Annotated in this window: 57 protein-coding genes and 1 tRNA gene (1 of these 58 cut by a window edge); 18 read left to right on the forward strand and 40 right to left on the reverse strand. The window is 63.0% G+C overall.

Going from position 1 to position 55,405, the window contains the following annotated elements; genetic code table 11:
- Positions 1-93: 93 nt before the first annotated feature.
- The 5 genes from AC5IJH_RS11420 to AC5IJH_RS11440 all read right to left on the reverse strand — a co-directional run bounded on the left by AC5IJH_RS11420 (position 94) and on the right by AC5IJH_RS11440 (position 4,590).
- The gene (locus AC5IJH_RS11420; RefSeq protein ID WP_491903014.1) at positions 94-1,416 is read right to left on the reverse strand and encodes a sugar porter family MFS transporter; all 1,323 of its coding nucleotides are present in this window, start codon (positions 1,414-1,416) and stop codon (positions 94-96) included.
- 133 nt (positions 1,417-1,549) lie between these two features.
- Positions 1,550-1,816 carry a hypothetical protein gene (locus AC5IJH_RS11425; protein WP_491902946.1) on the reverse strand — a complete coding sequence of 89 codons (267 nt, stop codon included), beginning with the start codon at positions 1,814-1,816 and terminating at the stop codon, positions 1,550-1,552.
- A 47-nt stretch (positions 1,817-1,863) separates the two neighbouring features.
- Complete coding sequence (locus AC5IJH_RS11430; protein ID WP_491902947.1) at positions 1,864-2,247, reverse strand: hypothetical protein; 384 nt, start codon at positions 2,245-2,247, stop codon at positions 1,864-1,866.
- Positions 2,248-2,405: 158 nt separating this feature from the next.
- Positions 2,406-3,848 carry a glycerate kinase type-2 family protein gene (locus tag AC5IJH_RS11435; protein ID WP_491902948.1) on the reverse strand — a complete coding sequence of 481 codons (1,443 nt, stop codon included), beginning with the start codon at positions 3,846-3,848 and terminating at the stop codon, positions 2,406-2,408.
- Between the two features lie 4 nt (positions 3,849-3,852).
- Entirely contained in the window at positions 3,853-4,590 is a 738-nt protein-coding gene (locus AC5IJH_RS11440; protein ID WP_491902949.1) for an alpha/beta hydrolase, read from the reverse strand.
- A 76-nt stretch (positions 4,591-4,666) separates the two neighbouring features.
- Here AC5IJH_RS11440 and AC5IJH_RS11445 point away from each other — a divergent pair, with 76 nt between their 5' ends.
- The 3 genes from AC5IJH_RS11445 (at position 4,667) to AC5IJH_RS11455 (ending at position 8,446) form a co-directional block, all read left to right on the forward strand.
- Positions 4,667-5,707: a M20/M25/M40 family metallo-hydrolase gene (locus AC5IJH_RS11445; protein WP_491902950.1), complete on the forward strand. Its 1,041-nt coding sequence runs from the start codon at positions 4,667-4,669 to the stop codon at positions 5,705-5,707.
- Between the two features lie 7 nt (positions 5,708-5,714).
- Positions 5,715-6,218 (forward strand): hypothetical protein, encoded by a 504-nt coding sequence (locus AC5IJH_RS11450; RefSeq protein WP_491902951.1) that lies wholly within the window; start codon positions 5,715-5,717, stop codon positions 6,216-6,218.
- Between the two features lie 77 nt (positions 6,219-6,295).
- On the forward strand, positions 6,296-8,446 hold the full coding sequence (locus tag AC5IJH_RS11455) for a thioredoxin domain-containing protein (protein WP_491902952.1): 2,151 nt from the start codon (positions 6,296-6,298) through the stop codon (positions 8,444-8,446).
- Here the strand turns inward: AC5IJH_RS11455 and AC5IJH_RS11460 are convergent.
- Positions 8,443-9,489 (reverse strand): mechanosensitive ion channel family protein, encoded by a 1,047-nt coding sequence (locus tag AC5IJH_RS11460; RefSeq protein ID WP_491902953.1) that lies wholly within the window; start codon positions 9,487-9,489, stop codon positions 8,443-8,445. The two genes, AC5IJH_RS11455 and AC5IJH_RS11460, sit on opposite strands and share 4 nt — an antisense overlap.
- A 17-nt stretch (positions 9,490-9,506) precedes the next feature.
- On the opposite strand from AC5IJH_RS11460, the gene AC5IJH_RS11465 reads away from it, so the two are divergent.
- The gene (locus tag AC5IJH_RS11465; protein ID WP_491902954.1) at positions 9,507-9,947 is read left to right on the forward strand and encodes a hypothetical protein; all 441 of its coding nucleotides are present in this window, start codon (positions 9,507-9,509) and stop codon (positions 9,945-9,947) included.
- Positions 9,948-9,949: 2 nt separating this feature from the next.
- Here AC5IJH_RS11465 and AC5IJH_RS11470 read toward each other — a convergent pair whose 3' ends face one another.
- Both AC5IJH_RS11470 and AC5IJH_RS11475 read right to left on the reverse strand, forming a co-directional pair.
- Complete coding sequence (locus AC5IJH_RS11470; protein WP_491902955.1) at positions 9,950-11,140, reverse strand: PP2C family protein-serine/threonine phosphatase; 1,191 nt, start codon at positions 11,138-11,140, stop codon at positions 9,950-9,952.
- Positions 11,141-11,205: 65 nt separating this feature from the next.
- Complete coding sequence (locus AC5IJH_RS11475; protein ID WP_491902956.1) at positions 11,206-13,479, reverse strand: sodium-translocating pyrophosphatase; 2,274 nt, start codon at positions 13,477-13,479, stop codon at positions 11,206-11,208.
- A gap of 266 nt (positions 13,480-13,745) precedes the next feature.
- Here AC5IJH_RS11475 and AC5IJH_RS11480 point away from each other — a divergent pair, with 266 nt between their 5' ends.
- Entirely contained in the window at positions 13,746-15,932 is a 2,187-nt protein-coding gene (locus AC5IJH_RS11480) for an alpha-ketoacid dehydrogenase subunit alpha/beta (protein WP_491902957.1), read from the forward strand.
- Here AC5IJH_RS11480 and AC5IJH_RS11485 read toward each other — a convergent pair.
- On the reverse strand, positions 15,929-16,819 hold the full coding sequence (locus tag AC5IJH_RS11485) for an alpha/beta hydrolase (RefSeq protein WP_491902958.1): 891 nt from the start codon (positions 16,817-16,819) through the stop codon (positions 15,929-15,931). The genes AC5IJH_RS11480 and AC5IJH_RS11485 overlap by 4 nt on opposite strands.
- 5 nt (positions 16,820-16,824) lie before the next feature.
- Positions 16,825-16,992: a hypothetical protein gene (locus AC5IJH_RS11490; RefSeq protein WP_491902959.1), complete on the reverse strand. Its 168-nt coding sequence runs from the start codon at positions 16,990-16,992 to the stop codon at positions 16,825-16,827.
- A 152-nt stretch (positions 16,993-17,144) separates the two neighbouring features.
- Here AC5IJH_RS11490 and AC5IJH_RS11495 point away from each other — a divergent pair, with 152 nt between their 5' ends.
- On the forward strand, positions 17,145-17,453 hold the full coding sequence (locus AC5IJH_RS11495) for a Rieske (2Fe-2S) protein (protein WP_491902960.1): 309 nt from the start codon (positions 17,145-17,147) through the stop codon (positions 17,451-17,453).
- A 6-nt stretch (positions 17,454-17,459) separates the two neighbouring features.
- The gene (locus AC5IJH_RS11500) at positions 17,460-17,786 is read left to right on the forward strand and encodes a DUF5076 domain-containing protein (protein ID WP_491902961.1); all 327 of its coding nucleotides are present in this window, start codon (positions 17,460-17,462) and stop codon (positions 17,784-17,786) included.
- A 76-nt stretch (positions 17,787-17,862) separates the two neighbouring features.
- Here AC5IJH_RS11500 and tpiA read toward each other — a convergent pair whose 3' ends face one another.
- The 5 genes from tpiA to gap all read right to left on the reverse strand — a co-directional run bounded on the left by tpiA (position 17,863) and on the right by gap (position 21,912).
- Positions 17,863-18,615 carry a triose-phosphate isomerase gene (gene tpiA, locus AC5IJH_RS11505; protein ID WP_491902962.1) on the reverse strand — a complete coding sequence of 251 codons (753 nt, stop codon included), beginning with the start codon at positions 18,613-18,615 and terminating at the stop codon, positions 17,863-17,865.
- Between the two features lie 39 nt (positions 18,616-18,654).
- Positions 18,655-19,116, reverse strand: a complete 462-nt coding sequence (locus AC5IJH_RS11510; protein WP_491902963.1) for a hypothetical protein — start codon at positions 19,114-19,116, stop codon at positions 18,655-18,657.
- A 45-nt stretch (positions 19,117-19,161) separates the two neighbouring features.
- The gene (locus AC5IJH_RS11515) at positions 19,162-20,394 is read right to left on the reverse strand and encodes a phosphoglycerate kinase (RefSeq protein ID WP_491902964.1); all 1,233 of its coding nucleotides are present in this window, start codon (positions 20,392-20,394) and stop codon (positions 19,162-19,164) included.
- A gap of 7 nt (positions 20,395-20,401) precedes the next feature.
- Positions 20,402-20,812, reverse strand: a complete 411-nt coding sequence (locus AC5IJH_RS11520; protein ID WP_491902965.1) for a RidA family protein — start codon at positions 20,810-20,812, stop codon at positions 20,402-20,404.
- Positions 20,813-20,907: 95 nt separating this feature from the next.
- Positions 20,908-21,912, reverse strand: coding sequence for a type I glyceraldehyde-3-phosphate dehydrogenase (gap, locus tag AC5IJH_RS11525; RefSeq protein WP_491902966.1), 1,005 nt, complete (start codon positions 21,910-21,912; stop codon positions 20,908-20,910).
- Between the two features lie 646 nt (positions 21,913-22,558).
- Here gap and AC5IJH_RS11530 point away from each other — a divergent pair.
- The 5 genes from AC5IJH_RS11530 (at position 22,559) to AC5IJH_RS11550 (ending at position 26,105) form a co-directional block, all read left to right on the forward strand.
- On the forward strand, positions 22,559-23,227 hold the full coding sequence (locus AC5IJH_RS11530) for an AAA family ATPase (RefSeq protein WP_491902967.1): 669 nt from the start codon (positions 22,559-22,561) through the stop codon (positions 23,225-23,227).
- A gap of 67 nt (positions 23,228-23,294) precedes the next feature.
- The gene (locus AC5IJH_RS11535) at positions 23,295-24,068 is read left to right on the forward strand and encodes an ATP-binding cassette domain-containing protein (protein WP_491902968.1); all 774 of its coding nucleotides are present in this window, start codon (positions 23,295-23,297) and stop codon (positions 24,066-24,068) included.
- Positions 24,065-24,706 carry an ABC transporter permease gene (locus AC5IJH_RS11540; RefSeq protein WP_491902969.1) on the forward strand — a complete coding sequence of 214 codons (642 nt, stop codon included), beginning with the start codon at positions 24,065-24,067 and terminating at the stop codon, positions 24,704-24,706. Before AC5IJH_RS11535 ends, AC5IJH_RS11540 begins: the two co-directional genes overlap by 4 nt.
- Positions 24,703-25,581 (forward strand): glycine betaine ABC transporter substrate-binding protein, encoded by an 879-nt coding sequence (locus tag AC5IJH_RS11545; protein WP_491902970.1) that lies wholly within the window; start codon positions 24,703-24,705, stop codon positions 25,579-25,581. The genes AC5IJH_RS11540 and AC5IJH_RS11545 overlap by 4 nt, the downstream gene beginning before the upstream one ends.
- 2 nt (positions 25,582-25,583) lie before the next feature.
- The gene (locus AC5IJH_RS11550) at positions 25,584-26,105 is read left to right on the forward strand and encodes a DinB family protein (protein WP_491902971.1); all 522 of its coding nucleotides are present in this window, start codon (positions 25,584-25,586) and stop codon (positions 26,103-26,105) included.
- On the opposite strand, the gene ribA is transcribed toward AC5IJH_RS11550, so the two are convergent.
- Positions 26,083-26,739 (reverse strand): GTP cyclohydrolase II, encoded by a 657-nt coding sequence (gene ribA, locus AC5IJH_RS11555; protein ID WP_491902972.1) that lies wholly within the window; start codon positions 26,737-26,739, stop codon positions 26,083-26,085. The genes AC5IJH_RS11550 and ribA overlap by 23 nt on opposite strands.
- Positions 26,740-26,782: 43 nt before the next feature.
- On the opposite strand from ribA, the gene AC5IJH_RS11560 reads away from it, so the two are divergent.
- Positions 26,783-28,183: a sensor histidine kinase gene (locus AC5IJH_RS11560; protein WP_491902973.1), complete on the forward strand. Its 1,401-nt coding sequence runs from the start codon at positions 26,783-26,785 to the stop codon at positions 28,181-28,183.
- A gap of 7 nt (positions 28,184-28,190) precedes the next feature.
- On the opposite strand, the gene bshA is transcribed toward AC5IJH_RS11560, so the two are convergent.
- A complete protein-coding gene (gene bshA, locus AC5IJH_RS11565) occupies positions 28,191-29,336 on the reverse strand; it encodes an N-acetyl-alpha-D-glucosaminyl L-malate synthase BshA (RefSeq protein WP_491902974.1) in 1,146 nt (381 codons plus the stop codon).
- 70 nt (positions 29,337-29,406) lie between these two features.
- Entirely contained in the window at positions 29,407-30,279 is an 873-nt protein-coding gene (locus tag AC5IJH_RS11570) for a ChbG/HpnK family deacetylase (RefSeq protein WP_491902975.1), read from the reverse strand.
- Between the two features lie 135 nt (positions 30,280-30,414).
- On the opposite strand from AC5IJH_RS11570, the gene AC5IJH_RS11575 reads away from it, so the two are divergent.
- The 3 genes from AC5IJH_RS11575 (at position 30,415) to AC5IJH_RS11585 (ending at position 31,281) form a co-directional block, all read left to right on the forward strand.
- Positions 30,415-30,491 (forward strand) — tRNA-Val (locus tag AC5IJH_RS11575).
- 177 nt (positions 30,492-30,668) lie between these two features.
- Entirely contained in the window at positions 30,669-30,953 is a 285-nt protein-coding gene (locus AC5IJH_RS11580; protein WP_491902976.1) for a hypothetical protein, read from the forward strand.
- An 88-nt stretch (positions 30,954-31,041) separates the two neighbouring features.
- Entirely contained in the window at positions 31,042-31,281 is a 240-nt protein-coding gene (locus AC5IJH_RS11585) for a hypothetical protein (RefSeq protein WP_491902977.1), read from the forward strand.
- A gap of 542 nt (positions 31,282-31,823) precedes the next feature.
- Here AC5IJH_RS11585 and AC5IJH_RS11590 read toward each other — a convergent pair.
- Entirely contained in the window at positions 31,824-32,264 is a 441-nt protein-coding gene (locus tag AC5IJH_RS11590; protein WP_491902978.1) for a hypothetical protein, read from the reverse strand.
- A gap of 195 nt (positions 32,265-32,459) precedes the next feature.
- Here AC5IJH_RS11590 and AC5IJH_RS11595 point away from each other — a divergent pair, with 195 nt between their 5' ends.
- Entirely contained in the window at positions 32,460-32,660 is a 201-nt protein-coding gene (locus tag AC5IJH_RS11595) for a DUF2188 domain-containing protein (protein WP_491902979.1), read from the forward strand.
- A 199-nt stretch (positions 32,661-32,859) separates the two neighbouring features.
- Here the strand turns inward: AC5IJH_RS11595 and AC5IJH_RS11600 are convergent, their stop codons facing one another.
- The 5 genes from AC5IJH_RS11600 to AC5IJH_RS11620 all read right to left on the reverse strand — a co-directional run bounded on the left by AC5IJH_RS11600 (position 32,860) and on the right by AC5IJH_RS11620 (position 37,479).
- Entirely contained in the window at positions 32,860-33,342 is a 483-nt protein-coding gene (locus AC5IJH_RS11600) for a hypothetical protein (RefSeq protein WP_491902980.1), read from the reverse strand.
- A 582-nt stretch (positions 33,343-33,924) separates the two neighbouring features.
- Complete coding sequence (locus AC5IJH_RS11605; RefSeq protein ID WP_491902981.1) at positions 33,925-34,176, reverse strand: hypothetical protein; 252 nt, start codon at positions 34,174-34,176, stop codon at positions 33,925-33,927.
- Between the two features lie 125 nt (positions 34,177-34,301).
- Positions 34,302-34,523: a hypothetical protein gene (locus tag AC5IJH_RS11610; protein ID WP_491902982.1), complete on the reverse strand. Its 222-nt coding sequence runs from the start codon at positions 34,521-34,523 to the stop codon at positions 34,302-34,304.
- A gap of 8 nt (positions 34,524-34,531) precedes the next feature.
- A complete protein-coding gene (locus AC5IJH_RS11615; RefSeq protein WP_491902983.1) occupies positions 34,532-36,844 on the reverse strand; it encodes a phage tail protein in 2,313 nt (770 codons plus the stop codon).
- A gap of 128 nt (positions 36,845-36,972) precedes the next feature.
- Entirely contained in the window at positions 36,973-37,479 is a 507-nt protein-coding gene (locus AC5IJH_RS11620) for a DUF6950 family protein (RefSeq protein ID WP_491902984.1), read from the reverse strand.
- Here AC5IJH_RS11620 and AC5IJH_RS11625 point away from each other — a divergent pair.
- Positions 37,478-38,356 carry an HNH endonuclease gene (locus AC5IJH_RS11625; protein ID WP_491902985.1) on the forward strand — a complete coding sequence of 293 codons (879 nt, stop codon included), beginning with the start codon at positions 37,478-37,480 and terminating at the stop codon, positions 38,354-38,356. The two genes, AC5IJH_RS11620 and AC5IJH_RS11625, sit on opposite strands and share 2 nt — an antisense overlap.
- 13 nt (positions 38,357-38,369) lie before the next feature.
- Here the strand turns inward: AC5IJH_RS11625 and AC5IJH_RS11630 are convergent, their stop codons facing one another.
- From AC5IJH_RS11630 to AC5IJH_RS11705, 16 genes are all read right to left on the reverse strand, one after another.
- On the reverse strand, positions 38,370-38,921 hold the full coding sequence (locus tag AC5IJH_RS11630; protein ID WP_491902986.1) for a hypothetical protein: 552 nt from the start codon (positions 38,919-38,921) through the stop codon (positions 38,370-38,372).
- A complete protein-coding gene (locus tag AC5IJH_RS11635) occupies positions 38,921-39,478 on the reverse strand; it encodes a hypothetical protein (RefSeq protein ID WP_491902987.1) in 558 nt (185 codons plus the stop codon). The genes AC5IJH_RS11630 and AC5IJH_RS11635 overlap by 1 nt, the downstream gene beginning before the upstream one ends.
- Before the next feature lie 107 nt (positions 39,479-39,585).
- Positions 39,586-41,487 (reverse strand): hypothetical protein, encoded by a 1,902-nt coding sequence (locus tag AC5IJH_RS11640; protein WP_491902988.1) that lies wholly within the window; start codon positions 41,485-41,487, stop codon positions 39,586-39,588.
- Between the two features lie 14 nt (positions 41,488-41,501).
- Positions 41,502-42,116 (reverse strand): choice-of-anchor R domain-containing protein, encoded by a 615-nt coding sequence (locus AC5IJH_RS11645; RefSeq protein ID WP_491902989.1) that lies wholly within the window; start codon positions 42,114-42,116, stop codon positions 41,502-41,504.
- Entirely contained in the window at positions 42,100-46,650 is a 4,551-nt protein-coding gene (locus AC5IJH_RS11650) for an Ig-like domain-containing protein (RefSeq protein WP_491902990.1), read from the reverse strand. The genes AC5IJH_RS11645 and AC5IJH_RS11650 overlap by 17 nt, the downstream gene beginning before the upstream one ends.
- 74 nt (positions 46,651-46,724) lie before the next feature.
- On the reverse strand, positions 46,725-48,662 hold the full coding sequence (locus AC5IJH_RS11655) for a hypothetical protein (protein WP_491902991.1): 1,938 nt from the start codon (positions 48,660-48,662) through the stop codon (positions 46,725-46,727).
- A 53-nt stretch (positions 48,663-48,715) separates the two neighbouring features.
- Positions 48,716-50,977: a phage tail tape measure C-terminal domain-containing protein gene (locus AC5IJH_RS11660; protein WP_491902992.1), complete on the reverse strand. Its 2,262-nt coding sequence runs from the start codon at positions 50,975-50,977 to the stop codon at positions 48,716-48,718.
- Positions 50,978-50,980: 3 nt separating this feature from the next.
- Positions 50,981-51,502, reverse strand: coding sequence for an HK97-gp10 family putative phage morphogenesis protein (locus AC5IJH_RS11665; protein ID WP_491902993.1), 522 nt, complete (start codon positions 51,500-51,502; stop codon positions 50,981-50,983).
- A complete protein-coding gene (locus tag AC5IJH_RS11670; protein ID WP_491902994.1) occupies positions 51,499-51,807 on the reverse strand; it encodes a hypothetical protein in 309 nt (102 codons plus the stop codon). The genes AC5IJH_RS11665 and AC5IJH_RS11670 overlap by 4 nt, the downstream gene beginning before the upstream one ends.
- A gap of 17 nt (positions 51,808-51,824) precedes the next feature.
- A complete protein-coding gene (locus tag AC5IJH_RS11675; RefSeq protein WP_491902995.1) occupies positions 51,825-52,175 on the reverse strand; it encodes a hypothetical protein in 351 nt (116 codons plus the stop codon).
- Positions 52,175-52,642 (reverse strand): hypothetical protein, encoded by a 468-nt coding sequence (locus AC5IJH_RS11680; RefSeq protein ID WP_491902996.1) that lies wholly within the window; start codon positions 52,640-52,642, stop codon positions 52,175-52,177. The genes AC5IJH_RS11675 and AC5IJH_RS11680 overlap by 1 nt, the downstream gene beginning before the upstream one ends.
- 62 nt (positions 52,643-52,704) lie before the next feature.
- Complete coding sequence (locus tag AC5IJH_RS11685) at positions 52,705-53,115, reverse strand: DUF3168 domain-containing protein (protein WP_491902997.1); 411 nt, start codon at positions 53,113-53,115, stop codon at positions 52,705-52,707.
- Positions 53,112-53,477, reverse strand: coding sequence for a phage head closure protein (locus tag AC5IJH_RS11690; RefSeq protein WP_491902998.1), 366 nt, complete (start codon positions 53,475-53,477; stop codon positions 53,112-53,114). Before AC5IJH_RS11690 ends, AC5IJH_RS11685 begins: the two co-directional genes overlap by 4 nt.
- Positions 53,477-54,136 (reverse strand): head-tail connector protein, encoded by a 660-nt coding sequence (locus AC5IJH_RS11695; RefSeq protein ID WP_491902999.1) that lies wholly within the window; start codon positions 54,134-54,136, stop codon positions 53,477-53,479. Before AC5IJH_RS11695 ends, AC5IJH_RS11690 begins: the two co-directional genes overlap by 1 nt.
- The gene (locus AC5IJH_RS11700; RefSeq protein WP_491903000.1) at positions 54,137-54,313 is read right to left on the reverse strand and encodes a hypothetical protein; all 177 of its coding nucleotides are present in this window, start codon (positions 54,311-54,313) and stop codon (positions 54,137-54,139) included.
- Positions 54,314-54,360: 47 nt separating this feature from the next.
- A protein-coding gene (locus AC5IJH_RS11705) for a phage major capsid protein (protein WP_491903001.1) crosses the window boundary here: on the reverse strand, positions 54,361-55,405 show its 3' portion. 161 nt of this gene lie beyond the right edge of the window; the window shows 1,045 of its 1,206 coding nt (coding positions 162-1,206); the start codon falls outside the window, past its right edge; the stop codon is at positions 54,361-54,363.

Raw genomic sequence — 55,405 nt, forward strand, 5'->3', positions numbered from 1 at the left:
AAAAAACGGTTGCCTGCATCTGTTGGGAGCATAAAAACGGGTTACCCCGCCTTGGGGCCATCCCACCTTTGGGGGATGAGGTAATCGTGACGATTACTCCAGACGTAATTTCTGCTCCATCTGCTCCAGACTAATACCCTTGGTTTCGGGGTAAAGAAAGAGCACCAGGAAGAACTGTAGCGCCATCATTGCTCCGAAAAAGACGAAAGGTGAAGCGCCGGAGCGCGCCGCAAGAGCCGGAAAGATGGCCGAAATGATCGCGTTGACGATCCAGTGCGCCGATGACCCGGCGCTTTGCCCCTTGGACCGGACCCGGGTGGGGAAGATCTCCCCGATGTAGACCCAGGTGACGGCGCCCTGCGAGACCGCGAAACACGCGATGTAGGCCATCAGCAGCCAGACCAGCCAGCCCTGATGCGCGCCGGTCCAGAAGATGGCGGCGACAGCCGCCAGGCAGCCGGTCAGGCTGGCGCAGCCAAACAGCATCAGTGCTTTACGACCAACCAGGTCGATGATGGACATCGCGATCAGGGTAAAGACCAGGTTGGTCGCCCCGACCGCGACTGCCTGCAGGTTGGAGTGGCTGACGTCGAAGCCTGCCTTGGCGAAGATGTCGTTCAGGTAGTACAGGATCGCGTTGATGCCGGAGAGCTGGTTGAACGCACCGGTCATCAGCGCCAGCGAGAGCGGGAAGAGATACTTCCGCTGGAAGAGCGGCTCGGTCGCGCGGTCCAGGTGAATCGAGTCGACAATCTCCTTCAGCTCGGCTTCGCTGTTCGGACTGCCGATCAGCTCAAGCACGTCGCGGGCGTCGGCGACGCGGTTCTGGGTGGAAAGCCAGCGCGGCGAGCGCGGAATCGCGAAGAGCATGACCAGGAACAGGAATGCCGGAAGCGCGGAGATGCCGAGCATCCAGCGCCACTCGTTGTTGCCGAAGTGGCCCAGCCCGAGCAGGTAATTCGAGAAGTAGGCCAGCAGGATGCCGACCACGATATTGATCTGGAACGTGCCGACCAGGCGCCCGCGCAGCCGGGCCGGGGCGATCTCCGAGATGTACATCGGTCCCAGCACCGAAGAGCCGCCGATAGCGACGCCCCCGATGAAGCGGAAGATCATCAGGGCGGGCAGGTTCCACGCGAAGGCGCAGCCCACGGCCGAGAGCACGTAAAACAGCGCCATGGCGCGTAGTGAGTCGCGGCGGCCGAACCGCTCGCCCGGCAGGCCGGAGAAGATGGCGCCCAGCACTGCGCCCCAGAGCGCAACGGCCACTGCCCAGCCGAGCTCCTTGTCGGAGAGGTGGAAGTAGAGCCGCAGCGAGCGGGTGGCGCCGGAGATGACGGCAGTATCGAAGCCGAAGAGCAGACCGCCCAGGGCGCCGACGACGGTGCTGCGGACTAGGTACCGGTTCAGTCTCATGTCGCGATGAACCGGGATACTAACATGCAGCCGCAGGAGGATGTGCGAGTTAGCGCGCGGAGAGCCTGCCATGACACGAGGCTGACACGAGGCTGACGCGAGGCTGGCACGCGCCTGGTTTGGTCCTACAGCGTCAGTCGAGTCTCGCCGGCGCTGAGCCGAAGTGGGTGAGCGCCTGGTCCAGTTGGGCCAGCGCAGCCGGATCCTTCGTGCGCCAGGTCTCTTCGTGGGTGATGCGCGGGGCGCTGCCGCTGGTTTCGATCTCGCCGTATTGGTAGCTCAGGAGCCGGTCTGCCGGCTCTTCGCGCCAGTCGTTACCGCGACCTTCGCGCCGGGTCGAACCCTGCTCCCAGCCACGTGGTGTCAGGTGCCATTCCGTCCATTCTTTGCGGGGTGCCATCTTCTCATCGTAAGCGCGGGGAGAGGAGGGAGCGGCGGGGGCGCCGCTCAGATGTGAGTGCGCACGTGATGGATCAGGGCAGCCGGACCGTCCAGGGTGTCCATCTGCCAGTCGTAGAGGCGAGCCTCTTCGACACGCAGGTTGCCACTGGTCAACGCCAGCAGGCGGGTTTCGGGGTGCTCGCTGCGGATCTCCTCAGCAAGGGAGATGCGCTCGTCTCCGCTCAGCGAATGGCAGGCGATCACCAGCTCCGGATTGTGCAGCAAGATCAACGATGCGTATTGGTGCGGGCGGTCCGGGTGCGGACGCGCCGTAATCACGTGATAGCCAGCCTGCATCAGCACGAGCCGGCGATATGCCAGCAGCGACTCGTCATTTCCGATACAGAGAATGGTTGGACCCTCGTTACCGTTCTGGGCCATCGCAGCCATGCCCACGTCTCCTCTCCATACGGCTATCCCGCTCTGATCTCCCTCTCGGTATGGCAAAGCATTGCGAGTCATCGCGCGCGCCTCAGGAAGGAAAGCTCAGGGTAGGGCGCTGCCGCACACGGGGTCTGTCTGGCAGCGAACCAAAACCGTCCATTTTGTTAGATGGGCGTTGGAACGCTCAAGTAGACCCGGAGATCGCGAAGATTGTTGCGGGTAACCGAAATCTGCACCGTCGCTTCGACAGACTCGAGGAGCGGGTGGGCATCGAACTGGGCCAGCGCCTGCTCAGCCTCGCGTCCACTGGGCCGGGCCTGCGTCACCGTGTTCGGGTCGACGATGGCGCCTGCCGCTGGACTACTGCCGTCAATGCTATCGCTGCCGGCGGACAGGCAGACGACGCTTTGGCCCTTGCACTCTCGATCGAGCAGCAGCGCAGCCGCGAGAGCGAACTGCTGATTGCGACCGCCTGTGCCCGGCTGGCGCTTGATCGCGACGGTGACCTCGCCGCCCGAGAGCAGGCAGAGTTTGCGACCCGGCTGCTCCCGGCGGAGGGCGAGAAAGCGGTCGGTGAGGTAGCGCGCGGCCTGCTCGTAGGGCCAGTCATCGCAGGCATTGTCGATCACGACCTCATAGCCGTGCGCTGTGGCGCGGTGGCGTGCGGCCGCCAGCAAATCTTCGTTCGCGAGGAGCGGTACGTTCCAGTGGACGCCGAACGGGCTTGTGCTTCCTTCGTTGGCTTCGCGGCCTTTGACGCCCGGCGTCTCCGGCAGATCCGAGCGTGCGAAGAAGGCGCGCACCGCGGCAGGGAACTGCTCGGACAGTCGATAGCGGGTGAGCAGTTCGCGGCAGTCCTCGACCGTGGTGGAGTCGCCCACGGTTGGGCCGGAGGCGAGCGCATCAAGCTGACTCAGCGGCACATCGAGCACGGACAGCGTGAGCTTCGCTGCGTCGCAGGCGGCCAGGGCGAGCCGTCCGCCCTTGACCGCGGAGAAGTGCTTGCGCAGCGTGTTCATCTCCGCAATGGTCGCGCCCGAGGCGACGAGAGCGCGATGGAAGGCAATGGTGTCGGCAAGCGTGATCGCAGGATCGAGCGGCAGTTCGAACAGGGAGCTGCCGCCGCCGCTGATCAGGAAGAGCACGAGTGTGTGCTCATCGGCCTGCTCCAGCAGCCACAGAGCAGCCCGGGCGGCGCGGAAGGAGTTGCGATTGGGCACAGGGTGGCCGCCGGCGAACCAGCCGATGCGACGATTGCCGTTGCGCAGTCTCGGTCCGTCCGGACGTTCCGGCGCGACACAGAGACCGCGCACGGGCAGTGTCTCCGGCAGGATGCGCAACAGACCGTCGGTGAGTGGCACCGCTGCTTTGCCCATCGCGATCAGCAGGAGGGAGCGGAACTGCCCGAGCGGGATGCGCAGGGCCTGGTCTGGCCCATTGCCGGACCAGGCGGGCGGGCTGATGCGGAGTTCGTGCCCGTCGCAGGCTACGCGCTGCGGGAGGACGCGGTCGATGCGGCATGCGTCGAGTGCAGACAGGAAGATGTCCCGCGCGTCCGAATGGAGTCGTCGGAGTGCTGCGTCGTGAGCCACTGGAGGCTGCGGCAAAGGCCTAGTCCGGTGTCGTGGGTAGCGGGGTAACACCGCCGGGTGCGGTGTGCTCGGCGGGTGTCTGGACCGGCAGCAGCTCGGTGTCTGGGAAGAAGTGCGAGGCCAGCCATGCGTGCATGGAGTGCTGCATCTGGTCCAGCTTGCCGGTGAAGAAGTGATCCGCGCCGGAGATCAGCACGAGGCTCGCTGGTAGCGCGGCGCTCCCCACGATCGAGGCGAGCTGTTCGGACGGGCCGTACTGGTCGGCGCTGCCGCTGATGAACAGCTTGGGCATGCGGCACTCGGCAAGGAAGCTGTAGCGGTAGTTGCGGCCCTCCGCGGCGACGGGCAGCCCCAACGCGACGAATCCAGGCACGCGTGCATCCTGGCAGACGGCGCTGAGCGCGACGTGCGATCCGAAGGAGAAGCCGGCCATCAGCACAGGCAGGCCGCAGCGATTGGTGAGCCAGCCCAGTGCGGAGCGGACGTCATCGCGCTCGCCGTGTCCATCGTCGTGCTCGCCCTCGCTCAGGCCGGTGCCGCGGAAGTTGAAGCGCAGTGTAGGCAGGCCGAAGGACTGCAGTGTCTTGGACGCGCGATACACGACCTTGTTGTGCATGGTGCCGCCACCCTTGGGGTGCGGATGGCAGATGAGCGCGGCATAGCGCGCCCCGGGCTCGCCCTCGGTAAACAGCGCTTCGAGCTGGCCGGCTGGTCCGGGCAGGAAGAGTGTCTGGAGGCGGCTGGGGGCTGTTGCCATAGCGCAATTGTAGACAGCGGGCAGCGGCGGCCGCGAGCAGTGGGTCACGCTCCCCTCAGGTATGCTGGCGAAACCTATGACACTGGACCCGGTGCAGTTGACGCGGCGGCTGGTCGACATCGAATCGACCACCTACGGTGAAGGGCCGGTCGGCGATTTCCTTGCGGAGTTTCTTGCGGAGCGCCGCTTCGCAGTCGAGCGCATGCACGTCGCGCATCGTGGCGAGGCGGGCGCCAGCACCGAGCGCTTCAATGTGTACGCGACTATCTCCGCCGAGACGCCGGATGTGGTGCTCTCAACCCACATGGACACGGTGCCGCCCTTCTTCGGCAGCAGCGAGGATGACGAGGCGATCTACGGCCGAGGCGCTTGCGATGCGAAGGGCATCATCGCGGCGCAGATTGCCGCCGCCGAGAGACTGCGCGAGGGCGGCGTGAAGGTCGGGTTGCTGTTTCTGGTGGGGGAAGAGCGCGACTCCGCGGGCGCGAAGGTGGCCAACACGCAGCCGCGCGGTAGTCGCTACCTGATCAATGGCGAGCCGACCGACAACCGGCTGGGGCTGGCCAGCAAAGGCGTGCTGCGCGCCGCTGTGCGGGCGAGTGGGCGCATGGCGCACTCGGCCTACCCGGAGCTGGGCGACAACGCCATCCACAAGCTGATCGAAGCGTTGACGCGGGTGCTCGCGATCCCGCTGCCGGTGAGCGAGGATGTGGGGCCGAGCACGCTCAATATCGGGCTGATCGAAGGCGGCCGCGCTCCGAACGTGATCTCCGATCAGGCGATTGGGCAGGTGATGGTGCGGCTGGTCGGGGCGTCGGACGAGACGCGGGTCGCGCTGACCGAAGCCGTTGCTGGCTTGGCCGACATCGACTTCACGCTGGAGATTCCCTTTGTCCGTCTTGAGACTGCGGAGCGCGTGGCGAAGCAGGCAGGGCTCGAGACGATGATCGCCGCGTTCACGACGGATATCCCCGCGCTGACCGAGTGGGGCGAGCCGCTGCTGCTGGGGCCGGGGTCGATCCACGTCGCGCACACGCCGCACGAAAAGCTGTCCAAGCGCGAGCTGCTGACCGCTGTCGATCTGTATGCAGAGATTGCTGGACGGCTGGTCGGCTGACAGACCCATGGAGACGATCACACGCGCGCGTCGCGTCGGCTACGCCGCACTCAGCGGGCTCGCAGGATGGGGCGTGGCTGTCCTGTGCTGCACGCCGGTGCTGCTGATTACGGCGGTACGCAACAGCGAAGGACAGCCACGGCTGTTTGTGCAGACGCTGTTCTACGGTGTGCTGGCGTGGGCGGGCTGGACGTTTCTGCTGGCGCTGGCGGCCTGGATTTTTGTTGCGCTGCCGGTGGTGCTGCTCATCCGCCCGGCTTTGCTGGTGCGGCAGCGACGGGTGATCCTGGTCTGCGCGACGGCCTTTGCGTTGTGGCTGGCGGCGAGCCGTCCGACCATGTTTTGCGACCCGACAGGCGAGACGTTTCTGCACAAGTTCGGCGAGATCATTCCATACGCGGCTTTCGCGGTGGCCTACACGGTGACGACCGCGTGGACTTACATCGCGATGAGCAAGCGGCGGCTGGAGACTGACGCGTCCGAGAGCCTGTCACCGCCCGAGGCAGGCTAGCGAACCGGCCGGGTGAGCGATGTTGAGGGTGTTGCCCGGGCAACGACGCGCCGCGATGAGCATCTAGACTGGGGATAATGGCCGAAATCCAGACTGCTCCGACGACTCACCTGAACGCATTGGCACAGGCGCGTTCTTCTTATCTCCGCTCCGCCATGCACCAGCCGATCGAATGGCACGAGTGGGGCGCGGAAGCATTTGCCCGCGCGGCGCGCGAAGACAAGCCGGTGCTGCTCGACATCGGTGCGGTGTGGTGCCACTGGTGCCACGTGATGGATCGTGAGAGCTACGAAGATCCCACGCTCGCGCCGCTGATCAACGAGCGCTTTATCGCCATTAAGGTGGACCGCGACGAACGGCCCGACGTGGACAGCCGCTACCAGGCCGCGGTGCAGGCGATCAGCGGCCAGGGCGGCTGGCCGTTGACGGCGATCCTGACGCCGGATGGACGGCCGTTCTTCGGCGGCACGTACTTTCCGCGGCATGACCGCTATGGCCGTCCCGGCATCGAGCGGCTGCTGCTGACCATGTCGGACGCGTGGCGCAATCGTCGTGACGAAGTGCTGGAGTCGGCAGGTTCGATCCTGGCGGCGATCGAGCACGGCGAGGCCTTCGCCGGCCGCAGCGGTTCGCTGAGCACTGCGATCACCCAGAAGCTGATCGGCTCCGCGGTCGCGCAGTTCGATCCGCATCATGGCGGCTTTGGCGCGCAGCCAAAGTTCCCTCATCCCGCGGCACTCGATCTGCTGCTGGATGCCGCAGGTCGCAAGAACAATGCGAAAGCACGTGAGGTCGCGCTGACGACGCTGGCGAAGATGGCCGATGGCGGCATTTACGACCACATCGGCGGCGGATTCCACCGCTACTCCGTCGACGAGCGTTGGGTGGTGCCGCACTTCGAGAAGATGCTCTACGACAATGCCGGCCTGTTGCTGAATTACGTTCACGCCTGGCAGACAGAGCCGCGTGCGGCCTTCAGCACCGTGGTGCATGAGACAGTCGCGTGGATCGATGGTTGGCTGAGTGACCGCACGAACGGCGGCTTCTACGGGTCGCAGGATGCGGACATGACGCTTGACGACGACGGCGACTACTTCACGTGGACGCGTGCCGAGGCCGCGGAGGTGCTGGACCCGGACGAGCTGGAGATCGCGGGTGCCTATTACGACATCGGCGACATGGGCGACATGCACCACAACCCCGCGAAGAACGTGCTTCATGTAACGCGTCCGCTGGACAAGGTGGCCGTTGAGCTGAGCCGCGATCCTGACGAAGCCACGGGCCTGCTGGGGCGGGCGCGCGCCCGGCTGTCTGAGGCGCGTGCCCAGCGTTCGACTCCGTACATCGATCGCACCATCTACACCGGCTGGAATGCGATGGCGATCTCTGCCTACATGCAGGCCAGCTCTGTATTGAAGGCTGCGGCGACGCGCGACTTCGCGTCGAAGACGCTCGACCGCATTCTGAGTGAAGCGTGGTCAGAGGAGCGCGGCCTGGCACACGTGGTCGCGTATCCGCAGGCGGAGGATGCGCCGGGAGCGAAGGCAGGCGCAGACGCGGCGAATCGCGCCGTGCTGGACGACTACGCGCTGCTGATCCACGCGTGCCTGGATGGGTGGGAACGCACGCTCGAAACGCGGTATTACAAGGCTGCTGAGGCGCTCGCCGCGCGGATGCAGCGCGATTTTCACGACGCGACCGGCGGTGGGTTCTTCGACACGGTGATCGATCCCGAGGCGATCGGCGCGCTGCAGGCGCGGCGCAAGCCGCTGCAGGACACGCCGACACCAGCCGGAAATCCGACCGCCGCGGCCGCGTTGCTGCGACTGGAATCACTGAACGGAGATGCCAGGCTGCGCGAGGTAGCCGAGGACACGCTTGAGGCGTTTGCGGGCATCGTGGAGCACTTCGGGCTCTATGCGGGCGCGTATGGACTGGCGCTCGAGCGGCTGCTGACGCCGCCGCAGCAGGTGGTGATCATCGGCGACGACGATGTGGCCGATGCACTCGAGGCGAGCGCGCGTGAGGGCTACATGGTGAACCGGGTGGTGCTGCGGGCGAGCGCGGAGGCGATCCGCTCGGTCGAGTTGCCGCCGCTGCTCGAGGCGACGATCAAGCAACTGCCGCAGTTGCAGGAACCGTCGAGCGTCGCGGTCGTTTGCCAGGGCACGCACTGCCTGCCGCCGGTGCGCACGGTCGAGGACCTGAAGGCTGCTCTGGCCGGCTAGCCGGCAGCCTGCTCGCCGGTGAAGGGGTTCACCTCGTTGGGCTTGTTGGTGGTGGGATCGTGGGGGGCCGGCTGACTGGGACGCTCGCGCTGCTCCGTGATGCCGCCGCCGCCCAGCACGCGGTAGGGGCTGCCGGGCAGCATGTTGTGCTGCTCGAGCGCCAGCCGCAGCCGCCGCTGCAACTCGCGCAATGCGTCGAACTGCTGCCGCGCCTTGGTCTTCACGCTGATGGGGTAGATCACCTCAGAGCCCTTGATCTGGTCGACGCCGAGCACCTTCGGGTCTTCGAGGAAGACGCTTTTGTACGCAGGCTCGTTGCGCACTTCGGTCGCGATGCGATTGAGCAGCGCGATGACCTTGTCCGGATCGGCTGTGAAGTCGACCGAGATATTGAGCGTGGTTGAGGAGAAGTCGCGGCTCTGGTTGGCGACATTGGTGATCTGGCTGTTTGGCACGAGGAAGAGTGTGCCGTCGAAGCCGCGGATTGTCGTCTTGCGCAATGACATCGACTCGACCGTACCGGTGACGCCGGCGATGGTGATCACGTCACCGACGTTGTATTGATCTTCGACCAGGACCAGCATGCCGTTGATCATGTCTTTGACGATGGTCTGCGCCGCGAGACCGATGGCGACACCGGCGACGCCCGCCGAGGCCAGCAGCGGCGTGGGATTGAAGTCGAAGATCTCTCGCAGAATGCTGGTGAGCGCAAAGAAGCCGATGATGCCGTAGCCGGTGGCGCGCAGCACGGAGGCCAGCGTGCGGATTTGTGCGGTGCGGGCGAGCCCGACATTGGGGTGGCGCTCTGCCGCGCGACGCATGCGGCCGGTGATCGTCTTCAACAGCCAGAAGGCCAGCCAGGCGAAGAGCAGGATGGCGATCAGGTGCTTGACGTCATTGACCAGGAAATCCTGGGCGCTGTTGACCCAGCCTTGCCAGGCGTTGTGCAGTGCGACGCGGAGCGGCGGGCGCGTGTTGGGCGGAGCGAGCAGGAAGAGGCCGGCTTGAGTCAGGCCGGCTCGGATACAAGTGTCGTAGGGCACGTTTCTATAATGAACGGATGCGCCGCCATTTGACCACGTTGCGCTCTGCCGCCTCCGGTTCTGCGCGATCCCGCTTCCGCCGTCTCCCAGTGGCTCTTGCCTCTGCCGCGATGCTTGTGCTGCTCTGGTCCGGCGGGTCTTATCGCGACTCTGTCCTGCACGCGCAGCAGCCGCCGGTGTCCACTCCACAGCAGACGGCCCGTCCGCCGCTGTTTGGCGGGCAGGAGGAGTCGAACGACCCCGCCGAGCGAAGCCAGCAGGAGAAGCTCGAAAAAGGGCGGCAGGAGGAGCGGCAGAAGCAGCTCGTGCGCGACACGGATCGGCTGTTCGAGCTGGCGCAGCAACTCAAGGATCAGGTTGCCAAGTCGAACAAGAACACGCTCTCGATCGACATTGTGAAGAAGGCTGCGGAGATCGAGAAGCTGGCAAAGAGCGTGAAGGAGCGGATGCGCGGCTAGTCTCAGGCGTGCTTGATGCAACGGACGAGCAGAAGTGTCTGATCGTCTTCCTGCTTGCCCCATGTCGAGACGGCCTGGAAAATGAGTCCGGCGATCTGGGGCAGAGGCGCTGAAGGCTGAGCCGAAACGCAACTCTCAACACCCGCGGATCCAAACTCGCGGTCGTCGCCATCGCACGCTTCAAGGATGCCGTCGGTGGCTACCAGCAGTAGGTCGCCGTGCGCGATCTGCGTCTCTCCATCTGAGAACTGCGCCCCTGGCAACAGCCCGAGCGGGAGCTGCTGGGTGCCGAGCGGGCGGAACGCTCCGGTCGCGCTCGCGTAGTGGAGCACCGGCGGGTGACCCGCGAGCGTGTGCCGCACCTGTCCCATGGGCCCGAGCTGCAGAGCGACAAGGGCCGCATACATGTGCGTCTCTTTGACGGCGGGCAGTACGCAATCGAGGCGTTGGAGTAACTGCGGAAGCCGATCCGGCGAGGAGGTAGGTTCGAGCAGCGCGGTGTGTGCCGCTGCCTTCAGCATGCCCATCAGAATGCCGGCCTGGAGCCCGTGGCCTGCGACATCGGCCACATACGCTACGTCGCCGTCGCGGGTGTGGATGACATCCACCAGGTCGCCACCGACGCGTTCGCTAGGCCGCGTGACGCCGTAGATCTCGTAGAGCGTGCCGTTCCGTTCGATGACAGGCACCAGTGTCTGCTGGATGCCATGCGCGAGCTCCAGTTCATTCTGCATGCGGATGGCGCTGGTCGCCTGGTTGCGAATGAAGGCAACAAAGAAGACGTAGGAGACGATCAGCAGTATCCAGATGCACTGCGCTGTCACAATCAGAGATGTCTTGGGACCTGGCACCCGCGAGAAGTCCGTAACAGACGCCCACCAGCTCACGCCGCTCGACCAGAGGATCTGCGCAGGCGCGACGACCCACACCCAGAACACACGGAAGCGGATGAGCACCCAGGGATAGAGCACGCAATAAGCGCCGTTAATCACTCCGAGGAGCACGGTGAGCAGCAGCGGGAGCCGGTGCGGCGTCATCAGGTTGAGATAGAAGCCGAAGGCGGAGAAGATGCAGAAGACGGCCAAATAGAGCTGCAGCAGACTGCGGCTTGGAAGGTTGCGGAGGGCCTGCCAACCTTTCGCCTGGCGGCGGTACCACGGGTCGGAACCGACGTCGGCGCGGCGCTTGCTCATGCGCCTCACAATAGCAAACGCGGCATGACGGTTGCGCCATGCCGCGTTTCTACTGCCTGTCTGGTCTAGAGAAAGAGCGGAGCGAGCACCAGCGTGACGGTGGCCAGCAGCTTGATTAGCACGTGCAGCGACGGGCCGGCGGTGTCTTTGAAGGGATCGCCGACTGTGTCACCAACGACGGCTGCCTTGTGCGCGTCGGAGCGCTTGCCGCCGTACTGACCCGTCTCGATGAACTTCTTTGCGTTGTCCCACGCGCCGCCACCGTTGTTCATCAGCATGGCGAGCAGGATGCCTGAGATGGTGCCGACCATCAGCAGCGCGGCGACACTCTCCGCACCGGTGAGGTTGACCTGTTGGCCGTTCAGCATCAGGCTCGTGTCGCCGCTGACCCGGAAGGTGTCGCTGAGGTGGCGGAAGATGAGGCCGACGGCGAGTGGCATCGAGACGGCGAGCGCGCCGGGCAGGATCATCTGGCGCAGCGCAGCGCCGGTGACGATGCGCACGCAACGGCCGTAGTCGGGCTTCGATGTGCCGGCCATGATGCCGGGGTTCTCCTGGAACTGCGCACGGACGTCCTTGATGATGTACTGCGCCGTGCGGCCGACGGCCTTGATGGCGAGTGAGGAGAACAGGTAGGTCAGCATGGCGCCGAGCAGCGCGCCGACGAAGACCGGAACGCTGGCCAGGTTCACGTTCGAGAACTGCCACCCTGCGGGGAGCACCTGACCTGCGTCCGCGAAGCGATGCGCGACGATGTCGTGCACGCTTTCGAGGTAGGCGGAAAAGAGCAGGAAGGCGGCGAGCGATGCCGAACCGATGGCGTAGCCCTTGGTCAGTGCCTTGGTGGTGTTGCCGGCGGCGTCGAGCTTGTCCGTCTTCTCGCGCACCGCGTCCGGCTGGTTGGACATCTCGATGATGCCGCCAGCGTTGTCGGTGATCGGCCCGAAGGTGTCCATCGCGAGGATGTAGGCCGACGCGGAGAGCATGCCCATGGTGGCGACCGCGGTGCCGTAGATGCCACGCGCGTAGTTGGAAATGTCTGCGTGATCGGCCAGGCCGCGCACGCCGAAGTAGTAGCTTAGCAGCAGCGCAAGGCTGATGACTACGACCGGCATGGCGGGCGTCTCCATGCCCACGGCGAGACCGCTGATGATGTTGGTCGCAGGCCCGGTGAGCGAGGCTTCGGCGATCGAGCGAACGGGACGGTAGCGCGTCTCGGTGTAGTACTCCGTGATGCGCACGAAGAGGAACGATGTGATGATGCCGACCACGCCGGACGCGAGCAGCCACCAGCGACCCTGCAGCATGGTGTAGACCGCGGCGGAGAAGCCGAGCAGCGCGACGAAGCTGGTGACGTAATAGCCGCGGTTGAGCGCGTGCATCGGGTCTTCCTGCTCACCCGAGCGAACCACGGCGACGCCGATGATCGAGGCGATCAGGTTGACGGCCTGGATGATCAGCGGGAAGAGGATGCCCTTGATGCCGAAGACCGGGAACAGTGCGGCGCCGAGGATCATGGCGCCAACGTTTTCGGCAGCGGTGGATTCGAAGATGTCGGCACCGCGGCCGGCGCAGTCGCCAACGTTGTCACCAACCAGATCGGCGATGACTGCCGGGTTGCGGGGATCGTCTTCGGGGATGCCGGCCTCGACCTTGCCGACGAGGTCTGCGCCGACATCAGCGGCCTTGGTGTAGATACCACCGCCAAGCTGGGCGAAGAGCGCGACGAGCGAAGCGCCAAAGCCGAAGCCGACGAGCTCATACGGCGTGGTGCGCGGGTGCTGAAGTCCGCCGAACAGCAGAAAGAGAACGCCGATGCCGATCAGCGAGAGCGAGACGACGACCAATCCGGTGACAGCGCCGCCGCGCAGTGCGGTCTGCAGGGCACGGCCGAGGCTGGTGCGTGCGGCCGAGGCGGTGCGGATGTTCGCGCGGATAGAGACGAACATTCCAGTGAAGCCAGAAAGCCCGGAGCAGATGGCGCCGATCAGGAAGCTGATGACGACTTTATTTGCGAAGGGCGCCGTGAAGGGCGAGAGCCGGTATCCGATAAAGAGGACGATGCCAAGCACGAGGGCGATAACGGCGATCGAGCCATACTGGCGCGACATGAAGGCCTCGGCGCCTTCGCGGATCGCATTCGAGATCTCCTGCATCTGTGTTGTGCCGGAGTCTGCGGCAAGGACTGATCGGGAGAACAGAAGTGCAACCAGGAGGCCGAGGACGCCGACAGCGAGTGCGCCCCAAAGGTAGAGACTGCCATTGTCTCCAGTACTGCTGGCGGGGGATCCGGGCGAGGCAAGCTGAAGCCCAAGAACCCACAGGCCGACGTTCTGCATTTACGTTCTCCGAAAAAAGTACGATTGATATGGCCACGCGTCTGGGCAAGCCGCGAGCTGGCCAGGGGAACAGCGGGAGTAAAGAACGCTGATTAGAGCATGCGGGTAAAAGTGAGTCAAACCATCAATCGTCCTGCGCAGGGTCGCCGTTTTCATCCGTGGGACGCGCCGCTGTCATGGTGCATTCTGTAGCAGAGCACGCAGGCACAGGGACAGGATACAATCGCCAGTCGTTTTGAGCTCGGCAGGGCAGTCAGGGAGTGTGTATGGAGAGTGTGGCGACGGAGCGGCGGACGGGCAGCGAGGCGGGTCTGCGCGGACTGACGGGCGCGGAGTGGGTGGATGTGTACCGGCTCATGTACATGTCGCGCCGCATCGACGACCGCGAGATCCTGCTGAAGCGGCAGCAGAAGATATTTTTCCAGATCTCCGGCGCCGGCCATGAGGCGCTGCTGGCGGCTGCGGGTAAGGCCATGAAGTCCGGCTACGACTGGTTCTATCCCTACTATCGGGACCGCGCGTTGTGCCTGACGCTGGGCGTGACCGCGGAGGAGATGCTGCTGCAGGCCGTGGGCGCGGCTGCCGATCCGGCAAGCGGCGGACGGCAGATGCCGTCGCACTGGGGCAGTCAGCGGCTCAATATCGTTTCGCAGAGCTCTTCCGTGGCAACGCAGATGTTGCAGGCGGTAGGTTGCGCAGACGCAGCCGTCTACCTCGGCCAGCATCCGCAGGCAGCCGAACGGCCGGCCGAGGCTCCGGGTGAGCGCGACTACCGCGCGGTCCACAACGTCAGCTTCCACGCGGACGAGGTCGTTTACGCCTCGATCGGCGAGGGCTCGACCAGCCAGGGCGAGTTCTGGGAGGCCGTCAGCACCGCTTCCGTGCGTAAGCTTCCGATCATCTTCGTGGTCGAAGACAATGGCTACGCGATATCGACGCCAGTGGAGATCAATACACCGGGCGGCAACATCTCGCGGCTGGTCGCGAACTTTCCGGATTTCTACTTCGCGGAGGTCGACGGGACCGATCCGGTCGAATCGTACGAGGCGATGGTCCAGGCAGTCGCGCACTGCCGCGCACGCAAGGGACCGGCGTTCGTCCATGCGCATGTCACGCGTCCGTACTCGCACTCGTTGTCCGACGATGACAAGCTCTACCGGACGGTGACCGAGCGCGATGCCGAGAACCTGCGCGATCCGCTGCCCAAGCTGCAACTGCGGCTGCTGCGTGAGGGCGTGATCGATGCCGAGGGCATCACGCGGCTCGAGAAGTCAGTCGATGACGAGATTCAGGCAGCGACGGAACGTGCGCTGCGCGCGCCGTTTGCGACCAAGGACTCAATCCAGAACTATGTCTACTCGCCGGAGATCGATCCGACGTCGAGTGAGTTCGCGCGCGAGAGCATGGTCGCCGCCGACGGCGCCGAGCGCACGATGGCGGACCTGATCAACGTCTGTCTTAAGGACGAGATGAAGCGCGATCCGCGCATCGTTATGTTCGGTGAGGATGTGGCCGATTGCAGCCGCGAAGAGAACCTGAAGAGCGGCGCGGTGAAGGGCAAGGGCGGTGTCTTCAAGCTCACCGCCGGCCTGCAGTGCGAGTACGGCAGCGATCGCGTCTTCAACTCGCCGCTCGCGGAGGCGAACATCATCGGTCGCGCGGTCGGCATTGCTACGCGCGGACTGAAGCCGGTCGTGGAGATCCAGTTCTTTGACTACATATGGCCCGCGATGCACCAGCTTCGCAATGAGCTTGCGCCAATGCGCTGGCGATCGAACAATGCGTTCGCGTCGCCCGCAGTAGTGCGTGTCGCGATTGGTGGCTACCTGACCGGCGGCGCACTCTATCACTCACAGTGCGGCGAGGTGCTGTTCACCCACACGCCGGGCATGCGCGTCGTCTTTCCGTCGAACGCCGCAGACGCGAACGGATTGCTGCGCACGGCGATTCGCTGCGACGACCCGGTGATGTTCCTCGAGCACAAGCGTCTCTATCGCGAGACCTACGGACGTGCGCAGTATCCCGGGCCGGATTACATGATCCCGTTTGGCAAGGCCAAGACTGTGCGGCCGGGCAAGGACCTGACGCTGATCACGTATGGCGCTGTCGTACCGCGCTCCCTTCAGGCAGCGCAGCGCGCCAGCCGCGAGCTCGGCATCGAGACCGAGGTGATCGACCTGCGCACGCTGAGCCCGTACGACTGGGAGGCGATCGCCGAGAGCGTGCGCCGCACCAGCCGCGCCCTGGTGGCGCATGAAGACGTGCTGAGCTGGGGCTATGGCGCGGAGATCGCGGCGCGTATCGGGGATGAGCTGTTCCACGATCTGGATGCGCCGGTGAAACGCGTCGCAGCGACGGATACGTTTGTCGCGTACCAGCCGCAGCTTGAGGACGTGATCCTGCCGCAGCCGGACGACATCTACCGCGCAATCGAGGGCCTGGCGAAGTTCTAGTGCGCTGCCGGTGGCGGTGACGGCCCGAGTAGGGCCGCGAGTGCGGCCTGGGCGCTTGGGCTGTCGAGCGGGCCGCGCACCTCGTTGGTCGGCGGGACTGGGTTTTGCAGATACGCCGGAGAAGTCGCGCCTGGGGTCAGCAGGATCAGCTTGCGCACAGCGGTCGAGCGCAAGGCCTCTGACGGATCGAAGCGGTCGCGTTCGAGCAGCCGCACGGGCAGCACATGCGTCCAGCGGGGCGCTTCGAGCAGGCCGAGCGTGGGCGGCTGCGGATCGATCATGGCCAGTCGCTCGAGACGCGGGTGAGCGGGCACTAGGTTCGCCGCGACTGTCGCACCCAGGCCCTCGCCGATCACCACGACATCCTGCGGAGCCACGTGGCGGATGCCCTCCAGCCAGCGCAACGCAGCGCCGGCATCTTGGTTCCAGTGCTGCTCGGAGGGCTTCGCCCAGTCGCTGCTGCCGAAGCCGCGTGGGTCGAAGGCGAACAGATCCGCGCCCGTCGCATGCAGCGCGAGGATCTCCGGCAGGGCATCGCTGATCGAGCCGCGTGCGGCGTGCAGAAAGAGGACCACGCGCCGGCTGCCCTGTGCCGGACCGCCCGGCACCCACCAGCCATTGAGGCGCGGGTGACCGGTCTCGCCGGCGTCGAAGCGTACGTCCGTGTACGCGAGGCCGAGGGACCGCGGTGTGCGGGTGACCTCGCGCGAGGGATGAAAGATGAGTTGCCACTGACCTTGCCAGAAGAGCAGCCCGAGCGCGAAGTAAATAGCCGCGATGGCGCCAAGCACGATGACCGCGACGCCGCCAGCGAGAAAGCGGTGTGTCACGAGCGGCTGATCGGTATGGAGAGGCTGGGTCGGCCTGCGGGGTGCTGGTGTCGTCATGCGAGTCAGCCAGAGGCCAGTTCGTCGGCGGATTCGAGCGGCGTGCCGCAGCGGCGGCAGATCACAGCCGAGCAGTCGCCGCAGGTGAGCGGATCGTCGACTGGCCGGGCACAAGAGGGGCACCACAGCTCGGGCGGAGCGGGCGGCGTCTCAGGCTGTGCGGGCTGGGTCATCGCTCTCAGCGTAGCAGCGAGTCCAGGGCGCGACCAGCACAGCGCTTGCGTGTGGCGCATCAACGGAAGGTGACGCGAGTGCCGGTACACTGGAGCGTCGCCGCGGCCTGTCGTGCGGTGGAGGAGTGAACGTAGGGGATGGCACAGTAGGCATGGGGCAGTGGGTCAGGATCGGCAGCATCGGCGATATGCCGGCGGAGGGCGCCCTGCGCGAGGCACACGCGGGTAGCGTGGCGCTCTGCGTCGCACGGATTGGCGGAGCACTGGCAGCGGTGCAGAATGAGTGTCCGCATCGCGGTGCGCCGCTGGCCGAGGGCATGGTTGAGGATGGGCGTATTGTCTGTCCGTGGCATGGGTGGAGCTTCGATCCAGTGACCGGCGCGGAGCTGACCAACCCGCAATGCGTCACGGGTGCGTATGCTGTGCGGGTTGACGGCGACGATGTGTGGTGCGAGGTCTAGAGGACGATGACAGAGAAGAGCAATGCGGCAAAGCATGATCCGGCGCAGAATGCGCTGCGCATTCCGCCCGGCGCGGAGCGCGACCCGAAGGCGTTCGAGCTGGTGCGGGCGTGGGTGGCGGAAGGCGACCTGCACGTCAGCCTGCAGATGGGCGGCTGGGATGACCCGACGGCCTGGGGCGTGGTCCTGGCGGACCTGGTGCGGCACGTCGCACGGTTCTACGCAGAGCAGAAACGCTTGAACCCGGAGCAGACGATGGCGCGTGTGCGCGCCGCGATGGAATCCGAGCTGGATGAGGAAGAAGAGGAGTCGGAGGACGGCCCGGTGCAGTAGGGGCGGACGCTTTGATCGTCAGCCCAGCGCGCGGTCGCTGGGCTGACAGTCCGGAAGGTTCGAGCTGCTGGCTGCGCTAGACGGCCGCGACGGCGATCTTCGCGAACGATGCCGGGTCGAGCGAAGCGCCGCCCACGAGGGCGCCGTCGATGTCCGGCTGCGCGCAGAGTTCCTTTGCGTTCTCTGGCTTCACCGAGCCGCCGTAGAGGATGCGCATGTGCTGGCTCGCGGTGTGGCCCAGCAACTGGGCGACTTCGTGCCGGATGATGGCATGGGCCTCGGCGGCGATCTCGGGCGTTGCTGTCTTGCCGGTGCCGATGGCCCAGACCGGCTCGTAGGCGATGATGACGGGGCTGGCCTGCGTCGCGTCCAGGCCGCTGAGCGCACGGCTGGTCTGACGGCGCAGCACGGACTCGGTCTCGCCGTCTTCGCGCTGGTTGAGCAACTCGCCAACGCAGACGATCGGGGTCAGCTTGTAGCGCAGGGCGGCATGCAGCTTCTTGTTGACCGTCTCGTCCGTCTCGCCGAAGTACTGACGCCGTTCGGAGTGGCCGATTAACACATGCGTGGCGCCGGCACTGACCAGCATGGAGGCCGAGACCTCTCCCGTGTAGGCGCCCTCATCGGCGTACCAGATGTTCTGTCCGCCAACGTGGAGGCGCGAGCCCTGGGCCGCCGCAACCACTGCCGGGATACCGATGGCGGCCGGGAACACGGCCACCTCTGCACCTTCGGGAATTGAGGTCTTCAGGAAAGAGCGGACGAATTCAGTGGCCTCGAGGGGCGACTTGTACATCTTCCAGTTGGCAGCAAGCAGGGGCGTGCGCATGAGTCCTTTCAGTGACGGGAGTGACAGGGACGAGAGCCGCTAGTCGCGATGCGAGATAGCTTTGACCTGGGAGAGCACGCCGGGCTGGCGGCCAAGGGCGATAGACACCACCTTGGCTTGATTGCGGCGCGCCTTGCTCTGGCGCGGTTCCCAGTAATGCGTGGTGGTGTAGTTCTTCGTGTCCGGAAAGGTGCGATCAACGCTCGTGCCCAGGCCGACGCCGGCCAGCAGCCCGCACAGGCCAGAGACGATCAGCACGATGCTCTGTACGAGCCCGGAGCTGACCGAGTGGTGCAGGTGTCCGTGCTGGATCCAGCGCAGCAGGTGCTGCTCTGCCGAGATGCTGATGCCACCGCAGACGACGAAGCCCAACGGGGCGAGGATCAGCCGGTAGCGCCACGGCTGAAGAGAACGGACAAAGGTCCCCGCAAACCCGGCGATCACAAACGCGACGACACCGCTGAACAGGATGGAAGCGTTCAGCAAAAAAATGGAAGGCACGGCATTACCCTCTGCATATCCCCGGGTGCCGAGGACAGTAGCAGCTTAAGTCTTCTTCTGCAATGCAGCAACACCCGGAAGCGTTTTCCCTTCCAGGAACTCAAGCGAAGCGCCTCCACCTGTGGATATATGGGTGATGCGATCGGCCACGCCAGCCTGCTTGATGGCTGAGACCGAGTCGCCGCCGCCCACGATGGTGACCGCATCCTGATTGCCGGCCACCAACTCCGCGATGGCCATGGTGCCGTGCGCGAAGCTCGGCATCTCGAAGACCCCCATCGGGCCGTTCCAGACGATCGTGCCTGCCTCAGTGATCTCCTTGGCGAACAGGTCGACGGTGGCGGGTCCGATGTCGAGCGCCATCCAGTCGGCCGGGAAGGGCTCATCATTGCCCACGGTTTTCGTGCGTGCGTCGGGTGCGAACTTGTTCGCGAGCACGTGATCGACTGGCAGATGGAAGCGCACGCCGCGGTCTCTCGCCTTTTCAAGCGCCTGCCGCGCCACGTCGAGCTTGTCGTTCTCGACCAGGGACTTGCCGACTTCGAGGCCCTGAGCCTTGAGAAACGTGTAAGCCATGCCGCCGCCGATCAGGATGGCGTCGACCTTGCCGAGCAGGTTGTCGATGACCTGAATCTTGTCGGAGACCTTGGCACCACCGAGGATGGCGACGAAGGGCTTGGCTGGCTCCGTGAGCGCCTTGCCCATGTAGTTGAGCTCCTTCTCCATGAGCAGCCCGGCCACCGCCTGCTTGACGAAGAGGGTGACGCCCTCGGTGGAGGCGTGGGCGCGATGCGCGGAGCCGAATGCGTCGTTGACGTAGATCTGGCAGAGGCTGGCGAGCTGCTTCGCGAAGGCGGGATCGTTTGCCTCTTCGCCTGGGTAGAACCGCAGGTTCTCGAGCAGCAGGACTTTGCCGTCCTCGAGCTTGCCGGCGAGCTCATGCGCGAGCTCGCCAACGCAATCGGGGGCGAAGGCGACGTTGACCTGCTCGCCGATCGAGTGGTCGAGCATGACGCGCAGCCGGTCGACGATAGGACGCAGGCTGTACTTCGGGTTCGGCTTGCCTTTGGGGCGCCCGAGATGGGAGCAGAGGATCACCTTCGCGCGGTGCCGGATGGCGAACTCGATGGTCGGCAGCGTCTCGCGGATGCGCGTGTCGTCGAGCACCTCCGTCCCGTCCTCGGACAGGGGAACGTTGAAGTCGACGCGGATGAGCACATGCTGATGCTGAAGCTGATTGGTGCCGTTGACGAGCGAGCGAATCGAGGGAATCTGCATGGGAGTGTCAGCGTTCTCCGGGGCGTGCTGGTGCGGTCGCCTCTGGTTCGGGGTTGAGGATAGCATCGGCTTCGATCTCGATGCGCCACGCCGGGTTGAGCAGCGCAGCGACGACCACCATGGTGGCGGCGGGAGGAGTTTCGCCGAGCAACTCGGCGTGCACGCGGCCGACGGCCTGCCAGTCTTCGGCGCGGGTCAGGTACATGCGGGTGCGTACGACATCGCGCAGTGTGGCGCCTGCCTGCACGAGTGATTGCTCGATCAACGCGAACACGCGGCGAGTCTGGTCTTCGACCGACGCGTCGTCTGCACCGACCGGGCCAGTGCCCGACACGTGAACGGTGCGATCCACACGCACAGCGCGCGAGAAACCGATGAGCGGTTCGAAGGGAGAGCCGGAGGAGATGTTCTGTCGCATGGCGGAGAGGAAGGCGTCACCGCGCCAGAAAAAGCGATGGAAGGGAACAGCAGCGCAGGAGCGATGGTGCTGCCCCTGCGCATTGGAGTGATGCGCTACAGGCCCTTGCTATCCAGGAACAGGATCAGATCACGAACGCGGTTCGAGTAGCCCCACTCGTTGTCGTACCAGGAGATGACCTTGACCATGTTGCCGATCACCTTGGTGAGCGGCGCATCAATGATCGAGGAGAGGGGATTGCCCTTGAAGTCGGCCGAGACGAGCTCACCCTCTTCGACGCCGAGGATGCCCTTGAGCGGACCAGCCGCGTGCTTCCTGAGCGCATCGTTCACGCTCTGCACGGTGACCGGTTTTTCTACCGTAACCGTGAGATCGACGACCGAGACCACCGGCGTGGGCACGCGCAGCGAGAAACCGTCGAGCTTGCCCTTGAGCTGCGGCAGCACGAGGTGCAGCGCCTTCGCAGCGCCGGTCGATGTCGGGATGATCGACAGAGCGGCAGCGCGGGCGCGGCGCAGGTCCTTGTGCGGGAAGTCCAGCGTCACCTGGTCATTGGTGTAGCTGTGAATGGTGTTCATCAGGCCCTGAATGATGCCGAACTCTTCGTCCAGCACCTTGGCGAGCGGGGCCAGGCAGTTCGTGGTGCAGGAGGCGTTCGAGATGACGTTGTGCGCCTTGGGGTCGTACTTCGACTCGTTCACACCGAGCACGACGGTCAGGTCGTCATTCGTGGCCGGAGCCGAGATGATGACCTTCTTGACGGTGCCCTGCAGGTGCGCTTTCGCCTTGGTCGCATCCGTGAAGTGACCGGTGGATTCGACCACGACCTGCGCGCCGACGGAGGACCAGTCGAGCTTGGCGGGATCGCGCTCGGCGAAGACCTTGACCTTTTTGCCGTCGACCGAGATGAAGTCCTCGCCAGCGGTGATGTCGTGGTGCAGATTGCCCAGGATCGAGTCGTACTTGAGCAGGTGAGCCAGCGTGGCCGGCGAGGTCAGATCGTTGACCGCGACGAACTCAAGATTCGGATTGCCGAGCGAAGCGCGAAACACATTGCGCCCAATGCGGCCGAAGCCGTTGATGCCTACCTTCACAGCCATCTAAAAAGGATCTCCTCAGGAGGGTTCGGCGAAGTCCCGCGCACGTCCGACGAACGAGCAGCAGTGCGGGCCCAACTTCGCAGTGATTCCACTCACGATGCTAGCACTCAGTCGTCTGTTCGAACGGTGAGCGCGTGCGATACGCATCTTAAGAAAGAGAAGTAGAGAAGTGCCGGCCTGTGCGCCGCGTCTGAATTGCACAGCATTTGCGACAGCAGGCTGACCTGTGTACGATCCTGCTAGGCGCGGGACGATGCGCCCGCACCACTCTGCGAGACCCGATGAGACGACGTTCCAGACGCGCTCCAAACCTCTCTGAGCAGACCGGAAAGATCGGGCAGGAGCTGCCCAGCAATCAACCCGCGCCGCTGCAGCCGAACTATGCCGGCGGAGAGTACGATGCCGGCGCGCGACACCTCCGGTGGTGGGCAGCGACCTCGACAGCACATCGCGTGCAAGCGATGCATCAGCGGACGGCGCCACCCGGCCGGCACCGCGGAGCGAGCGGAGAACTCCCGCTGCCAAAGCACCTGCCCCTCCACCTGCACCCGCACCGGGATCGACGGCTCCGCCAACACTAGCCGCCCGACCGGCAGCTCCGCCGGCGCCTGAGCCTGCTGACACCCAGCCGGAAGGCAAGCTCGTCGTGGAGACGCAGCCCGAGTCGCCCTCGGCTGTGCCGCCCGAGCCGACCAGTGCGGCGCGCCCGTCGCGCGGCTTCGTCGTGCTGACGATCGGACTGCCCGGCTCCGGCAAGACGACGTGGTTTAAGCGTCGTGGCGTGACGCCGCTGTCGAGCGATCTGCTGCGCACGATTCTCTTCGATGACATCACGGAGCAGCGCTACCAGGGGCTGGTCTTCTCGACGTTGCGATCACTGCTGCGCGCGCGACTGATCGCCAAGATGCCGTGGAACTACGTCGATGCCACAAACCTGTCGCCCCACGAGCGGCGGCAGTGGATCAAGATGGCCAAGAGCTTCGGTTATGACGTGCAGGCGGTGTTCTTCGATGTGCCGTTTGCCGTCTGCATGGAGCGCAATCGCCGACGCGAGCGCACGGTGAGCGACGAGACGATGCAGAAGATGGCCGAGCGCCTGCGTCCGCCGAGCTTCAAGGAAGGCTTCTCGAAGATCACGGCGGTCCGAGTGAAGGGCCAGCCTGCGACGCCCGAGAGTGCGATGAGTGCACCCGTTCCGCTAGACACGCTTGGCGATGACGATGCATTCGGTGACGAGGGTGATCGCGACGATCTCAATCCCGATCTTGGGCCAGCACTGGACAGCGAGACAGGTGAGGGAAGCGAGTCCGTTTAGCACAGCGCGTAGAGCATGACTGAGCGAGGCCGGGAACATACCCGGCCTTCGCTGTTGTGGAGGAGCGGTGAGCGAGACGCCGGCAATCGACTTCCGCGATGTCTCCTACCGGCTGCCGGACGGGCGTGCGCTGCTTGAGAATGTCACTCTTTCGGTAGCGAATGGAACGACGGTGGCGCTGCTTGGCCGTAGCGGCTCGGGCAAGACGACGCTTCTGCGCGCGGTCAATCGCATGCATGCGATCACGGGCGGCGAGATCCTGGTGCGCGGCCGGTCGGTTGCCGAGCAGGATGTGATCGCGCTGCGCCGCTCTATCGGCTACGTAGTGCAGGAGACGGGCCTGTTTCCCCACTTCACGATTGAGCGCAATATCGGGCTGCTCTTGGAGCTTGAGGGGCGGTCTCGGGACGAGATTCGCAGCCGTGCTCACACCCTGCTCGAGATGGTGGGGCTCGACCCGGAGCAGTTTGCGTCGCGCATGCCGCATCAGCTGTCCGGCGGGCAACGCCAGCGTATTGGGCTGGCGCGCGCGCTGGCTGCGGGACAAGACATCCTGCTGATGGATGAGCCGTTCGGCGCGCTGGACCCGCTGACCCGCGCGGAGATGCAGGATGTGTTGCGCCTGCTGACGCTGAAGGTGCAGGCGAGCGGGCAGCGCACGACTGTGCTGCTGGTGACGCATGATCTGGATGAGGCGCTTTACCTGGCGGAGCGGCTGGTGCTGGTCGATGAGGGGCGCATCGCCGCCGACCTGCCGGCGGAGCAGTTCCTGGATGCGCCCGTACCGGCAGTAGAGGCATATGTGAAAGCCGTGCACCGCGGCCGGGAGATGCACCAGTGAGCGGCTTTCTGGCGGAGCACCGCGGCGAAATCGTTACGCTCACGATCGAGCACCTGTGGCTGACTGGGTCGGCCATGCTGTTCGCGACTGTGCTGTCGGTGCCGCTTGGCATTCTGCTAGCTCGTCGGCCGGTGCTGGCGCGGCCCATACTGGGGCTCGTGAACACACTGCAGACAATCCCGAGTCTTGCGATGTTCGGGTTCCTGCTGCCTCTGCCGTTTATCGGTGAGCGCGCGGCCCGCATTGCGATCGTAGCGCTGATTGCTTACGCGCTGTTGCCGATCGTGCGCAACACCTATACCGGCATTACCGGCGTGGACGCGACGGTGCTCGATGTTGCGCATGCGCTCGGGCTGACGGCGGCGCAGCGTTTGCGATTGGTGGAGCTGCCGCTGGCGATGCCGTACATCTTGGCGGGATTGCGCACAGCCACGGTGACGTGTGTGGGCATCGCGACGATTGCTGCTGCTGTGGGGGCGGGCGGGCTTGGCGAATTCATCTTCCGTGGCGTGGCCTCGGTGGACAACCGACTGGTGCTGGCGGGCGCGATTCCGGCAGCTTTGCTCGCGCTCGGTGCCGACAGCCTGCTTGGATTGCTGGAGTGGCGGCTGCGCGTGCCGGGTGCAGGGCGGCGGTGAAGCGAGCACTCTTAAGTCTCGCCACAGCGGCGCTGCTGCTGGCCGGGTGTGGGCCGCCCCGGCCGGATCACCCGGTGATCGGCGCGAAGAACTTTACAGAGCAGGTGGTGCTGGGCGAGCTGCTGGCGCAACATATCGAGGCGCGCACTGGGCTGAAGGTAGACCGCCGGTTCTACCTTGCTGGCAGTTACATTTGCCAGCAGGCGCTGGTGGCGGGTCGCATTGACGGCTATGTCGAGTACACGGGCACTGCGCTGACCGCCATTTTGAAGCAGCCGGTGGACAAGGATCGCGACCGAGTGCTGGCCACGGTGCAGCGACTCTACCGCGAGCGGTACAACGTGGACGCCGGGCCAACGCTCGGCTTTGAGAACACGTTCGCGATGATCGTGCGGCACGAGGATGCGGCGCGCTTGCCGGCTCCAGACCTGAGCCACGCTACGCAAGCGGCACCCGGATGGCGGCTGGGCGTGGGCTACGAGTTCGAAGAGCGGCCGGATGGACTGCATGGACTGGAGGCGACGTATGGCCTGCACTTCGCGGGCGAGCCGCGCACCATGGATCTGGGGCTGCTCTATCGCGCCATCGGTCAGCGGCAGGTTGACATCATCGCTGGAAACTCGACCGATGGGCCAATCAATGCGCTGCACCTTGCCGTGCTGCGCGACGACCGCCACTACTTTCCGCCTTATGACGCAGTGCCGTTGTTTCGGGAAGAGTCGTATCGGCGGTGGCCGCAGTTGCGTGGTGCCGTTGCTGAGTTGAGCGGCAAGATCAGCGCGGAGGAGATGCGCGGCATGAACGAAGCGGTCGATGGCGAGCATCGCGACCCGGTGGTGGTCGTCCGCGAGTTTCGCGAACGGAAAGGGCTGTAGCGGTGAGTGAAACGACAAAGGTGGAGCCGTGGCTGCGGGGTACGCTGTGCGATGTGCCCGCCGTGCCACGCGCTGTGCTGCATGCGCTGGAGCTGGCGCGCGAAGATGCGGAGCGCTGGGTCAGCGGGTTCAGTGTGGAGCAGATGAGTGCTCGTCCCTTCGGGCTGCCGTCAGTTGGCTTCCAGCTTCGCCATATCGCCGGGAGCCTCGACCGGCTCCTCACTTACGCGGAAGGCCTTGCGCTGGATCAGGTGCAGCTTGCGGCACTGGCGGGCGAGGATGCCCCGGTGACGGATGCAGGTGAGCTATTGGCTGGCTTTGCGGCGGCACTCGCAAGTGCAGCGGATCGCGTTCGTGCGTTCGCGGGTCGCGATCTGGAGGAGCAACGTTTTGTTGGGCGGGGCCGTCTGCCGACCACATTAGGCGGGCTGCTGGTCCACTGCGCGGATCACACGCAGCGGCACGCGGGGCAGTTGGTCACAACGGCGAAGCTGGTGGCGACTACTTGGCCGGCACTGCCGTAAGTAGGTGGCCCATCTGGGCGTGCTTGGTTTCGAGATAGCGCTCCGCCTGCGGTGACGCGGCGGGCACTTCGGCCGAGATGCGCTCGACCACGCGGATGCCGTGCTCTTCCAGCGCGGCGATCTTCTCCGGATTGTTCGTCATCAGTCGAACTTCCGAGACACCCAGAAGTTTGAGCGCCTGGGCCGGCACTTCGAACACCCGGCAGTCCGCCTTGTAACCGAGCTCCAAATTTGCCTGGATGGTGTCGAGCCCCTGGTCCTGCAGTTCGTACGCACGCAGCTTGGCCATCAGACCGATGCCGCGGCCTTCCTGCTGCTCATAGATCAGGATGCCCGCGCCTTCATCGGCAATGCGCTGCATAGCCTGCTCGAACTGCTGGCGGCAATCACAGCGAAGCGAGCCGAAGACATCGCCGGTGAGGCATTGGGAGTGAATGCGAACGACCGGAGGCGTGGCATGAACATCACCGAGCACGAGCGCCACACAACCTTCGACGCGGCGTGATGCCGGCGGATCGCCGGGGCGGCACGGCTCAGGCTGCAGGATGATGCCCTCGAATCCGTGGATCCGGAAATGTCCCCAGCGGGAAGGGAAGTCCGCCTCCGCTACCTTGCTCACTGTGACCGAGGACATGCGACGATTATAGTCAGGTGCGCTGGCCCCGCCGGTTGGGCCCATGGACACGTCGCTCATGTTCGAGCCAAAGCTCGTCCTCATTTCGCTGCTGATCAAGCTAGGCGTCGCCGCTGCGGTATCGAGTGCGCTCGCGCGATCGCGTGCGTTCAAACGACTGCTCTTCTCGGAAGATCGGACAACGAACCAGACGCTCGGGCTGCTCGCGTGGATTTGTATCCCGCTCACGCTCGGCGTGTGGGCACGAGTGACCGTGCCGAACTTTCTGGCGGCGGACAATGCGTTTGAGACCACGATCATTCTTGGCGTGCTGCTGGGGCCGTGGTGGGCGGGGCTCGGTGCGGTGATTCTGTCGGTGCCAGCGATGCTGCACGCGGAGTATCTGACTCTGCCGTTCTACGCCGCCGTTGCGCTGATTTGCGGGATCTACGGACGCCTGGTGGATGCGGAGGACGTTTGGTCGTTTTCGCCGTTTATCGACCTCAGCCTCTACCGATGGGTGCGGCGCAACCTGGCGCGTCCGCGGCTCGATCGGCAAATCCTGCTGCTCTTTCTGATTGTTGGCATGCAGATGGTGCGCTTGGAGATTGGTCATCTCTACCCGCACATGCTGTTTGTGCTGAACACGCGGAGCTGGGTGGTGCGGCTCGCGATCTATGCGTGCCCTGCGGTGGTGGTCGGCATCCCGCTGAAGATCTGGAATGCAATCCAGATTGAGCAGAAGCTCGAGGAGCAGAAGCGGCTGGTGCTCGAGGCGCGTCTCGATGCGCTGCAGAGGCAGATCAACCCGCACTTTCTGTTCAACACGCTGAACTCGATCGGCTCCCTGGTGCGCTTCGAGCCGGAGCAGGCGCGCGAGATGATCGTGCGGCTGGGGAACATTCTGCGGGCGCTCTTGCGCGATCACGACACGTTTGTGCCCCTGCGCGAAGAGCTGGCCTTCACGGACGACTACCTGGGCATCGAAGTGGCGCGCTTCGGCGAGGAGAAGCTTCGCGTGGAGAGGCAGATTGATGCGGCCACGCTCGAGTTGATGGTGCCGAGCATGGTGCTGCAGCCGTTGATTGAGAACAGCATCAAGCACGGGCTGGAACCGCGGCTCGAAGGCGGCACGGTGACGCTGCGCAGCCGGTTGCGGGCGCGGCGGCTGATCATCGAGGTTGAGGACGACGGCGTCGGCATCATGCCGGCACGCGCCGCCGCGACCGGTTCTGTTGCGGTGCGCCAGTCCGGCAACGGTATCGGGATGAAGAATGTGCGCGAGCGGCTGGAAGTGCTCTATGGCGGGGAGGCGCGCTTCGAGGTGGAGAGCCGGCCGGGCCGGGGGACGCGCGTCACGCTCGAAGTCCCGATGATCGACGAGCTCGAAGAGGAGCCGACTCCCGCGCGGCCGCCGAGTGCTGCAGCAGAGCCGCTGGTGCGAGCAGCCCGCGAACTTTCCTGAGGGCTCGCTAGCGCGCCGGCTGCGCCAGCACCTGCTCGTAGTACTTCTCGTAGAGCGGGATGATGCGTGAGGCGCAGAAGCGATCCTGAGCAGTCTGTCGCGCGGCGGCGCGCATGGTCTCGAGCCGGTCCGGATGCGTCAGCAGATCGACCGCGGCCTGGGCCATGCCATCCACATCGCCGACCGGGAAGAGACCACCGGTCACGCCGTCTTCGATCAGTTCGGGCACGCCACCTACGCGTGTCGCGATCGCGGGCACACGGCAGGCCATCGCTTCGAGCGCGGCGAGGCCGAACGATTCGAGTTCGCTCGGCATGAGCATCAGGTCGGCCAATGGCAGCAGTTCGGTAACGCTCTCCTGCTTGCCGAGGAAGTGCACGCGGTCGCGGATGCCCAGCCGGGACGCAAGCATCTCGGCCTGTGAGCGATCGGGTCCATCGCCGACCATCAGCAGATGCGCCGGCACCTGAGGCGACACGCGCGCGAAGATCTCGACGCAATCGAGCACGCGCTTGACCGGGCGGAAGTTCGACAGGTGGATCAGCAGCTTCTCTCCAGGTTTGGCCCATGTGGCGCGCGCTGCCTGCCGTTTGTCTTCGTCCATCGGCATGTACACATCGCAGTTCACGAAGTTGGGGATGCTTTCAATCGGGCGCGTGATGGAGAAGTCTGTCAGCGTCTTGTCACGCAGGTAGCTGGAGATTGCAGTGACGCCATCGCTCTGCTCGATGCCGAAGCGGGTGATCGGCAGATACGAGCGATCCATGCCGACCAGCGTGACGTCCGTGCCGTGCAGGGTGGTGATGAACGGCAGCCGGCGTCCGTCGACGGCGCACATTTGCCGCGCGAGCAACGCGCTGATCGCGTGCGGGATCGCGTAGTGAACGTGCAGCAGGTCGAGCTCGTAGTACGACGCGACCTCTGACATGCGTGTCGAGAGCGCGAGCGAGTAAGGCGCGAACTCGAACAGCGGATAGTTCGAGACGGGCACTTCATGGTAGAGAATGTCGCGCTCGCGTCCGCCCAGCCGAAAGGGCTGTGAGTACGTGATGAAGTGGACCTGGTGTCCGCGTGCAGCGAGCTCAATGCCGAGCTCGGTCGCGACTACGCCACTGCCGCCGTAGGTCGGATAACAGGTGATGCCGATCTTCATGGTGTGCCCCTGGAATGGCGGAGTGGTGGCGCAGTGTCGCTGATTGGACGCGGGATGCTGCAGTTCTGATTCAGCCGGTGAACTCGGCGTAATGGATAAGCTCGATCAGGGGGAGGTTGGTGGGTGGATGCTCGAGCGCCTGGAGCAGTGCCGTGCGCTCGATCTCGCGCGTTTCGATCAGTCGCGTTCCGGCGGTCTCAAGCTCCGCGTCGACATAGCCGGGATGGCACACCAGCTCCCAGGTGCCCGGCGGCATGGCGCTCAACAGGCGCAGCACATAGTCAGCACTGAAGGTGCCCGTTGCCAGCACGCCGAGCGCGCCGTCGGGCGTGCGCAGGCCGGCGGCCTTGACCGCGCGCAGAAACTGCATGCGGAAGAGTCGGAGCGTGCGCACCTGCAGCCACCGCGTGCGCGGGGCTTCGCCGGTGGCGCGGATGGACCAGTCCGGTTCGAAAGGATTGCGGATGCCGCGGACGCCGCAGGCTTTTGCTGCCCGCAGCAGCGGCGAGAGCACGCGGGGGAACATATGCGTGTGCTTGTGTGTGTCCACGTGCGAGACCGTGATGCCGGCGGACTGCACGCGCTCGATCTGCGCGATCGCCTCGCGCTCGATCTCAGCAAGGTGGATGCGGCCGCCGAACAGGTCGACCATGAAGCTGCTCAGTTGGGGCCGGAAGCGCCCGCCGGGAGCGAGGGTTGGCAACTCGGACGGGTGCAGGACCGGGGCACCATCGACCAGCACCACATGACATCCGACGCCGAGTGACGGCTGCGTGAAGGCCCGATGCACGGCGTCGCGGAATGCCGGTCCGTTGGCCATCAGCGTTGCCGAGGGCAATACATCAGCCGCATTCAGTTCCACGATGGCGCGGTTCACGCCCTCGGTGAGTCCGAAGTCGTCGGCATTGATGATCAGGCACCGCGAAGCTGAAGGATTGTGCACAGCCCGAGTCTAAGCAATTCAGGCTGAGGCTGTCCGTTTCCCGAGGAGATTGAGCTCGGGTGCCGACCGATGGTCTAAAATCGTGACTGCCTCACCCGCCGCTCTGCTGGATCCAAGAGTGCTGCGCCGGACCGGGGGCGGATAGCTCAGTTGGTTAGAGCGCCTGCCTTACAAGCAGGATGTCGGGGGTTCGAGTCCCTCTCTGCCCACCAAACTCTTTCGAAAAACCTCGAAATAGCGCTGTAACCCAATGTTCAGACGGTTTGCCTGGAACTTCAGAAAACGCAGGAAACGCATACAGCGCACCCAACTCAGTGTCTGGAAGCCTTTTTTCGTACAATCCAGACCCCATCGTACAACGAGCGGCCACCCAGCCTAGTACAGCTCTAATGACGGTCACACTCCTGGTCAACGGCGTCCCTACCCAGGTCACGGGTCGCATCTACTCATCCCCAGGGGCTCGTGATCCGCCTCTCCCGGAGGACGGCATGAGACGGCTGACCGTGGTTGAATCCACCATCCTGCCGCTGATCCACCTGCAAACCCTGATCGATGACAACGCGCCCGATGCACAGGATGCTCAGGCTGCCCTCGAAGAAGCCACCGCGATCCTGGTCGAGCAGGGCATGTTGGATGTCCTCATCACCATCGCGGCTCGCCAGATGACCGAATAGTCCAGACGCACGAATGGCCCCAGGGATGATCTCCCTGGGGCCATTCGTCGTTGCGCAACTACAGTGTGCCCTGGACCGTCTCTCTAGCATGGACCGCTCCCCAACCGATGTCGCCAACGAAGCTGTGCGGATGCTTGAGGAACTGGCTGCTTTGGCCGAACACGGTGACGTTGTCGGAAGCGCGATCGCTGACGATGTTCTCGGCGATGTGGCGATCCGGCTATGGGAATCCGGACTGCTCGACCGGTTCATCCGCAGGGCGAGTGCGTTGTACTGGCCATCAGCCAGGATCAGCGACCCCTCCGATACCGACCACGCCGGAAGATGAAATCGAGGACCTCGCCGATCGCGCGGACGATCCATGGCAACCGTGCATGCTCGGCTCTCATGATCGCTTCAAGGGTGATACGGTCAGCTTCGCGCTTACGTGCGTACCGCTGGCGTCGCATCCTCTGCTCGGCCTCTTTCGCCGTGCCCTTGATTGAGCGGTCATCCCCAAACTTCGAGCGCTTGTAGACGCAACCGTCCCAGTTACCTATTCCTTTGGACATGAGCCCGATTCTGTCGCAGAGTTCACTTGGTACGAATCCCTCGCAGGTCGTATCGAGGTGAGTCGAGTCTGATCGAGGCCCCTGAAGGCATCCAGAGGCCCCATGCTCAGTGTGAAACGGCTCGCAGCAACGAATGCATGTCGAATGCGAGGTTAAAGGTTACGTGAAGGTTTATCACCAGCGAGATCACGAGCGAGATCGTGATCAGGAAGGTGATCGTAATGACTTTTCGCTGTTGGTTTAACGCGGCCATGGATCGATCTTGCCCGCCCACCAGATCGTCCGCTATCCGGGTTTCCCGCAATTTTCGGGATTCTTTTCACAGCTTCGACCAGTCCACCTTGAGCAGGTTGCGGCGGAGCGGCGCGAGCGTCACTCTGCTCGTGCCCTGTCCCCACTTGCGCCTCGTGTCCTCGAAGTCTGCGATCTGCTCGTCCGTCGCTCCGAGGTACCTGAGCATCCGTACCATCGTCTCGTCGGAAGGGACGTGCAGCCAGGGACCGAGCACCGTCTTGCAATCGACGTGCAGCGCATGGCAGGCGATGCCGTTCCGGGGAACAAAGCTGATCATGATCTCGTAACTGCTGCGGATCACATCGATCGGCATGCGTCGAAGATTGCCGAGAGGGTTCCTGTCTCCACAGAGGCTGCACGTCGCACCACCATGCTCCAGCACATGATGATTTGGTCCCGTCCGACCGCCGCAGCGCCAGCAGACCAGGATGTGCACGAGCCGGTTCTCTCGTTTGTGCTTGAGCATGGGGGCAGCGTAGCGGGACCTGGGCTGTGGATGGCGAAGAGACGGCGAAAACACGGTTGGTGCTCTGAAGGGTCATAAACGAAGAAACAGCCTCACAAATTGTGGGCTCATTCATAATGAGCCCTACATGTTGTGGGTTTCTCATTGACTCAGGGCCGGAAAACGCTCATCCTTTGTTCGAAAGGAGGCAAAAGCATGGCGGATATATTCGTAGAGCGACGGGACGAGGGTGACTACGCAGTGCGGCGTCCGGGTTCCGAGCGGGCTAGCGATGTTCTCCCGACCCAGTCGGAGGCTATCGAGAGGGCGCGCGATCTAAACCCTGATGGTCCTGTTCTGGTTGAGCGGGTTCGCAACACAACAGTTGGCCACCCAGACAAATGGCGTAAGCCGTAGCCCGACAATCAACCAAAAGTGAAGGCCCGAGTCGAATCGACTCGGGCCTTCACTTTTTGCCGGGTGGAGGAGTGTGCTTCTGATCTGAGGGAGCTGGTCTCGCTGGTGGAGGCGGAGGCGGTAGCTTGATCGGCGGCCAGCTACTCCTGTTGTCGTCGTTCGCAATTCCTTTAGGCATCCCGAATCGTGACCTCAGCGCTTACGATACGCCATGCGATGCGTAAACGTGAGCGGCCCACTTCTCCACGCGGCGCTTCTCGTAGGGTACCGAGGTGGTACCTGCGACTGATGCTTCGAGGTCGCGACGCATCAGCTCCTGATACTTCTCATCTGCGTCAGAGGCGTCAGGTGATCCTCTCAGGTCATCGAAGCCGAACGCGATGTTGCTCCAGGTTTCGTGTAGCTTGGAGGCGGCCTTGACCCGTCCGTCCAGGTCCACCGCGACCGAGTATGCCGTGATCGCTGCTGTGACGAGTGACAGGATGATAGGAACGAGCGCGGGTAGCTTAGCGGTGATCGTCGCCGCAGCGCCCGATGAGAGCAGGAAGGTCAGGAACGTGAACGCCCGCTTCAATGTCGCACAGCGATCGGTCATCTCTGCAAAGTAGAAGGCGCGTACCTCAGCGCCGAGCATGTGATCCCAGGTTCGTTTGTACTGCGAATCATTGAGCATATTCGTCACCTACAGAGTACGCGCAAGTCGGTATCCGCTCATCCCGTCGCTAAACTTACGGTCGTGACCAATCGCGCGTTTTGGGTGACCAGTGCGGCCCTCTTCTCAGCCGGAACTTTAGCTGGGTATCATCTCTCATCGATCCCAGGACTCCACACCTACAAGCTGCTTAACCTCGCGGGACTCGTCTACACATTCCTGGGCTTGCTGGTCGTGTCGGATCAGTTTTCGTCGAACACTTGGAAGGAGCGCTGGGTCACTAAATTTGCACCCTCCATGCCTTGGGTTCACACCTTCTGCCCGACGGGGGCCTACTTCGGAGGCGTTATCGGTCAAGTAACGCATAGGCCCTCATCAGACACGGTCTCCAGCGTCTCGCTAATGTTTCTTGCCTACTCGGCATTCGCTCTCTACCTCTTCGACCTGTTGGTGATGAACTCTAGTCCATTGATGCACAAACGACCCATCGAAGACCGATGGAGGTGGCTCGGCTTCTTTCTGATCATGAGTGGTATTGGTTGTCAGTTGTGGGCAGCTCTATTGGACCTGCGATAACCGTGGCGTGCCGCAGGTAACGTGAGGATGGCCACGTCATTTGTTTAGCGCCTTCTCTTCAACAGCCCGCATACGATCGAGCAAATTGACAGTGAGCTGTTCGACCTCCTTGCGTGGCACAACCTGTGACTCCAGACGATCCACGCTGACACGCATCGCCTCGACGCTCGCGACCATCACACCGATCTGATCGAGTTTGGTGAGTTGCGCCAAGGCGATATTGATCTGGGTCTCCTGCCGCACTGACTTATCGCGGAGATGCTGCGACTCCGTCTTGAGCCAGGCCACATCCGACTTGCATATGCCCAGCTCGATGTGACTGGTGCTGACACGATTCTGGAGTCGCCAGACCCAGGCGAATCCACTAGCGACGAGAGCGACGATCGAAACACCAGCAGACATTAGTGTGTCTCTCATGCTTCGCCGATCGGCACGTTGTGCGCTGTTGAGTAAGCCTGGATTGCAGCATCGTTGTTGTCGAGCTGCGTGAGCGCTGCATCGATGTTCGTTTGCCGGTTCGCGGCATCCGAGATTGTCAGGGTGAGATGCGACTCCGTCCCGAGACCTGAGACCAGAACGAGATACTCCACGCCTTGGTCCGGGATGATGTGACTGCTCTTGATTGTCGCTGGCATGGAGCCTCCTATGCTGTTTTCGCGTACCGGTAGGGGCTCGTACCGCCACCACCGCCGGTGCCGCCGGTTCCTGACGCGTTGACTGTGGTGACAGCGCCGACGTACACGTAGCTGTCCGAGGGTGTTGTGCCTGTGGTCAGCAGATAGGTGCTCGTAGCGGTGTTCCAGAGCACCGAGTACGACGTTGAGAGCGCCTGCCCCGTGAAGGACGCAGCGGGCAAGGTCATGGACTGCGACCCGATCTGCTGCGTGTAGCTCGTGCCCGGACCACCCGGACCGTAGACGCGGATCGTCGCCGTGCCACCCGACAGGACCGAGTCGATCGTCGCGTTGTTCGGAGCGACCGACACCAGACCAGGAGCTAGGCCGAGTGAGTTGACCTGCGAGTACACCCGACTGACCGTGTACGGTCCAGCCACAGCCCAGTCACTCGTTGCGCCGCTCGGCTTCACGCTCCGCAAGCGCACGTTGTAGACCTGACCGGTGACCACACCCGAGACGTACGTGGCGGTGTTGCCCGCGTCCACGACCCCGGCATCCTGCCAAGCGTTCCACCCGTTGAGCTGGTACTGGACTTGTATCTGCGAGACGAACACATCGGCGGGAGCGGTCCAGGAGACGGACAGACGAGGCTGAGCCACACCATCAGGACCGACGTACGCAGTCGCCGCGCTGTCTGTAATCGTCGGTGAGACCGGAGCGGCGACCGCTCCAGCGAAGCCGAGCGTCGGGCTCGTACCACCCTGAGGAGTCAGCTCCTCCGATGTTGACCACGCATAGACACTCGGGTCCGTCTCAGCCACGTCGCACTCGATATGGAGTGAGACGCCATCGTCTGCGGCAGACGGGACGAAGCGCATCGTCGTGATCTCCAGCATCTTGTGCGTCATCTGGAGAGCTGGAAACGAGAACTGGATGACATCGAGAGGCTGACACTGATACGCGCCAAGGTTGAAGGCAAGCGTGCCCGAGCCCTGCATCTGGTTCCGCATGAGTTTGATCTTCGCGAGCCGCTGAGCTGTGGCTGCACTCGTGACGAACTGCAAGCGCATATCCGACCACAGCTCGACACCACCCGAATTCACGAGCGGCTGGTTGACCGCATACCCATGCTCGGAGTCCTGTATGTAAGCAGGAAAGTCTGTCGGTTGCCACTCGTATTGGAAGTCAGAAAATGTGTTGCCTGCCTGATCCTTGCCGTTCGTTCCGTAGTAGTTGCCAGCAGGACGAGAGTACGGGTCATTCGGCGCGACGTACGTGCCCTTGACTGACGTGATCAGCTCGCGGAACTTGCGACGCGGTGACCATGCGACCTTGTTGACCAGGTCCGATTCATCGAAGGCGAGCGTCGGTGCGATCCAGGCAGCGGGGTAAATCTTGATCGTCCCACCCGCTGTGCTGATCCTTCCGCCGCAAGCATCGAGCATCGAGGCGAGGATGTCACCCGGAGCTGCTGACGAATCGAATGCACCGTTGATCGTGTAGCGGGACTCAGTCCCACCAGCAGCGAGCGGTACCTGCTCGTCGCAGATGTTGGCGGCAGCGACGAGCTGGGCCTGATCGAGGTCAGCATGCGAGAATCCGAAGCCGTAGATCGGATCGCACAGGAAGTCAGCGATGCAGAGCGCTGCGTTGTTCGACCAGCTCGTTGTGTTCGTGCGCGGGTCCCAGATCGAGTTCTTGCCGAGGATCGTCGCGCGAGGATTGGGCGTGCCGTTCGGATACTTCGAAGCGGAGTAGGTGTACTTGATGTAGCTCCAGCAGCAGCCGTTGATCAGCTTGTCGCCGGTCCACTCGGGCTTGTTCGCGCCAAGGGACGCCATGTACACATTGTTCGGGCCGAGGCGCGGCTCCATGTATAAGCCACCGAAGCTGTACTGATTGTTCGCGTCGTCTCGATACGTGCTGCCATCAGCATTCCCCCACGCACCGCCGTTGTCGGCGAAGTGGACGAGCTTCGAATCGACGTAAAGCTCTTGGATCGCTTGGCACGGATGACCAGCCCACACCACCGCGGTGTTGAGATAGTCCTTGTTCGATCCGCTAGTGCCCATGTACACGATCGTCCCCGCGACACGCGAGACGCCATAGATCACCTGACGAGGCTGAGCTGGCTGACGAGTAGATACGTCGATCGCCTGGTTCGAGCGTAGAGCCTGCTCGATGCCACCGAACGCGAGGCCAGCGCCAGCAGCGCCGATCCCGAAGACGGCATCGGCGAGCACGGTGTTGGTGAGGATGACGGGAGCGAGATATGGAGCGACGACGAAAGCGGCAGCAGCGCCTACGACGAGGGCTGCTCCGATGGCAATCTTGGCCATGAGATTCCTATGGCTCCTAAATGTGGAGCGGTTTGACAATCGCGGAAGTAGTTGGCCCCGACTGAGAACGTAGCCGCTGACTCATCCCCTGACTAGGGGGTCGCTAGAGGCATGCGTGCGGAAAATGCTCAGACGCGCCAAGCGGCGCGACACTGACTGACAGGAACGGCACGCATCGCCTGCTCAGTGACGAACAGAGCGTCGCGACCGTTGAGCGAGACGATCCCGAGAGCGGGACCTTCGTCGCCGTCGTACAGAACCACGTCACCGCGCTGAGCGAGCAGGACTGTCGTGAGCTGGGGCATCCCGTACTTATGGGTGACATATTCGGCTGCATGCTCGACGGTCGAACCACCTGTCACGCGCTTGATCCTTCGAGCAGCTCCGAGCGCAGTCGTGTACTTGCCCCGGAACTCAGCAGCGACATCGGTGCCGGTCATGGCGTGGATCGCATCGCAGACGAACAGAGCGCAGTCTCGGCTCCCAAGCTGGAACGGTTCGACTGCTCGCTCGCTCAGATGTCGCTGTAGGTCTGCTTCCCAGGTGTGAGAGCGGTGTAGAGGCACGAAGTGAGGGACTGAATAGTGCATCTCGATAATCACGATCGGATCGTCGTCGCAGGTATCCACCTCCATGACCACGGCATGGGGCGGACGAGCGAAGACTTTGAAGGAGCGTTTTCACGGCTCCTATGAAATAAGCGAGAAAGACTGTTGGTTGTGGACCGGTCAGATCACCCGGTACGGTTATGGCAGGCTCAGTGTGAAGCGGAGACCGCTCGCTGCACATCGGCTCAGCTACGAGTTGCACCATGGGCTCATTCCTGAGGGCCTTTATGTCTGCCACCGGTGCGATGTTCGTCGGTGCGTCAATCCAGACCACCTATTCCTTGGAACGTCACTTGATAACAGTCTCGACATGCGACAGAAGGGACGTGCTGCTGATAAGTCAGGCGAGCACAACTCGTCGGCGAAGTTGACACGTGAGCAGGTCCAAGAGATCAGGACCAGGCGGTCTGCTGGGGAAACCGCAAAGTCGATCGCGAAGGAGTTGCCCGTTAGCGTCCCGCACATCTACAGCATTACGAACGGCCATGCATGGGTGGGGCGAAAGGGCTCACATGGCTATACGCCGAAGGGCGACCCAAGAGCGCCTATCACTCCCGCCCATCCGTCTGGGCAGTCTTCGATAGGGGAGAGCCGATCCGCTATCCACAAGCTGACGTTCGAGGACGCGCAGGAGATACGGGCCATGCGTGTCGGGGGCGCTAAGTTGTGCGAGCTGGCCGCGATCTATGACGTAACCGAGACCACTGTCTCCCGCATCTGCCTTAATCACATCTGGAAGATCGATGAGTCACCACTCCGAATCAACTTGTCAGTCAAGATCACACCTCCTATGCGAGATGACATCCGCAGGAGACGAGCAGGGGGCGAGGGTGCGGCGAGCATTGCCGCTGATCTTGGTGTTGACAGGACCAGCATCTATAACGTCCTGAAGAGTGTCGAGTGACTTGCGAACGCATCTAGACCCACTTAAAAGCAGCGTTCGCCAGCGACTCGACGAAGATGAAGCCGTTATCGCCTGGGTAGAAGCGATGCTGCTCTGCCGATGTGTACCGGGAGAACTGAGCGCGGCCCATGTTCGTGAAACTGTTTTCGAGCGCGAGGTTGATCGTCATCGAGCTGCCGTCGATCGAAATCTGTGGCTGATCGACGAGGCCTCGGTAGCAGATCGCAGGGCTCGGGATGAGATTGTTGTTGACGTCGAACAGAGCGAAGTAGACCGTCGCAGGGAGCCCGGTCCGCACATTGCCGAGGGCTTCGCCCATCAGAGAGGAATCGATCCCGCTCAGCGTCAGGTGGATGCCCTCTGACTGAACGTCTGATCCCTCGGAGATGGTTGACACCTCGGCCAGTGAGCCCAGCCCTCTGAAGGTGACCCCGTTCCACGCGAGGTCACCGACACCAGTCCAAAGGTTCGCGACACCATCAGTGAATGTGAGCGAAGCGAGGAACGCGGGCCGCACCACCGATGCAGAGATCGCCGTCACGACTCCTGTTGTGAGGTTCCGCATTACCGCAGCTCCTTGACCTTGAGGCTGATCCCGTACTGGAGATCAGCGATCGAGATCGTTCTGGTGTTGTCAGCGAGCCGGAACAGCCCGACCGGGTTCCCTGTGACTATGGCTGTGCCCGCGCCGACTACCTCGCGAAGAGACGGCCAGATCGAGAGCATCGCATTGCCATTCGCGTCCGCAGTCACGTCGTTGAGCACGCAGTGGAGTCGCACAGGCGAGGTGAGCTGCGATCCGTCGGTCGGCACTGAACCGATCTGGATGTAATCGCCCGCGAGCAGGACAGTAGCGTTCGGCTGCCACCCTTGGGTTGCGATCGAAGTGGCCATCGCTGCTGCTGCGGCAGAGATCGAGGCCACACCACCCTCACCGCTCGGCGCTGCACCTTGAGGATCGGCGCACAGCAAGAAGGCGTTCGCCTTGCCGCGACACTCCATCAGGAACGCAACCACCGTCTGAGCTTGTGCTCTCAGCATGGGTGGCCATGTGAGTGTGCCAGTGAGCAGGTCGGCACCGGGCCATGCGAAGCTCTGCGTCTGCCCAGTGAAGGGAGACACGCTCTCCGCAACAGTGTCGAGTACCTGTAAATCGACGGAATGTAATCCCGCTCCCGGAAACTCTCCCGGGAACGAGATCACAGGTACGCCGTTGATTGTGCCGATCCTCACTTGATCACCCACGTCCCGGACGTGCAGACGGCCATGCCCCACGTCCCGATATCCAAGCCTGCGGATGTGCATGCACCGCTCGGAGCGCTGGGAGTCGAGAAGATGGCGATGGCACCGAGGTTGCCGAGCAACGGACCGACCCCGCCATTACCCGGAGCTGCCGCTGAGTTGAGCGTGAACTGTCCGGTGCTAGATATGTTGCCGTTCGCGGTGATCGCTCCTGCCGCGTTCAGGGCTCCACCCAGGTTGAGGCCGGTTGGCAGAGTGTCCGTTAAGCTCCAGCCTGGTCCGCCACCTTGACAAAGAACCGCGTTCACGTTCGCGTTGTCGTTCTGCCCAATCCAAGGGTTCGACCCTACATAAAGGTCGAAGAAACATGCGGAGCTTGACCCATCTGTCGAATTGCCCGCAGCGATCAGAGTTGAGGCTGCTCGCAGCTCGACCAACGAATGGATGTTCGGAGCGGTCGTGAAGTAGTTGCCGTTGACGTTGGTGTCACGAGCCGAGCCGCCGTTCTCGGCTGAACGCCCGTAGAGAAAGGTCTGTTGCGCAGCGGTGAGCGCCTGCTCGGTCATGCCGACCACGATGCCGCGTGGGTTAGCCTCGACATAATTTCCGGTGTAGACCGATCCGACTGTCAGACCTTCGATCGCCGCACCAGCCCCGTTCGCTTCCAGGTCGTTGGCGAGGAACAAATTCCCGTAGTTCGGGCTGGCGACGCCGGTCGATGCCACCGAACCGCCCGCGTACTGCCAGGCCGAGGTCCAGATCGACATATCGCCGTTGATAATGCCCCACGCCCCATTTCCGCCGAGCACGTTGCGCTTCGCGAGCACGTTGTTGCTGGCGTAGCCAGGCGATGCGGCGAGGTGCAGGCCGACCAAGTTGCCCGTGATCTTGTTGTCTTCAATCGTCGCCGCGTTAGTGCCGACATCAAGGATGCCGTCGCCAGCAATGAAGCCATCAATCGCCATCTCGGAGACCTTGGTCGAGTTGACGCCTCCTGCTAGCAACACGCCGCACTTTGCCGTGCTGGTACCGATCAGGTGTCCGCCGCGAATGAAGTAGTGACCCTGATAGCTTCCCGGGCCATACCCCGGGCCGTTTGCTGTCTGGATCGCGCATGCATTGCCGGTGTAAGTCAGCGTCGCGCCTGCTGATAGCTCAAGCGTGGTGGTCGCGGTGTTCGGCAGCAGGATCGAGGTGGCGTACGAGTAGTTGCCCGCTGGCACCATCACCTTGCAGGTCGAGGATGTGCACGTAGCAAAAGCAGCGTTGACCTGCGCACCGATGTCCGCACCCGGGAACTGTGTTGGGTTGAGCACACCGTTGCTGATTTTGCTGGTGAGGGTGCCCGTCGTGAGCGTGCTGGTCAGGATGTTCTGCGGTGTGAACCCCCCGACGTTCAGATTGCCGGTGACGTTCATGTTCCCGTTGACACCCAGGTCGCCCTGGACTGTATCGCCAGCCTGCGGGTAGATCGCGGACGTGTTGGCACTGTAGTTGTCGATCGAGAAGAATGCCCCCGTCGGCTGCAAGCAAGGGATGTCGAGCACCGGAGTCTTGCGGTTGCCGTTATCGACGATGCTGAGGTGATAGCAGAAGCTCGACGGAGCTGTGAGGCTCACATCGGCCAGCGTGATGCTCATCGCACCATTGACCACCTGTGCTTGAGCAGGACGGACGAGCATCTGCCCACCACCACCGACACGAACAGACATCGCAGCTCCGCTCTGGTCTGTCGGCGTGAAGTAGGCGGTGCCCGACTTCAAGGGCGCACCGCTCGCATCGACGATCTGCTGTGCTGCGACGGTGGTGTAGTAGGACGGCGCGACCGAGATCGCGAACAGAGGCACAGAGAGGCACAGTCCTGCGAGCAGGGTGAGGAACTTACGCATGGGATACTCCAGGGTTAGGGTGTTGCAGTCAGCCAAAGGCCGTATCGAGACTGATCAGCGGTCGTGGTCAGCCCGCTACCAGCGGTGCCATAGGTCTGCGACTGGTAATGGCCGGGCATCGTGGATGTGCCATCGGCACCTGTACACGTCGATCCGCAGTAGTCGGTGTACACGCTGATGCCGTCGTCATCCGTGTCCATGGCGACCCAATACGCGGTGTTCGCTGCGAGCGAGCATCCTGACAGCGGCAGGTTGAGCGTGCCGGATGCGTTTGCGGCGAGCGTCGTCGTGGTAAGGCAGCCAGAAACAGCGGACTGGATCACGTCGCCCGCAGCCCACGTGTAAAGCTGACACGAGACGTGAGCGCCTGCTGCGTTGGTGCTTGGCGACAGGTTGACATGGCAGGTAGTCGGGGTCTCTGCGCTGTTCCCCGTCGCGAAGTAGATCGCGATCAGATAGTTAGAGTTCCCGCCATCCGTCGCTCCACTCGCGATCTGCGAGCCGTAGATGGTGGTTGTCTGCTGCTGTGCCCCCGCGCTCCCGATCGTGCGTCGAGGGATCGACCACTGACCGAGAGCTGTGAGAGGCAGGAGGAAGAGAGCGAGGACGACCTTACTTAGCCGAGACATTGAAGGTCACACTCGCTGACGGGGTGATGCTTGCTGTGGTCTGGTTGCAAACTTTGTAGTTGAGCGTGTTGGTCGTCGGCCATGCATCGAGGATGAGACCGCCTGTTGCTCCCCAGCCGATGATCGAGGCAACGTCACCGTTCGGTGAGAAGTCGAGTGCGGAAGAGGAGAGCAGACCGTTCATCGCTGCCGTGCTTACGGTGGAGCAGGTGTTCGCTCCCACAGCAGCCGTGCCGACCGTGATCGTGGTGTTCGCGACCCCCTGAGTCTGGACCGTAGTCTGCGTGGAGAACGTGACCGCATCCGTGTCCACATACAGGTCCACCGTTGCTGGTGTCCCGCTCGATGCAGTTGCCGGGTCAACGTCCACCTGCCACTGCGCACCGGTCACGCCTGCGTACGAGCTGTTGAGCGTCGTCGAGGCCATGCTCGCGGTGAGCGTGGTCGTGGTCCCGTCGATCGAGACCGAGTCCCAGTATTGGCAAGGGACACCGGAGCAGCTCGTGCTCGAATCCGCGTCACGATGGAAGCTCTGCACGAGATGGTGGTAGTTGCCATCCATCAGCGCCGAGCAGGAGACCACGGGTGCGAAGTCCGACCACGAGCTGGTTTGGTTCGCGTACTGAAGATGCCCGGTCGAGCCGTTGCACTGCGTGCCCAGCATGTAGTCGCGACCCTGCGTCTTTGCGAACAGGTAGGTGTCGAACTCCAGGTTCGCGATACCCGAGCTGATGTTGAGCTTCACTCGGCTGTCGCGCTGAAACACCGTCGTCGCATCGCTCTGCGCACCAGCCCATGGCCACAAAACATCCGTGTAGACGCCCTGCTGCGAGGTCGTGAAGGCGAAGTGTGCCACTGCACTCGCCGTCCCGGTGCTCGCGGTCGGAGTATTGAGCCCGAACGTGCTTGTGGGTGCGGCGACAGGAGCATTCGTCCCAACACCACCGTTGCAGGTCGCAGACCCCACATAGCAGGTCTTCCAACCCGTGGAGGCAGTGGTGATCGTCCCTGCGACCTGAGGAGTAGTCGTGACGCTGTTGCGCGTGGTGAGCTGCGATTGAACCCAAGACTGCGACGCTGCCTGCGAGCCATCGCTGAGCGTGAGCGAACCCGAGACCGTTCCGCCTGTGCGGGGGAGCAAGAGAGCGGTGGCGGTGTCTACGTACGACTTCGTCGCTGCTTGCAGTGCGGTCGTGGGGTTCGCAGAGAGGGACAGGGGTCCGGTTAGCGTGCCGCCACCCAGAGAAAGGTAGCTGCTCGTGATCGTTGCCGTCGCGGTGTCAACGTAAGCCTTCGTTGCCGCGCTCGATGCTGTCGTCGGTGCTGTAGTCAGGTACAGCGGCTGCGTGAGCGTGCCGCCGGTGAAGGTTCCTGACCCGCTGCCTGATCCCTGGGAGACCCAGATACGGTTCGAGCATGCATACAGTGTGCTCGGGGTGTACCAGAGCGCGGGCGAGCTGCAACGTCCCTGTGGTGCTTGCTGCGAGAACGTCAGCGCTGGTGTGCTGATCGCTGCGGTCGAGGTCGGCACCCAGGTGTCGAGTGACCATGTCGCGCCGGTCGGGTAGATCACCTGAGGCCAGTTGTAGAGCGGCTGGCCGTTCGCGTCCTGTACCTGAATCTGATAGCCGATCGCCGGATACGTGCCGGTCGTGTCAGGCACGGACACCGACCCGATCGAGCCCGCACTGATGGCGTAACACATCGGGGCTTGCAGATACTGAACACCGTTCGACTCAAAGCCAGTGATGCGGCCCGTCATATCGAGCGGAGTCAGGCACATCTTTCCGGACTGAAGCAGAACGCCACCGAGGGACTGAGCAATATGCGCTGCGACCAGGGTGGTGGACGATGCATTCGGAGTGACCACAGGAGCAGCCTGCGCTGTCACCGAGACTGCGGACGAGGCGCTGCTGAGGTCGTTCGAGTCCCCGCCATACGACGCGACATAGCTGTGGCTGCCGAGAGTTGGGCTCACAGCGTAGGTCGCTGAGCCGCTCACCAGCGGTGCGGTGCCCAGAGTCGTCGCGCCCTCCAAGAACGTCACCGATCCCGTTGCTGAGGAGGGTGCGACAGTCGCGGTTAGGGTGATGCTTGTCCCCACTACCGGCGTCACGTTCGAGGCAGAAAGAGTTGTGGTCGTTGCGACCTGTGTGGTCGGAGTCCAGCTCAGCACCGCCATCGAGTGAGCTGGCAGACTGTAGTTCGAGGGCGAGAAGCTAGCGAGCTGCGTCGTGACCGGCTGAACGTTGAGCGCGGCCTCGTTGTTGTCGTTCAAGTTGGGGCTCGACAGGAGCACCTGCTGGACCGCACCGGATGGAGGGTTCGTGCCAGCGAAGGTGAAGGTGTGCGCAGCAGCAGTGTCGGTGTTGTAGAGGACGATCGAGCGATGCCCGTTCGCATCCTTGAACGGAAATGCATAGGCCAGTGGCAGCGCTGCATTCGCGTTAACCGAGTTGAAACCGGTGAAGTTGTAAGTCGGTGTGCCGGTGAGCGTGGCCTTGTAGAGGTTGCCGATGACGCCACCGTTGGCCACCTGCTCGCCGTACCAGCCGGGGCGCACGCGCTGCTTGGTGCCGTCCACATCGGTCACTTGCGACCAGATGTTCGTGGAGCCTCCAGCAGGCAGCCCCTGACTGTTGGGCGAGAACGCACTGAAGAGATCGAATCCCTTCGCGAGGCCGGGCCACTTCTGCATGGCGAGCATCGCCTGGAGCGGGTACTGGAGCGCGTAGCCTTCACCATCGGGGTAGCCTGCCGCTTGCGCTGCCGTGAGCGTGGACGCAGGTCCGTTGTTGCAGCCGCTCTGTGTGGAATAGTTGGCGTACTCGTACACGTACGCGAGGACGCCCTTGCTAGCTGCGTCTGCGAACGACTGCTGCACGACGCACGGATCAGACGTGTCATTCACGTACGCATAGGCTTGGGCATAGGCGGAGATCCACTGATTCGATCCGGTGGTGTTGGTCACACCCTGACCGCCGTACATGTTCTCCGTGACGCCATCGATCAGGCCTGCATTGGTCGTCAGCATCTGGTCCAGGAACAGGTTCTGCTGGACGCTGGCGAGTAGCTTGATGTTTGACCCCGACCAAGAGGCAGACCCGCGCATCGCGGTCGCCATGCTGTGAACGTATGTGACGTATGCCCACGTGCCCGAGCCCGGGTAAGACATGAAGCCACCCACCTGAGCTGTGTTCCAGGCTTCATTTCCGAATTCAAGATAGATACCGTTAGGGAATGCACTGTCCCACGCTGCGGTCTGCCCGAGAGCGACACGCTTCGCGCCGTAGGTCGTAGCGCTCGATCCGTGCAGGAACTCGATCCAGTTAGCAGCTTCGGTGGGACGCGTGTTGACCGGCACGACTACCTCGACCGACGAGCAGCCAACCTGCTTGGCCACCACGAGGAAGTCGTTCAGGCCATCTTGAATGTCTCCTGCCTGAGAGTAGTTGTTTCCCGCATCGCTGCTCTCGCGGCCAAATGCGGGCTGGATGAGGTTGTCGAGTGTGTCGGCGAACTGCCCACCCCAGTAGCGGCATGATCCGGGATGGAGGTTTGTTAGCAGATTGATATAGCTCTGCCGCCATGCCGTGGGATTCGTGTCGCCGTTGTTCGTGAATGACACGTCGTCCAGCAGGACCTTCATGCCAGTCGGAATCGATATGTTCATGTCGAAACTGCCGCTTCCCGCATTCGCAGCAGTCTCGGCATACGTCATGGTTACGTTGTAAGTCGCCCACGTGGTGGTCGGGGTGAACGACCCCGATGCGTTAGCAGTGCCACCTTCGCGCTGCGTGCCGACGCCGATGCTGCCGCTGCCGGATATGACCTTCGCCTTGATCGAGAACGTATAGGTTCCGTTCCACAGGTATGGGACCGTGCCGGATGCAAGACCAGAAGTCCAGTACATGCTCAGCGTCGCGCCTGCGCCTGCTGCTGTCGTATCCGCGAGCAGAGCCTGCTTACCAGCACTCGAGGGTGCCTGATCGCCAGCAGTCGTATCCACATGGAAGACGCCGCCGCTCGATGTGCTCGTGAACCAGCCAAAGTTGTTGCTCGTGATCTCTGCGTCGGACGTGGCTACGTCTTTGCGGATCTGGATTGCGTCGCCTGCCGAGAATGCCCCGGCGCATGCAGTGCCGAGCGTGTAGGTGGGGCTCGCGCCTGCCGTGTTGGCCGTGATCGCGCCTGTGCATCCAGCGTTCGTGCCGCTGAGCACGTAATATGTGCCGCCCGCCCAGTAGTTCAAGGGAGGCTGCTGCCATGACGCATTGGATACAAAGCTTGTAGCGCTGCCTGCTACGTTTGTCTGCTCGATGATGCCGCGGATGTCGCCTTCGAACCCCGGATTACGCGAGATGAGGTTCTTGGCCTTGAAACTCGCGTCATAGTTTGCGCTTCCGCCGATGTTCAGGCCGAGCCGCTCGCCTGTATTGGCGTACGTGGTCGTGTCATCGAGCGTGACTGTGGTCTGCGAGAAAGAAGGCAGGGAGAGGCAGACCATCGCGAGGACGGTGAGAATGCGGCGCATGTATGCTCCAGAGCCCGGGCGGGCAGGAAAAAGGCCGCTCGGAGGCGGCCTATAGAAGGGATCGGGTAGTCGGGTTAGTAAGCGCCGAGGTAGGTCGCGGTCGCGACTGCTGTGTAACTGGGAGTGCCGTCAGGTGACGATCCAACCTGCACGCTGTACTGGAGCGGCTGGTTCGCCATGAGGTGCGTCACGAAGGATGTCTGCGACAAGCTGGAGAGGCTGTTGAGGTTCGCGACCGAGCCACCCGCGTATGTCGATCCAGCGGAGGTGACGATGTAGCTCAGACCCGCCTTGATCGTGCCGACGCTTGTGCTCGCAGTGTTGACGTATGCCTGGACGGAGATCAGGTACGTGCCAGGTTGCGTGGGAGTGAGGAAAGTCGTGTTGCCGATGCTGAGGGTCGTGTTCGCCGTCGGGACTGTGCCGTTCGAGCTTCCGGAGCCGGTATCCGTGTAACTGGTCACGTTGCCGACGGAGAAGTAGACGGACTCTGTGTTGGCCGCTGTTCCGCGATAGACCTTGTATCCAGTCGCTCCTGTTGCTGCGGCCCAGGTGATCGTGTTCGCAGAGGTGGTACCCGTGGTCGCGATCGAGACCTCGGTTGAGCCCGTGGACTCACCACCCGCTGTGAGCGATGTGACCTTGTAGTAGTAGGCCGCTGCTGCGAGGGCTCCACCCGTCGTTGCTGTGCTCGGTGCGCTCACTACCGGAGCGATGATGCTCGGCCCCGTGATCGTCTTCGTCGCACTACCTGAGGCGAGGCCGGTGCTTGGGAGGGCTGCATTGGCACTGATGACGCCGTTGTTGATCGTGACGGTTGTTCCGTCAGGCTGTACTGCTCCGAGCTGGCCCGTGGTTGCCACCGGCAGATCGGCGGGGACAAGTGTGCGGTATGTCGGTGCTGCTGCTGCTCCGGAGGCCGGACCCGCTTTGATCGTGTTTGCGGCCTGCGTCTTCGCCGTGATCGCGATCGTGCCGTTGCTTGTGATCGGTGATCCGGAGACGGTGAAGTCACTCGGGGCTGTGACCGCGACGCTCGTGACCGTGCCTGATGGGATCGTCGGCTTGTTCAGCAGGTCGGTGTAGGAGCCCGTCGTCGCCACAGTGGCGAGTGACGGCTTGCCGGTCAGGTCGCTGTAGAGGCCGCTCGTCGCCACGGAAGCAAGAGCTGGGGTTCCTGTGAGCGATGAATAGGTGCCGGTTGTTGCGACAGGTGCGAGTGCTGGAACGCCGCTGAGGTCACCGTAAGCTCCGCTCGTAGCCACTGGTGCGAGCGCGGGCTTGTTCAGAATCTGAGCGATGCCACTGCTTGCGAGCCAATCACTGTTGATCTGCGCAGCCGGGATCGTAGGCTTGCCTGTGAGATCGGCATAGGCTCCGGACAGCGCAACGGAGGAGAGCGAAGGCTTATGCAGGATCACCGATGGACCGGTCGTTGCCGTCCAGTCAGCTTGAGCACCACCTGATCCGGAGCCTGACACGGAGACCCACTGACCGAGAGTGCACGAGTAGAGACTCGTCGTGCCAGCGATCGATACGTAACGGACCTGCGCACCAGCGCATGGTCCTGTGGGAGCTTGGCTCGCTTGAGAGATCGCGGTCAGCGGTGCAGGTGTGATCTGTGGCCCGACCCATGTGCCGAGATCGTATGTCGCGCCTGTGACGTATACAGGAGCCGGGAAGGTGTAAAGGGCCGCTCCATGCGCATCGGTGACCTTGACGTTGTAGCCGATCCCTGCTGGTTGCATCACTGCGGTGTCCGCGATCGAGGTCGGTGCGATCGCGCCGTTGACCACCGGAATGCAGAGCTGCGTCGGCAGTACCTGTGCATCACCGAGCTGATATCCCGTGACCTTGCCGTTCAGAACAGGGGTGAGGCAGAGCCGCCCTTCGGCGAGCGGAGCACCGCTGCTGTCCTTTGCGATCTTTGTCGCTACGAGCGAGGTCTGCTGCGAGAACGACGGCAGGGAAGTGAGGACAGCGAGCCCAATGATGGTGAGAAAACGGCGCATGCGACTCCAAAGGAAATGGCCCGCGCTGAGGCGGGCCTATGTGGGTGTGTGAGTTATCGGCGGGACGCTGGCTTGCGGGCTGCTGCTTCACGGCTGGCGTGTTGCGAGGCTGACAGCAATGCGGGTGCTGCCTCGGCGATACCCTGACGGACCATTGCCTTCACCGCTGCTGGATCGGTTGCACCGCGTGCATCGATATGCCAGTTGTGTGTGGTGCCGCCACCGAGCTTGTGGTTCGGCACGATGGTGCCAGGTCCCTTGGGAACGAATAGCTCCGGTCCGGACTCACCGACCAGCGACGCAACACCAGGAGGCGGATCACCGCCGTCAGCGAAGCCGAGGCCACTGAAGAGTGTCCCCACGCTGCTGAGCAGACCGCCGCCACCAGCTCCACCGAGCAAGCCACTGAACAGTGCAGCCTCTCCCTTTTGCAGGAAGATGTTGGCGAGGTCCTTGGCGATCGATGAGAAGAAGCCCTTCCATGAGGTGCGCTGACCGGACAGCATGTCGCTGAGCTGCTCGTTGATGCCGGTGAAGGAGGACGACCAGATATTCCGGACCTGACCTGCGGTGTCTTGCGTCTCCGTGATGTACTGCCGAAGCGACTTCGAGAAAGCGCCTTTGCCAGTCTGATCGGTTACCGCATCTGCGTCCTGACCCTGCTCATAGGTGCGCTGCTGACCTAGGACCTGACCCTGTGTGTCCAGCTCTGCGAGCTTTGCACGTCGCGCGTCGGGTGAGAGGTCAGGGTTGCGCTCGATCTGCTTGCGCTGTTGCGCGAGCTTCGCGAGTGCGTCTGCGTATTGCTGGGTATGGATTGTTGCGAGCTGCGTTGCCGCGTCGAGCTTCGTGATCTCGCCGTTGCGCTCCTGGTCGGCGATCCGGGCTTCCGCCTGCTTGTCTGCTAGCTCGGCGAGAGTGGACTTCTGCTCACTAAGAGCTGCGAGGTAGCTCTGGGTGTCACGCTCTGAGGACGTAGTGCCCTTAAGTTGATCCTGGAGCTTGCCGTTGTTGCCGAGCATCGTCCGGACAGCTTCCGCGCCTTCGTGGTTCGTTTCGTTCCATCCACGCAGTGCGGTGTTCAGCCCTTCGAGAACAGACTTGTACTCGGTCGTGCCTTCCTTGAAATCGTGAAGGTGTGTTGAGTAGAAGTCGATCTCCGTCTCACGCTGACGCTGAGAGAAGTTGCCCTTGCTCTCACCTTCATGCTCCGTGAGCTGCGTGCGACGGATGCTCAGCTCTTCTTGGAGTGCACGGAGGTGATCCGCATCAGCCTTACGCTTGAGGTCGGCACCAGTCTTGGCGTTCTCCGCAACGTCCTTCTGAGCAACGAGAGCATTGTGCTCTTTTGTGAGGTCGAGCTTGTCCGCCTCGTCGTAGTTGAGACCGAGTGCTCCCCGGAGCGCAGTGAGCGTCCTGCTTTGGTCGCCGTTGACGCTCGCGTATGTGCCAGCGCCGTATTCGCCCTTTTGTGCACGGACCTGCTCAGAACCGTTCGGACCTTCCGCATACTTGACGTAACCACTACGCAGACTGATCTGGTCGCGGTAGTACGCACGCTCGTTCTTGATCTGTTGCTCGTAGTCCTGCTTCGCCTTTGCCGCACCAGTCGCGTCGCCGTTGTGCGTCGCGTCGTCGAAGCGCTGGAGAGCTTCGGCCTTGTTGTTCTGAAAGTTGTTAACGTTGCCGAACACTTCGTTCGTCGAGTCTGAGCCCATGACGCGAGCGAGCAGGCTCGCCTTGTTGCGCTCCAGCAGTTCTTTCACCTGCTTCGCGCCGTTGGCTGCGGACATGGCAAGCTTGTCAGCCTCGATGCGAGCATCTGCGAGCTGATCCTTGAGCACGTTCTCGTGCTTTCCTGTCAGCTTCGCGATTTGCTTTTCAAGCTCGACGTTCGACTTTGCCAGCTCATCATTCGACAGACGCGAGCTGTTCTGCATGTCCTGAAAGCTCGCCTTGAACTGAGCACCAGCCTCGCGAGTCTTCTTCGTGAAGTTGATCAGCTCGTTCGCGCCGCGTGCGATGACCTCTGCTACAGCGAGTGCACCGATGATCGGAAAGGCTGCTGTGAGAGCGGCACCGACACCCGGAAGCATGGACAGGAACTTCTCAGCGGCACGAATCGGGATGGCCCCCTCAATGCCACGCAGAGCACCGGATGCAGCGGCAGCGGAAGAGACCGTGTGCGACGCCATCTCCTTCGACGCGCCACCCAGCTCGTTGAGCTTGGCCTTCGCCTTATCGATCGTCGCGGAGTATGTTGCGGCTTCGACCGTCAGGACGACGTTCACTTTTCCCGCTGCTTGACTCGGCATCTTTTATCCCTTTGTTTGCGGGTCGGAGGCGTCCTCGGTCAGAGACTCGACGATCGCATCAGTTGCTGCGGTTGCGGTGGCATCGAACGCGGGCCGGATGAACGGATGGGCTGGTACTTGGCTCACTGTGGTGCCGTTGACCTTTACGAGTCGTCCGTTGCCCCGGATGCGGCCCTTCTTATCTAGGCGACGCTTGCCACCGACCACCATCTGGTGGCCATATTCGACCCAGCCTGCTGCATGCTTCGTGTACTTCCCCGGTCCGATCGTGATGGCGAGATTGTCACCGTCTGTGGTGGCGTGGACCTCAATGTCGCCTTTGAGAGCACCTGGAGGCAGCGCTGTACCAGACGGAAGATCAGGACGCTCTGGAGCACGCTCTTGGATCGCGGCACGTTCGACCTCAGCTCCCTTGCGGAGAGCCTTCCGGATGATCTTCTTCACGCGTGCGGGATCGGCCATCCGAGTGAAGGCCTCGTCCAGCTCCTTGAGGCCGTCGATGTGGACTGTGATCCCGTCGCTCATGGTTGTTCCTTCGCCATCGACCGGAAGAAGTTCGCCACACTGGCGTCCTGCTCTGGCGTGATCTCTGTCGAGGGCTCACGATGCTTGATCGGAGTGAACACAAAGTTGTCTGCGGTTGGAGGCTTGTCGTAAGTACGCATGCCGTTCTGGTAGATCGCCGCTGCGATAGCTCCGAGCTGCCACTCATGTTGAGCACGACGGAGACGCACTCGCTCGCACAGTGATTCGAATTGCCGGTATGTCAGTGCGAGCCACTCCTCGTCGTTGAGGTGCAGCTCGGCTCTGGCGATCGTCCACAGGGACAACCACCAGTCGTCGGGCTCTACTTGGTCTCGACTACCGGCTGAGGAGGGTTTGCCTTCACCGGATCAGGCAGGTTCTTCCTGAGAGACTTCAACAGGAACGTGAAGACCTCGTTGAAGTTGTCGAGCGACAGGACGCGGAAGCACCAGTCAAGATCGAGATCAGGCTGGTGACGATTGACGCCCGCGAAGAGGAAGCACGCGACTTCCTTCGCGCCGAACTTCGAAGCATCCCAGGCGTCGAGTAAGTTGACGCCTGTCAGCTCCTGCATCATGTGCAGCGCGGCGAAGTCATAAACGATGACCAGGTCGTGACCATCGAGTGCGAGCTTCGACGCTGCTGCTGCTGGGTTGGGTTTGCGCTTAGTCATTAGCTGCCCGGAGTAATCGCAGGCGCTGCGATCAGGTCGAGGGTGACCTGCGACATGATGAGCTTGTCGGTCTCGATTGACGTGATCGGGGTGTACTTGGCGATGATGCCGGAGACCGTTACAGTGTCACCGGTCGTAGTCTGGCCCGCCTTCAACGGCAGTACGAACTTGAAGTCGTAGCTCGGACCAGCTACGTTTGCGAATGCGGTCGCGAGTGCAGTCTGACCTGCGTCCGAGGTGTCATGGACGATCTCCAGGTCCCATGTGCCCGCATCGCGAACGGCTGCGACCTTCTGGACATAAACGCTGCCGTCGAGGGTGCTGTATTTGACCACGGTTGCGGATGCGCCGCTGGCCTTCGCCGACATTACTTTGCCGATGGTGGACGGTGTTGGGCTGCTCGCGCCGGTGATGCCGACGAGCGATGCGATGGTTCCGAGGCCGAGCTGGCCGAGGGTCTGAGACATTGGGGCTCCTTAGCCTGTCAGTGCAGGCGGTTAATTGGGTTTGACAGGCTGTGGGTGAGCGGCTAGGCCGCGTAGGACATTGCGTAGAACTCGACGCCGCAGCGGAACAGCTCGTCGCCGCTCGCGTAGAAATCGATCGGGTTGATGTACTGAAAGCTGACCAGTGTCCCGTCAGCGAGCGTGAATCTCTTACCCGAGAGAAAGGTCGTCACTGCGTCACGCACGAGATCGGCGGAGAGGTAATCACTGCCCCAACAATCGAGCTGGACGCGAACCTTCTGAAATCCCCGCTCCGTGAGCGTGGGCTGTGATGAACCACCGACGATCTGGTACGTCACGGCAGGCATCGTGACCGAGTCTGCCTGGTCCGTTGCTGATCCAGTCGGGAGGAGCAGTGGGTAGATGCGATCCGCGACGAGGTTCGAGATCGTCGGCTCGGTGCTGAGCAGGGTGAAGAGGCCGGGACCGATCACAGTGCACCGTCCAGTCGGTAGCAGAGAAGATGGACTTCTCGGTTCTTCATCGCTGCATTGCTGATCGACTCAATCTCGAAGAGCGTCTCTGTCCCTGTCGTTGGATCGGTGTAGCGGACGCGGTTTGAGACTGTCACCCGGAGTGAGCGCGACCAGCGAAGGATGATGAGGTCCGTCGCCTTACTGACGAACTCGTCCTGCTGGTAGTTCTGAGCCGAGAACTGGTCCCGGATGCACGCCCACAGAGTGGCAACATCGGTCCAAGTCTCAGACACACCGCCTGCTGCATCGCGCTGTGTGGAGCGAGCGACGATCGTCACCCGGCGATTGAACTCGCCAGTCTGTGTGGGGACGATCGGCATTAGTGAATTCCCAGGACGCACACCTTGTGAAGGGTGAGCAGTGCATCTACAGCGAACGGGACGGTCTTCATCGTCAGCGGTGAGACAGAGTCACGGTTCGAGTACCAGCCGGATATCAGCAGAAGCATCGCCTGCTTGATCGAGGCCGGGCAGTTATCGACCGTCTCTCCATCGCCGTAGCTTCCTGCTGTGTACGTGACTTGCACGCTACCGGGGACATAGGTGGCAACGTAAGGCCATGCAGCACCGGGGGCAGGAACGACACGAGCTGGCGTCGAGTTCAGGTCGGAACGATAGGTCGATGGGTCGAGCGTGATCGTGTTGCCCGCTTCGTCCTGGTACGTGATCGAGAGGATCGCCGTGACCTTGGGCTTCGGCAGCCTTATCTCGAAGTGCTCCCAGTACTGAGGAACGACTCTGTTCGTCTGGATCGGGTTGAGCGTCTCGCTCCATTGCAGCGGGAAGCTGTCCAGGCTGAGCAGAACGGTGCGCTCATACAGTGCTCGACGAGTGATCTTCTCGACGTACTCGCGAGCTGCAACGATGAGCGTGTCGATGAGCGCGTCATCATCATCGAAGTCCACCCGCAGGTGTTGCTTTGCCATCGCCAGTGTGACCGGCTCAGCTTTGGGCTGCGTGATGTCGATGGCTGAGTACATTTAGCGGCTCTCTGTCGGCATGCGGGATGCGCGTTCGCGCTTTGCACATGCGGTTGCTGCTGGTGTCGCTGGAGCGATCGCCGTGGCTCGGCCCATGTCGATGAGCCGCTGTGCGATCGGATCGGGCAGCGTGAGGATCACGTTGAGCGTGGCGGAGCTGAGGCTGCGTACTTGCATTGAATGTGTCGGGGCGGATAACGCGCCGCCCCGGATCGCGGTTTTGCTTAGGTTGCGGACTGAACCAGGTTGACGAGCGGGTGGGTGCCCGCATCGAGGCTCACGCCACCGGCACGGATCACGCCCATCAGGCCGACTTCCAGGTTGGCCATGTAGAGCTCGCTGAAGCGGACAATCTGGAGATCGCCGTCCGTGCGGAGCAGATAGGCCCGCGCGAAGTCACCGAACTGGATCGCGCCGGTCACGCTCGCACCCAGGGCCGGAAGGCTCTGATTGAGAACGATGTCCGCACCGAAGATCGAGGAGAACGGCTTGCCGTCCACACCCGATGCCTGGAGCAGCGGACGACCGAAGCTATCCACTTCACCCATCAGCGTCGCGCGAGTCGCGGATGACATCGCGAACTTCGCGTTCGGCAGGTAGGCCGGTTCGAGCTGGCCGTACAGGTTGGCCAGGTCGGTGTACTTCGGACCGGCTGCCGGTGCGGTGATGGCAGAGGCATGGGCCGCTGCGATCAGCGACGCGACATTTGCACCGTTGCCGTTCGTGACGTAGTTCTCCATCCCACGACCGAAGCGCTCGCCGAATGCGTCACGTAGCCACGCTTCAAGGTTGAAGCTTGAGTCGTTCAGCTCGGCGAGCGTCACCTTGACGATCTTGGTGGTGATGATGTCGGTGCTGACGATCACGGAGCTGAAAGCCGGGTCAGCGTTTGCTGGAACGGTGGTGTTCTCGCCGATCGTGACGAGCGCGTTCGCGGAATCGTTCATCAGCGCGAGCTTCATCGGGGCCCCGTTGTTCGCAGTCTTGCGCTGCGCGACCATCTGCGCGATCGGGCCGTACAGCTTCTGGGCCATGATGAGCTGCGGGTAGAACTCCTGCGCGATGACCGCACCAGCAGTGCCGGTGGTCAGGTCACGACGCTCAGCCAGGAACGAGCGGTGCTCGGCATCGACAGAGCCAGTCGCCATCCACTGACGGGTCGCTTCGGCGATGCGCGATTTGCGCTGCTCGGGCGATACGTCACCAGCCTCCGGCTGCGGACGGTGAGTCGGAGGGACGTTGCGGGCTTCGGCCTCGGCCTGAGCTGCA

The organism is Candidatus Dedyshia acidiphila (genome assembly GCF_051025295.1).
Lineage (GTDB): Bacteria > Acidobacteriota > Terriglobia > Terriglobales > Acidobacteriaceae > KBS-83.

Excerpts from the sequence above, each read along its gene's own strand:
- AC5IJH_RS11520 (WP_491902965.1), bottom strand. The coding sequence starts at position 20,812 with ATGCGACAGAACATCTCCTCCGGCTCTCCCTTCGAACCGCTCATCGGT.
- AC5IJH_RS11500 (WP_491902961.1), top strand. The coding sequence starts at position 17,460 with ATGACAGAGAAGAGCAATGCGGCAAAGCATGATCCGGCGCAGAATGCG.
- AC5IJH_RS11420 (WP_491903014.1), bottom strand. The coding sequence starts at position 1,416 with ATGAGACTGAACCGGTACCTAGTCCGCAGCACCGTCGTCGGCGCCCTG.
- AC5IJH_RS11675 (WP_491902995.1), bottom strand. The coding sequence starts at position 52,175 with ATGACTAAGCGCAAACCCAACCCAGCAGCAGCAGCGTCGAAGCTCGCA.
- AC5IJH_RS11440 (WP_491902949.1), bottom strand. The coding sequence starts at position 4,590 with ATGGCAACAGCCCCCAGCCGCCTCCAGACACTCTTCCTGCCCGGACCA.
- AC5IJH_RS11660 (WP_491902992.1), bottom strand. The coding sequence starts at position 50,977 with ATGCCGAGTCAAGCAGCGGGAAAAGTGAACGTCGTCCTGACGGTCGAA.
- AC5IJH_RS11430 (WP_491902947.1), bottom strand. The coding sequence starts at position 2,247 with ATGGCTGCGATGGCCCAGAACGGTAACGAGGGTCCAACCATTCTCTGT.
- AC5IJH_RS11625 (WP_491902985.1), top strand. The coding sequence starts at position 37,478 with ATGACCACGGCATGGGGCGGACGAGCGAAGACTTTGAAGGAGCGTTTT.
- AC5IJH_RS11490 (WP_491902959.1), bottom strand. The coding sequence starts at position 16,992 with ATGACCCAGCCCGCACAGCCTGAGACGCCGCCCGCTCCGCCCGAGCTG.
- AC5IJH_RS11700 (WP_491903000.1), bottom strand. The coding sequence starts at position 54,313 with ATGCAAGTACGCAGCCTCAGCTCCGCCACGCTCAACGTGATCCTCACG.
- AC5IJH_RS11695 (WP_491902999.1), bottom strand. The coding sequence starts at position 54,136 with ATGTACTCAGCCATCGACATCACGCAGCCCAAAGCTGAGCCGGTCACA.
- AC5IJH_RS11450 (WP_491902951.1), top strand. The coding sequence starts at position 5,715 with ATGGAGACGATCACACGCGCGCGTCGCGTCGGCTACGCCGCACTCAGC.
- ribA (WP_491902972.1), bottom strand. The coding sequence starts at position 26,739 with ATGTCCTCGGTCACAGTGAGCAAGGTAGCGGAGGCGGACTTCCCTTCC.
- AC5IJH_RS11475 (WP_491902956.1), bottom strand. The coding sequence starts at position 13,479 with ATGCAGAACGTCGGCCTGTGGGTTCTTGGGCTTCAGCTTGCCTCGCCC.
- AC5IJH_RS11595 (WP_491902979.1), top strand. The coding sequence starts at position 32,460 with ATGGCGGATATATTCGTAGAGCGACGGGACGAGGGTGACTACGCAGTG.
- AC5IJH_RS11495 (WP_491902960.1), top strand. The coding sequence starts at position 17,145 with ATGGGGCAGTGGGTCAGGATCGGCAGCATCGGCGATATGCCGGCGGAG.
- AC5IJH_RS11515 (WP_491902964.1), bottom strand. The coding sequence starts at position 20,394 with ATGCAGATTCCCTCGATTCGCTCGCTCGTCAACGGCACCAATCAGCTT.
- AC5IJH_RS11445 (WP_491902950.1), top strand. The coding sequence starts at position 4,667 with ATGACACTGGACCCGGTGCAGTTGACGCGGCGGCTGGTCGACATCGAA.
- AC5IJH_RS11480 (WP_491902957.1), top strand. The coding sequence starts at position 13,746 with ATGGAGAGTGTGGCGACGGAGCGGCGGACGGGCAGCGAGGCGGGTCTG.
- AC5IJH_RS11465 (WP_491902954.1), top strand. The coding sequence starts at position 9,507 with ATGCGCCGCCATTTGACCACGTTGCGCTCTGCCGCCTCCGGTTCTGCG.
- gap (WP_491902966.1), bottom strand. The coding sequence starts at position 21,912 with ATGGCTGTGAAGGTAGGCATCAACGGCTTCGGCCGCATTGGGCGCAAT.
- bshA (WP_491902974.1), bottom strand. The coding sequence starts at position 29,336 with ATGAAGATCGGCATCACCTGTTATCCGACCTACGGCGGCAGTGGCGTA.
- AC5IJH_RS11585 (WP_491902977.1), top strand. The coding sequence starts at position 31,042 with ATGGACCGCTCCCCAACCGATGTCGCCAACGAAGCTGTGCGGATGCTT.
- AC5IJH_RS11650 (WP_491902990.1), bottom strand. The coding sequence starts at position 46,650 with ATGCGCCGCATTCTCACCGTCCTCGCGATGGTCTGCCTCTCCCTGCCT.
- AC5IJH_RS11645 (WP_491902989.1), bottom strand. The coding sequence starts at position 42,116 with ATGTCTCGGCTAAGTAAGGTCGTCCTCGCTCTCTTCCTCCTGCCTCTC.
- AC5IJH_RS11690 (WP_491902998.1), bottom strand. The coding sequence starts at position 53,477 with ATGCCGATCGTCCCCACACAGACTGGCGAGTTCAATCGCCGGGTGACG.
- AC5IJH_RS11620 (WP_491902984.1), bottom strand. The coding sequence starts at position 37,479 with ATGGAGGTGGATACCTGCGACGACGATCCGATCGTGATTATCGAGATG.
- AC5IJH_RS11615 (WP_491902983.1), bottom strand. The coding sequence starts at position 36,844 with ATGGCCAAGATTGCCATCGGAGCAGCCCTCGTCGTAGGCGCTGCTGCC.
- AC5IJH_RS11560 (WP_491902973.1), top strand. The coding sequence starts at position 26,783 with ATGGACACGTCGCTCATGTTCGAGCCAAAGCTCGTCCTCATTTCGCTG.
- AC5IJH_RS11630 (WP_491902986.1), bottom strand. The coding sequence starts at position 38,921 with ATGCGGAACCTCACAACAGGAGTCGTGACGGCGATCTCTGCATCGGTG.
- AC5IJH_RS11655 (WP_491902991.1), bottom strand. The coding sequence starts at position 48,662 with ATGCGCCGTTTTCTCACCATCATTGGGCTCGCTGTCCTCACTTCCCTG.
- AC5IJH_RS11470 (WP_491902955.1), bottom strand. The coding sequence starts at position 11,140 with ATGAGCAAGCGCCGCGCCGACGTCGGTTCCGACCCGTGGTACCGCCGC.
- AC5IJH_RS11680 (WP_491902996.1), bottom strand. The coding sequence starts at position 52,642 with ATGTCTCAGACCCTCGGCCAGCTCGGCCTCGGAACCATCGCATCGCTC.
- AC5IJH_RS11610 (WP_491902982.1), bottom strand. The coding sequence starts at position 34,523 with ATGCCAGCGACAATCAAGAGCAGTCACATCATCCCGGACCAAGGCGTG.
- AC5IJH_RS11590 (WP_491902978.1), bottom strand. The coding sequence starts at position 32,264 with ATGCTCAAGCACAAACGAGAGAACCGGCTCGTGCACATCCTGGTCTGC.
- AC5IJH_RS11665 (WP_491902993.1), bottom strand. The coding sequence starts at position 51,502 with ATGAGCGACGGGATCACAGTCCACATCGACGGCCTCAAGGAGCTGGAC.
- AC5IJH_RS11455 (WP_491902952.1), top strand. The coding sequence starts at position 6,296 with ATGGCCGAAATCCAGACTGCTCCGACGACTCACCTGAACGCATTGGCA.
- tpiA (WP_491902962.1), bottom strand. The coding sequence starts at position 18,615 with ATGCGCACGCCCCTGCTTGCTGCCAACTGGAAGATGTACAAGTCGCCC.
- AC5IJH_RS11425 (WP_491902946.1), bottom strand. The coding sequence starts at position 1,816 with ATGGCACCCCGCAAAGAATGGACGGAATGGCACCTGACACCACGTGGC.
- AC5IJH_RS11485 (WP_491902958.1), bottom strand. The coding sequence starts at position 16,819 with ATGACGACACCAGCACCCCGCAGGCCGACCCAGCCTCTCCATACCGAT.
- AC5IJH_RS11640 (WP_491902988.1), bottom strand. The coding sequence starts at position 41,487 with ATGCGTAAGTTCCTCACCCTGCTCGCAGGACTGTGCCTCTCTGTGCCT.
- AC5IJH_RS11580 (WP_491902976.1), top strand. The coding sequence starts at position 30,669 with ATGACGGTCACACTCCTGGTCAACGGCGTCCCTACCCAGGTCACGGGT.